This window comes from Trueperella pecoris, from assembly GCF_014926385.1.
Taxonomy (GTDB): Bacteria; Actinomycetota; Actinomycetes; order Actinomycetales; family Actinomycetaceae; genus Trueperella; species Trueperella pecoris.
In genome coordinates this window covers 1264024-1321694 of the sequence record NZ_CP053291.1, presented here as the reverse complement: position 1 = coordinate 1321694, position 57671 = coordinate 1264024, and the positions used below count along the sequence as shown (strand labels likewise).

56 protein-coding genes (1 of these 56 running past the window's edge) are annotated in these 57671 nt (G+C 61.0%); 43 read left to right on the top strand and 13 right to left on the bottom strand.

All coding sequences use genetic code 11. The features are described 5' to 3' along the window. The first annotated feature begins 177 nt into the window (after nt 1–177). The 7 genes from rpsB (at nt 178) to HLG82_RS06240 (ending at nt 6811) form a co-directional block, all read left to right on the top strand. Nucleotides 178–1005 (top strand): 30S ribosomal protein S2, encoded by an 828-nt coding sequence (gene rpsB, locus HLG82_RS06270; protein WP_193326026.1) that lies wholly within the window; start codon nt 178–180, stop codon nt 1003–1005. A 17-nt stretch (nt 1006–1022) separates the two neighbouring features. Further along, on the top strand, nt 1023–1865 hold the full coding sequence (gene tsf / locus HLG82_RS06265) for a translation elongation factor Ts (RefSeq protein WP_193326025.1): 843 nt from the start codon (nt 1023–1025) through the stop codon (nt 1863–1865). A 162-nt stretch (nt 1866–2027) separates the two neighbouring features. Beyond that, a complete protein-coding gene (locus HLG82_RS06260; protein WP_193326024.1) occupies nt 2028–2780 on the top strand; it encodes an electron transfer flavoprotein subunit beta/FixA family protein in 753 nt (250 codons plus the stop codon). Next, nucleotides 2781–3632 carry an electron transfer flavoprotein subunit alpha/FixB family protein gene (locus tag HLG82_RS06255; RefSeq protein WP_193326023.1) on the top strand — a complete coding sequence of 284 codons (852 nt, stop codon included), beginning with the start codon at nt 2781–2783 and terminating at the stop codon, nt 3630–3632. 39 nt (nt 3633–3671) lie between these two features. After that, complete coding sequence (locus tag HLG82_RS06250; RefSeq protein ID WP_193326022.1) at nt 3672–4964, top strand: FAD-dependent oxidoreductase; 1293 nt, start codon at nt 3672–3674, stop codon at nt 4962–4964. A gap of 8 nt (nt 4965–4972) precedes the next feature. Then, nucleotides 4973–5263, top strand: coding sequence for a ferredoxin family protein (locus tag HLG82_RS06245; protein WP_193326021.1), 291 nt, complete (start codon nt 4973–4975; stop codon nt 5261–5263). A gap of 537 nt (nt 5264–5800) precedes the next feature. Beyond that, nucleotides 5801–6811 carry an IS30 family transposase gene (locus HLG82_RS06240; RefSeq protein ID WP_193326020.1) on the top strand — a complete coding sequence of 337 codons (1011 nt, stop codon included), beginning with the start codon at nt 5801–5803 and terminating at the stop codon, nt 6809–6811. Between the two features lie 56 nt (nt 6812–6867). On the opposite strand, the gene HLG82_RS06235 is transcribed toward HLG82_RS06240, so the two are convergent. Beyond that, on the bottom strand, nt 6868–8418 hold the full coding sequence (locus HLG82_RS06235; RefSeq protein ID WP_193326019.1) for an MFS transporter: 1551 nt from the start codon (nt 8416–8418) through the stop codon (nt 6868–6870). Nucleotides 8419–8618: 200 nt separating this feature from the next. Here HLG82_RS06235 and HLG82_RS06230 point away from each other — a divergent pair, with 200 nt between their 5' ends. The 11 genes from HLG82_RS06230 (at nt 8619) to HLG82_RS06180 (ending at nt 19690) form a co-directional block, all read left to right on the top strand. Next, the gene (locus HLG82_RS06230; protein ID WP_193326018.1) at nt 8619–8999 is read left to right on the top strand and encodes an RNA-binding S4 domain-containing protein; all 381 of its coding nucleotides are present in this window, start codon (nt 8619–8621) and stop codon (nt 8997–8999) included. Between the two features lie 33 nt (nt 9000–9032). Then, a complete protein-coding gene (gene pyrH / locus HLG82_RS06225; RefSeq protein WP_193326017.1) occupies nt 9033–9758 on the top strand; it encodes a UMP kinase in 726 nt (241 codons plus the stop codon). 7 nt (nt 9759–9765) lie between these two features. Beyond that, a complete protein-coding gene (gene frr / locus HLG82_RS06220) occupies nt 9766–10323 on the top strand; it encodes a ribosome recycling factor (RefSeq protein WP_193326016.1) in 558 nt (185 codons plus the stop codon). A 2-nt stretch (nt 10324–10325) separates the two neighbouring features. After that, complete coding sequence (locus tag HLG82_RS06215; RefSeq protein WP_193326015.1) at nt 10326–11213, top strand: phosphatidate cytidylyltransferase; 888 nt, start codon at nt 10326–10328, stop codon at nt 11211–11213. Nucleotides 11214–11245: 32 nt separating this feature from the next. Next, on the top strand, nt 11246–12508 hold the full coding sequence (gene rlmN / locus HLG82_RS06210; protein WP_193326014.1) for a dual-specificity RNA methyltransferase RlmN: 1263 nt from the start codon (nt 11246–11248) through the stop codon (nt 12506–12508). A gap of 8 nt (nt 12509–12516) precedes the next feature. After that, nucleotides 12517–13062 carry a DivIVA domain-containing protein gene (locus tag HLG82_RS06205; protein WP_193326013.1) on the top strand — a complete coding sequence of 182 codons (546 nt, stop codon included), beginning with the start codon at nt 12517–12519 and terminating at the stop codon, nt 13060–13062. After that, the gene (gene dxr / locus HLG82_RS06200; protein ID WP_193326012.1) at nt 13062–14276 is read left to right on the top strand and encodes a 1-deoxy-D-xylulose-5-phosphate reductoisomerase; all 1215 of its coding nucleotides are present in this window, start codon (nt 13062–13064) and stop codon (nt 14274–14276) included. The genes HLG82_RS06205 and dxr overlap by 1 nt, the downstream gene beginning before the upstream one ends. A gap of 29 nt (nt 14277–14305) precedes the next feature. Continuing rightward, on the top strand, nt 14306–15568 hold the full coding sequence (locus HLG82_RS06195) for a M50 family metallopeptidase (protein ID WP_255313835.1): 1263 nt from the start codon (nt 14306–14308) through the stop codon (nt 15566–15568). A 62-nt stretch (nt 15569–15630) separates the two neighbouring features. Next, a complete protein-coding gene (ispG, locus tag HLG82_RS06190) occupies nt 15631–16791 on the top strand; it encodes a flavodoxin-dependent (E)-4-hydroxy-3-methylbut-2-enyl-diphosphate synthase (protein ID WP_193326010.1) in 1161 nt (386 codons plus the stop codon). Nucleotides 16792–16814: 23 nt separating this feature from the next. Then, on the top strand, nt 16815–17636 hold the full coding sequence (locus tag HLG82_RS06185; protein WP_255313834.1) for a GNAT family N-acetyltransferase: 822 nt from the start codon (nt 16815–16817) through the stop codon (nt 17634–17636). A 269-nt stretch (nt 17637–17905) separates the two neighbouring features. Continuing rightward, nucleotides 17906–19690, top strand: a complete 1785-nt coding sequence (locus HLG82_RS06180; RefSeq protein WP_193327749.1) for a proline--tRNA ligase — start codon at nt 17906–17908, stop codon at nt 19688–19690. 984 nt (nt 19691–20674) lie between these two features. Here the strand turns inward: HLG82_RS06180 and HLG82_RS06175 are convergent. After that, complete coding sequence (locus tag HLG82_RS06175) at nt 20675–21505, bottom strand: hypothetical protein (RefSeq protein ID WP_193326008.1); 831 nt, start codon at nt 21503–21505, stop codon at nt 20675–20677. A gap of 39 nt (nt 21506–21544) precedes the next feature. On the opposite strand from HLG82_RS06175, the gene rimP reads away from it, so the two are divergent. From rimP to HLG82_RS06100, 15 genes are all read left to right on the top strand, one after another. Further along, nucleotides 21545–21994, top strand: coding sequence for a ribosome maturation factor RimP (gene rimP / locus HLG82_RS06170; RefSeq protein ID WP_193326007.1), 450 nt, complete (start codon nt 21545–21547; stop codon nt 21992–21994). 8 nt (nt 21995–22002) lie between these two features. Beyond that, complete coding sequence (gene nusA, locus HLG82_RS06165) at nt 22003–23007, top strand: transcription termination factor NusA (RefSeq protein ID WP_193326006.1); 1005 nt, start codon at nt 22003–22005, stop codon at nt 23005–23007. Between the two features lie 75 nt (nt 23008–23082). Further along, entirely contained in the window at nt 23083–23373 is a 291-nt protein-coding gene (locus HLG82_RS10600; RefSeq protein ID WP_193326005.1) for a YlxR family protein, read from the top strand. 101 nt (nt 23374–23474) lie between these two features. Beyond that, nucleotides 23475–26279, top strand: coding sequence for a translation initiation factor IF-2 (gene infB, locus HLG82_RS06155; RefSeq protein WP_193326004.1), 2805 nt, complete (start codon nt 23475–23477; stop codon nt 26277–26279). A 118-nt stretch (nt 26280–26397) separates the two neighbouring features. After that, entirely contained in the window at nt 26398–26859 is a 462-nt protein-coding gene (gene rbfA, locus HLG82_RS06150; protein ID WP_193326003.1) for a 30S ribosome-binding factor RbfA, read from the top strand. Beyond that, entirely contained in the window at nt 26859–27860 is a 1002-nt protein-coding gene (gene truB / locus HLG82_RS06145) for a tRNA pseudouridine(55) synthase TruB (RefSeq protein ID WP_208585323.1), read from the top strand. Before rbfA ends, truB begins: the two co-directional genes overlap by 1 nt. Continuing rightward, nucleotides 27857–28651, top strand: coding sequence for a sensor histidine kinase (locus tag HLG82_RS06140; protein WP_193326002.1), 795 nt, complete (start codon nt 27857–27859; stop codon nt 28649–28651). Before truB ends, HLG82_RS06140 begins: the two co-directional genes overlap by 4 nt. Then, nucleotides 28648–29340, top strand: a complete 693-nt coding sequence (locus HLG82_RS06135; protein WP_193326001.1) for a response regulator transcription factor — start codon at nt 28648–28650, stop codon at nt 29338–29340. Before HLG82_RS06140 ends, HLG82_RS06135 begins: the two co-directional genes overlap by 4 nt. A gap of 103 nt (nt 29341–29443) precedes the next feature. Then, a complete protein-coding gene (locus tag HLG82_RS06130) occupies nt 29444–30850 on the top strand; it encodes an MFS transporter (protein WP_193326000.1) in 1407 nt (468 codons plus the stop codon). Between the two features lie 50 nt (nt 30851–30900). After that, nucleotides 30901–33297 (top strand): extracellular solute-binding protein, encoded by a 2397-nt coding sequence (locus HLG82_RS06125; protein ID WP_193325999.1) that lies wholly within the window; start codon nt 30901–30903, stop codon nt 33295–33297. Continuing rightward, on the top strand, nt 33294–34352 hold the full coding sequence (locus HLG82_RS06120; protein ID WP_193325998.1) for an ABC transporter ATP-binding protein: 1059 nt from the start codon (nt 33294–33296) through the stop codon (nt 34350–34352). The genes HLG82_RS06125 and HLG82_RS06120 overlap by 4 nt, the downstream gene beginning before the upstream one ends. A 27-nt stretch (nt 34353–34379) precedes the next feature. After that, nucleotides 34380–34940: a LemA family protein gene (locus HLG82_RS06115; protein ID WP_193325997.1), complete on the top strand. Its 561-nt coding sequence runs from the start codon at nt 34380–34382 to the stop codon at nt 34938–34940. Then, the gene (locus HLG82_RS06110; protein WP_193325996.1) at nt 34937–36595 is read left to right on the top strand and encodes a DUF2207 family protein; all 1659 of its coding nucleotides are present in this window, start codon (nt 34937–34939) and stop codon (nt 36593–36595) included. Before HLG82_RS06115 ends, HLG82_RS06110 begins: the two co-directional genes overlap by 4 nt. A 10-nt stretch (nt 36596–36605) precedes the next feature. After that, complete coding sequence (locus tag HLG82_RS06105) at nt 36606–36821, top strand: hypothetical protein (RefSeq protein WP_193325995.1); 216 nt, start codon at nt 36606–36608, stop codon at nt 36819–36821. After that, nucleotides 36822–37805: a bifunctional riboflavin kinase/FAD synthetase gene (locus tag HLG82_RS06100; protein ID WP_193325994.1), complete on the top strand. Its 984-nt coding sequence runs from the start codon at nt 36822–36824 to the stop codon at nt 37803–37805. A gap of 26 nt (nt 37806–37831) precedes the next feature. Here the strand turns inward: HLG82_RS06100 and HLG82_RS06095 are convergent, their stop codons facing one another. The 3 genes from HLG82_RS06095 to HLG82_RS06085 form a co-directional block, all read right to left on the bottom strand. Then, nucleotides 37832–38362 (bottom strand): hypothetical protein, encoded by a 531-nt coding sequence (locus HLG82_RS06095; RefSeq protein WP_193325993.1) that lies wholly within the window; start codon nt 38360–38362, stop codon nt 37832–37834. A gap of 79 nt (nt 38363–38441) precedes the next feature. Beyond that, complete coding sequence (locus tag HLG82_RS06090) at nt 38442–39155, bottom strand: ATP-binding cassette domain-containing protein (RefSeq protein ID WP_255313959.1); 714 nt, start codon at nt 39153–39155, stop codon at nt 38442–38444. Between the two features lie 7 nt (nt 39156–39162). Further along, nucleotides 39163–40053: a hypothetical protein gene (locus HLG82_RS06085; RefSeq protein ID WP_193325991.1), complete on the bottom strand. Its 891-nt coding sequence runs from the start codon at nt 40051–40053 to the stop codon at nt 39163–39165. Nucleotides 40054–40224: 171 nt separating this feature from the next. On the opposite strand from HLG82_RS06085, the gene HLG82_RS06080 reads away from it, so the two are divergent. Both HLG82_RS06080 and HLG82_RS06075 read left to right on the top strand, forming a co-directional pair. Further along, nucleotides 40225–41295: an IS110 family RNA-guided transposase gene (locus HLG82_RS06080; protein ID WP_193325990.1), complete on the top strand. Its 1071-nt coding sequence runs from the start codon at nt 40225–40227 to the stop codon at nt 41293–41295. A gap of 57 nt (nt 41296–41352) precedes the next feature. Next, a protein-coding gene (locus tag HLG82_RS06075) for an IS3 family transposase (RefSeq protein ID WP_193325989.1) occupies nt 41353–42586 on the top strand; the annotation gives its coding sequence in 2 pieces (ribosomal slippage) (nt 41353–41642 and nt 41641–42586; 1236 coding nt in all). A 189-nt stretch (nt 42587–42775) separates the two neighbouring features. Here the strand turns inward: HLG82_RS06075 and HLG82_RS10595 are convergent. Next, the gene (locus HLG82_RS10595; protein ID WP_193325983.1) at nt 42776–43039 is read right to left on the bottom strand and encodes a transposase; all 264 of its coding nucleotides are present in this window, start codon (nt 43037–43039) and stop codon (nt 42776–42778) included. Nucleotides 43040–43174: 135 nt separating this feature from the next. On the opposite strand from HLG82_RS10595, the gene HLG82_RS06065 reads away from it, so the two are divergent. Next, nucleotides 43175–43774 carry a hypothetical protein gene (locus HLG82_RS06065; protein ID WP_193325988.1) on the top strand — a complete coding sequence of 200 codons (600 nt, stop codon included), beginning with the start codon at nt 43175–43177 and terminating at the stop codon, nt 43772–43774. 567 nt (nt 43775–44341) lie between these two features. After that, on the top strand, nt 44342–44971 hold the full coding sequence (locus HLG82_RS06060; RefSeq protein WP_193325987.1) for a hypothetical protein: 630 nt from the start codon (nt 44342–44344) through the stop codon (nt 44969–44971). Between the two features lie 103 nt (nt 44972–45074). Here the strand turns inward: HLG82_RS06060 and HLG82_RS06055 are convergent, their stop codons facing one another. The 5 genes from HLG82_RS06055 to HLG82_RS10585 all read right to left on the bottom strand — a co-directional run bounded on the left by HLG82_RS06055 (nt 45075) and on the right by HLG82_RS10585 (nt 47468). Continuing rightward, nucleotides 45075–45596 (bottom strand): integrase core domain-containing protein, encoded by a 522-nt coding sequence (locus HLG82_RS06055; protein WP_193325986.1) that lies wholly within the window; start codon nt 45594–45596, stop codon nt 45075–45077. Further along, the gene (locus tag HLG82_RS10590; RefSeq protein WP_369408121.1) at nt 45493–45771 is read right to left on the bottom strand and encodes an IS3 family transposase; all 279 of its coding nucleotides are present in this window, start codon (nt 45769–45771) and stop codon (nt 45493–45495) included. Before HLG82_RS10590 ends, HLG82_RS06055 begins: the two co-directional genes overlap by 104 nt. 155 nt (nt 45772–45926) lie before the next feature. Next, nucleotides 45927–46211, bottom strand: a complete 285-nt coding sequence (locus HLG82_RS06045) for a transposase (protein ID WP_193325984.1) — start codon at nt 46209–46211, stop codon at nt 45927–45929. A 101-nt stretch (nt 46212–46312) separates the two neighbouring features. Next, complete coding sequence (locus HLG82_RS06040) at nt 46313–47191, bottom strand: IS3 family transposase (RefSeq protein ID WP_255313958.1); 879 nt, start codon at nt 47189–47191, stop codon at nt 46313–46315. A gap of 13 nt (nt 47192–47204) precedes the next feature. Then, the gene (locus HLG82_RS10585; RefSeq protein ID WP_193325983.1) at nt 47205–47468 is read right to left on the bottom strand and encodes a transposase; all 264 of its coding nucleotides are present in this window, start codon (nt 47466–47468) and stop codon (nt 47205–47207) included. A 289-nt stretch (nt 47469–47757) separates the two neighbouring features. Here HLG82_RS10585 and rpsO point away from each other — a divergent pair, with 289 nt between their 5' ends. Together rpsO and HLG82_RS06025 are read left to right on the top strand one after the other, a co-directional pair. Further along, nucleotides 47758–48027, top strand: a complete 270-nt coding sequence (rpsO, locus tag HLG82_RS06030; protein ID WP_193325982.1) for a 30S ribosomal protein S15 — start codon at nt 47758–47760, stop codon at nt 48025–48027. Nucleotides 48028–48206: 179 nt separating this feature from the next. Beyond that, entirely contained in the window at nt 48207–50552 is a 2346-nt protein-coding gene (locus HLG82_RS06025) for a polyribonucleotide nucleotidyltransferase (protein ID WP_193325981.1), read from the top strand. Between the two features lie 61 nt (nt 50553–50613). On the opposite strand, the gene HLG82_RS06020 is transcribed toward HLG82_RS06025, so the two are convergent. After that, nucleotides 50614–51300, bottom strand: a complete 687-nt coding sequence (locus HLG82_RS06020; RefSeq protein ID WP_193325980.1) for a hypothetical protein — start codon at nt 51298–51300, stop codon at nt 50614–50616. Between the two features lie 136 nt (nt 51301–51436). On the opposite strand from HLG82_RS06020, the gene HLG82_RS06015 reads away from it, so the two are divergent. Genes HLG82_RS06015 through HLG82_RS06005 form a run of 3 tightly spaced genes read left to right on the top strand, consistent with a single transcriptional unit; the run spans nt 51437 to nt 56652 of the window. Then, a complete protein-coding gene (locus HLG82_RS06015; RefSeq protein ID WP_246462388.1) occupies nt 51437–52738 on the top strand; it encodes a M16 family metallopeptidase in 1302 nt (433 codons plus the stop codon). A gap of 12 nt (nt 52739–52750) precedes the next feature. After that, complete coding sequence (dapB, locus tag HLG82_RS06010; protein ID WP_193325978.1) at nt 52751–53485, top strand: 4-hydroxy-tetrahydrodipicolinate reductase; 735 nt, start codon at nt 52751–52753, stop codon at nt 53483–53485. Then, nucleotides 53482–56652, top strand: a complete 3171-nt coding sequence (locus HLG82_RS06005) for a DEAD/DEAH box helicase (RefSeq protein ID WP_193325977.1) — start codon at nt 53482–53484, stop codon at nt 56650–56652. The genes dapB and HLG82_RS06005 overlap by 4 nt, the downstream gene beginning before the upstream one ends. Here the strand turns inward: HLG82_RS06005 and HLG82_RS06000 are convergent. Beyond that, nucleotides 56641–57240 (bottom strand): GNAT family N-acetyltransferase, encoded by a 600-nt coding sequence (locus HLG82_RS06000; protein WP_193325976.1) that lies wholly within the window; start codon nt 57238–57240, stop codon nt 56641–56643. The two genes, HLG82_RS06005 and HLG82_RS06000, sit on opposite strands and share 12 nt — an antisense overlap. Nucleotides 57241–57345: 105 nt before the next feature. Here HLG82_RS06000 and HLG82_RS05995 point away from each other — a divergent pair, with 105 nt between their 5' ends. Continuing rightward, on the top strand, nt 57346–57671 hold the 5' portion of the coding sequence (locus tag HLG82_RS05995; protein ID WP_193325975.1) for a hypothetical protein. Its footprint extends 1123 nt past the window's final position; only the first 326 of its 1449 coding nucleotides appear in the window; the start codon lies at nt 57346–57348; its stop codon lies off the right edge, out of view.

Genomic DNA, 57671 nt, shown 5'->3' with positions numbered 1-57671 from the left:
TAAACTGGTCAGGCTGTCAAATTTTGGCAGACTACGCGTGCTCGCTCGCCGCAAGGTCTTCCGCACATCGGTCCTATGGATTGTACGGAATGGGGCACCAGGGCTGATCACAAGGTGTGGTTGGTAAGAAACCGAGAATATAAGCGCAGGATTCCTGCGCTGTGAGAAAGGACGACCATGGCAGTCGTTTCTATGCGCCAGCTGCTTGAAGCCGGCGTCCACTTCGGGCACCAGACCCGTCGTTGGAACCCCAAGATGAAGCGTTTCATCCTCAACGATCGTAACGGCATCTACATCATTGATCTTCGTAAGACGGTTGACGACATCAACCGCACCTATGAGTTCGTCAAGGAGACCGTCGCACATGGCGGCAACATCCTCTTCGTTGGCACCAAGCGTCAGGCCCAGCGCCCGATCCGCGAGCAGGCCGAGCGCGTGGGCATGCCCTACGTGAACGAGCGTTGGCTCGGCGGCATGCTGACCAACTTCTCCACCGTCAACGCACGTATCCAGCGCCTCAAGGAGCTCGAGCTCGTTGACTTCGACGACGTCGCAGGTTCCGGCCGCACCAAGAAGGAACTCCTCATGATGCGCCGCGAGAAGGAGAAGCTTGAGCGCACGCTCGGCGGTATCCGCGATATGGGCAAGGTCCCGTCGGCCATCTGGATTGTTGACACCAACAAGGAGCACCTCGCCGTTGCCGAGGCTCACAAGCTCAACATGGCTGTCTGCGCCGTCCTTGACACCAACTGTGATCCCGACGAGGTCGACTACGGCATCCCCGGTAACGACGACGCGATCCGCTCGATCGAGATCCTGACTCGCGTCATTGCCGACGCCGTCGCCGAGGGCCTCGTTGCCCGTGGTGGTGCTGGCAAGGACGCCGAGGAGCCCATGCCTGAATGGGAGCGCGAGCTTCTTGAAGGTGACGAGGCAGCAACCGAGGCTGACGCTGAGGAAGCTCCGGCTGAGGCTGAGGCCGAGGCCACCGAAGACAACGCCTAAGTCCTGGAGGATTAAGAATGGCTAACTTTACCGTTGCTGATATTAAGGCTCTTCGTGAGAAGACCGGCGCTGGCATGATGGACGTCAAGAAGGCTCTTGCCGAGTCCGACGGTGACACCGCCAAGGCCGAGGAGCTGCTCCGCCTGAAGGGTCTGAAGGTTGCTGCAAAGCGCGAGGGCCGCACCGCTTCGAACGGTCTCGTTCTGTCCCACATCGGGACCAACGACGAGGGCATGTTCGGCCTGATCATCGAGGTCAACGCCGAAACCGACTTCGTTGCCAAGAACGAGAAGTTCATCAACTTCGCTGAGGGCATCCTCGCCGCCGCGGTCAAGGCTGGCGCCAAGACCAACGCTGAGGTTCTCGCTGCTGCGCACGCGGAGGGCACCGTCAAGGACGCCGTCGACAACATGATCGGCATCATCGGCGAGAAGCTCGGCGTGGGTGCTGTTGAGTACCTCGCAGGCGAGCACATCGAGTCCTACATGCACAAGACCGCTGTTGACCTGCCCGCTCAGGTCGCCGTTCTCGTTGCTACGGACGCTGCCGGCAAGGAGATTGCGCACGACGTCGCAGTCCACATCGCCGCGATGTCCCCGGCCTACCTTTCCGAGGCAGACGTCCCGGAGGCCGACATCGAAAACGAGCGTCGCATCGCCACCGAGATGACCATCGCCGAGGGCAAGCCGGAGAAGGCTGTCCCGATGATCGTCGAGGGCCGTCTCAAGGGCTACTTCAAGCAGATCTGCCTGCTTGACCAGGCTTACGCTCGCGATCCGAAGCTTTCGGTTGGCCAGGTTGCCAAGGCAGCCGGCGCCACCATCACGGGCTTCAAGCGCGTCCGCGTTGGCCAGGAGTAAGGGCTAAATCACCGTTGTGGGGTGCGATGTTTCATCGCACCCCACACGTGTCTCACCTGTGCGGCTCATCTCCGCCGAGAGAAGAACCGCCAGGCGAGAGACTCAACGCGTCGCGCTCTCGCGGAATAATATAGCGTCGAAAGAGAAGAAGTGGAGAACAACGTGAGCATTGTTGTGGCATACAAGTATGTGCCCAATCCTCAGGACGCCAAGGTTTTAGCCGACGGCACTATCGATTGGTCGCGTGCGAAGGCTGCCGTGTCGGAGTCGGACCCGGTTGCGATGGAGATGGGAAGCAGGGTGGCCAAGGCCCAGGGGGCACAGCTCGTGGGCATCTCGGTTGGAAACTCCCAGGTTGGCTCCGCGATGGCTCGCAAGAATGCTATGTCGCGTGGATTCGACCGAGGCATCATTGTTTCTGACGATGCCGTCGCCTCCTGGTCTTCCACGCAGGTTGCCTCCGCTTTGGCCCAGCTTGTGACCAAGATTGGCGACGCCACTCTCGTCCTGACCGCTGACTCCTCGGTGGATGAGGCCGCCGGAATGATGCCCGCGTTGATCGCCGGCCACCTGGGCTGGCCCGCAATTCTCGACGTGACGGATGTGGAGCCCACTGAAGGCGGCTACGTCCTCACCCAACAGATCAAGGGCGGCACGCGTACGTTGAACGTGACCGGCTCGGTCGTCGTCGCGACGACGTCTGACGCGACCTCCCCGGCGGTCCCTTCGATGAAGGACATTCTGGCGGCGGGTAAGAAGCCGGTTGAGGTTCTCTCGGCCGCAGAGGTTGAACCCGGCCCGGTGTCGCTTCATGTGGTGGGGCGCGAGCGCCCTGCCAAGCGTGAACGCAAGGGCAAGATGTTTGGGACGGCTGCGGAACTTGTCGCTGCTTTACGTGAGGATGGGGTGCTGTAAATGACAACGTGGATTGTTACGACCGAATCGGAGATTTCCCAGCTCGTGGCGCTGGCCCACGGGCAGACCGTGGCTGTCGTCGTCGGGAATGCAACCGTTGGGGGAGTGGATCGTGTCATCCGCATCGACACGGGCGACAAGCCGGCCGAAGCGATGGCCCCGGCCGTCGTCGCTGCCGTCCAGGCCGAGGGCAACGACGTCGTCCTCGTACTCAACAACCCCGCCGGGCGATCGCTCGCCGGAGCCATCAGCGCCGCCAAGAATGCGCCGGTGCTACGCGGTGTACGCGAGCTCGCGGCTGGTCACGCGACCGTTGGGCGCTTCGGTGGCATCGTGAACGAGTCCGTCGAGTTTGACGGCCCGGCCGTCGTGCTCGTCTCCGAGGGAGAAGAGTTGCACGGCGCGGTCGCCGAGGAAGAATTCGACGGCGACTCCTTCGACGTCACGGTCACGGCGGAAAACGTCCACGAGGGCGCCCCGGTGAACCTGGCCGCGGCAACGCGCATCGTCGGCGTCGGACGCGGATTCGTCAACGAAGAAGACCTAGCCCTTGCGCGCGAGCTTGCCGATGCGATCGGCGCAGAAGTCGGATGTACACGCCCGCTCGTGGAAGGCCACGGCTGGTTTGACCGGGATTCCTACCTCGGCGTCTCCGGGCACACGGTGGCCCCTGAGGTCTACATTCCCGTAGGTGTCTCCGGCCAGATCCACCACACGGCAGGAATCGGGGGAGCGCAGAACATCGTCGTCATCAACAATGACGAAACCGCGGCCATCTTCGACATGGCCGATTACGGCATCGTGGGCAACCTTTACCAGGTTCTGCCGCAGATGGTTGCGGAACTCAAGTAGGCTGAGCGGGTCGGCGCCACCGCCGGGAGAGGGACAGGCATGGAATACGATTTCGACGTCATCGTGGTTGGCGCCGGCGTTGCCGGCACGGTCGCTGCCACGCTGCTTGCTCGGCAGGGGCACGAGGTGCTCCTCGTTGAGCGCGGCACCGAACCCGGGGCAAAGAACCTCTCCGGCGGCATCTTCTACAGTCGCGTCATGGACGAGTTGTTCCCCGATTTTGCCCGCGTCGCGCCCGTCGAGCGCGTCATCACGCGCAACACGCTCAGCTTCCTCAATGCCACGTCGGCGGTCAACATCGACTACTGGGATCAGCGGCTCGCCGAACCCGTCAACGCCGTCTCCGTGTTACGTGCTCACCTCGATCCGTGGCTTGCCCAGCAGGCGGAAGAGGCCGGCGTCGCGCTCATCAGCGGCGTGAAGGTCGATCGGCTCCTGCGCTCAGACACGCACTTCTACGGCATCGAGGCCGGTGGTGAGGAGATGACGGCGAAGATCGTCATCGCCGCCGACGGCGTCAACTCCTTCCTCGCCGAAGGCGCCGGCGTGCGTGCCAAGCAGCCCGCGAAACACCTCGGCCTCGGCGTGAAGTCAGTGATCAGGATCGGCGAGGAGGCCGTGCGGGAGCGCTTCAACCTCACCGACGGCGAGGGCGCTGCCTACGCGCTGGTGGGGGACGCCACGATGGGTGTCCCGGGTGGCGGATTCATGTACACGAACAAGGATTCTGTCTCGATCGGCGTCGTGCTCATGCTGGATAAGCTCACCGAATCCGGGCTGGCCTCTTCCGACATCCACGACCACCTGCTCTCACACCCCTACCTCGCTCCCTTCCTCAAGGATGGTGAGCTCCTCGAATACGGCTGCCACCTCGTGGCCGAGGGCGGGAAAGCGATGCAGGAAGACATCGTCCACGACGGCCTGATCCTCATCGGTGACGCCGCCGGCTTCACTCTCAACACCGGTCTGACTGTGCGCGGGATGGACCTTGCTGCCGGGTCAGCGCAGGCCGCGGCCGCCGCCGTCCACGACGCCCTCGAGAAGGGCGACTATTCGCGCCTCGCCCTGCGCTCCTACACGGAGGAATACGCCAAGACCTTCGTGGGGCAGGACATGCACACGTTCCGCCACGCGCCAGAATTCCTAGAAAACGACCCGATCATGTTCACCAAGGCCGGCCCGCTCCTCGCAGATATCTTCCACGGCGCCTACAACCATGACCTCACCCCGCGCAAGCACCTCGCCAAAGTGGCCATCGGCGCCCTGCGCTCATCGGGTATTAAGGCCACCGACCTGCTCAAGACCGGCTACCGCGCCCTGCGGGCGCTCTAGGAGGATCCATGACATTCGATCCGGGCTCGGTCAACGACCGCCTTTCCCAAAACGTCTTCCACACCGACGCCGTTCCCCACATCGAAATCAACCAGGAGTTGGCCAAGGCGACCGGTACCAGCAAACGCATCGTCGCGGTGTGTCCGGCCCACGTCTACCGGGAAGAGGCCGACGGCACGATTTCGGTGGAGTTCGCCGGTTGCCTCGAGTGTGGCACCTGCCTTGCCGTTGCCGATCCGGGCACGTTGCGATGGGTCTACCCTAGCGGCGGCATGGGGGTTGAATACCGCGAAGGGTGAGAGGCTGGGGCCTGATGTGGCCGGGGCAAGCCCACCCCTTGGCTCCGCGCTGTACTAATGTAGCCGGTACCGCACTGAAATGCGGGGTAGGTTCCAGGGGTCAATGCACTACTTTTTGGAGTGTGTTGAATGGTTGGTAGATCGCCGATTCGGCCTTATTCGCAGTCGTTTCGTGATCATGCGGTGGCCTTGGTTGCTTCTGGACGTTCGTGTGCAAGTGTTGCTCGTGAGTTGAAGGTTAATTGTCACTCGGTTCAGGTCTGGGCTCGTGGGGCGGGTTTAGTGTTGGTCCGTGGGCAGGGTGGGCCGGCGCAGGCTCGTGCGGCTGCTAGGGTACGGGTGTGGCAGTTGACGGCTGAGGGCTTGCCGGTTGCCGAGATCGCGAAACGGGTTGGTCATAGTCCGAACTGGGTTCGTGGGAAACAGGCTATGTTGGGGCCTATGGTTGAAGTTTTGCAACGGGGCCGTGTTGGTGGGGCCACGGTCGTGGCCAGTGTTGACCGGGTTGGTAATGGCAGGGTTGGTCGAGGCCGGCGTATGACGCTTGAAGAGCGCGTGGCGATCGGGTTGGGGTTAGCTGATGGTAAGTCGGCTCGGCAGATCGCTTTAAGTTTGGGGCGTAGTCCGTCATCGGTGACGCGTGAGATTAATCGTGGTGCTTTTCCTGATGGTTCTTATGATGCTCGCTGGGCTCATCAGTGCGCTCATCAGCGTCGTTCTCGTCCTAAGCCGGGCAAGCTTACTACCCATGTGGCGCTGCGTCAGAAGGTGGTTGAGCTGTTAAATAAGCGTTATTCTCCCCAGCAAATCAGTGTTCGTTTGCGTCATGATTATGGAGATGATCGGCAGATGCGTGTGTCTCATGAAACGATTTATCAGGCTTTGTATGTTCACGGGGGTGGGGCATTACGGCAAGAGCTTAAACGGGAGAAAGGACTGCGTTCGGGTCGTCAACGGCGTATTGCTCGTTCTGCTCTTGCTGGCACTCCCGGGCGCGGGCGTAAGACGTGGGTCGAGGGCGCTTCAATCGATTTGCGCCCCCACGAGGTCGATGGGCGCCTGACGCCAGGTCACTGGGAAGGAGATTTAATTATCGGTGGTGGTAAGGGCAAGCACACAGCGCTGATCACCCTAGTCGAGCGCTCTTCACGGTTTTTGCTGATCGCTCGTCTTGGGGTGAGCCATGATTCACCGACCGTGATTGAGAAACTGACCCAGATGGTTCAGACCTTGCCCAGTAAGGCCTTCTCCTCGATCACCTGGGATCAAGGTAGTGAGATGGCGCAGGTAGCCCAGTTCAAGGTCGATACCAATATCAAGGTCTACTTCGCTGACCCGCATAGCCCGTGGCAGCGTCCGTCGAATGAACGCCTGAATCGTGATATTCGTGAATACTTCCCCAAGGGAACTAACTTCGCTGACATCACCGACGAGGAAGTCGCTTTCGTCCAAGACGAACTCAACGACCGAGCCCGAGTTGTCTTGAACGGAATGACCCCACGTGAGACACTGGCCGAGTTGTTAAAAAATGATGCATCGACCCCCTGAATCTCCCCGGACATTCCGGGCGGCAAATCACACCTTAATACAGCGCGGGCGAGGCCCTAAGCCGCCCGGCGGCCCTCACGCCAGAACGCCACGCCAAGAACGAGGGCAATCAGGATGATGAGGGAGATAATCGCGTAGGCCACGTAGACGGCAAAGTACCATCCGCCCGCACCGCCCGCGTAGGAGCGCTGGCTGACGAAGAAGGCGGCGGTGATCATGGCGATGCCGATGGCGGTGGCGATGCGCTGGCCGGTCTGCATCACGCCGCCGGCGGTTCCGCCGTGCTCGGCCGGCACGTCGAGCATGGATTGGGTTTGGTTGGCGGAGCCCATCGCGCCCTGGCCGAATCCAAGAATGGTCACGGGGATCGTGAGCCACCAGTAGGACAGCCCGTGCTCGACGCCCCACACCATCGCCATTGCGCCCAGGACGCCGGCAAACATGAGGGATAGTGCAATGACTTGGACGCCGCGGCCCTGAAGCACGGCCCGCTTGCCGGCCCACATCGCCGCGTAGGCGGACATAAGGGCGTTGGGGAGCGTGAGCAGGCCGACGTCGAGAGCGGTGACCTGAAGGCCACGCTGAAGGAACATCGCGAGAATCACGAAGACGGAGGTCAAGCCGAGGAACTGGAGAGATGCGATCGCCGTCGACCACGAGAAGGTGCGAATGGAGAAGAGGCGGAGGTCAACCATCGGCTCGTGCCCGCGCACCTTGTAGGCCTTTTCCCAAAACACCCAGGCAACGAGCAGTGCGATTCCGGCCGGAAGGAGAGTCCAAGCGTAGGCCCAGCCCGTCGACATGAAGGGAACCATCACGCCCACCACGGACAATGCCAAGAGAAGCATACCTACTGGATCGAGGTCGATCTTCGGGCGCTCGTAGAAGTGGCCCTCCTCGGCCTGCATCTCTATGTACTCCGCGCGAGCCTTATCTCGGTGGGTGCCCACGTGGCGGCGCTCCTTGCCGAACGGCAGCCACAGGAAGGCCAAGATGAGGCCGATCACGCCGATGGGGAAGTTGATCATGAACGACCAACGCCACCCGCGATCTTCCCCGAAAATCGCGACCAAGGCGCCCGACATGAGCGGCCCGGCGGCCACGGACATTGACACGACCAGGCCGAACATGGCGAAGGCCTTCGCGCGCGCCTGGCCCACGAAATAACGCTGAATGAGCCCGGTGGTCTGCGGGGAGAGGATGCCTGCACCGATGCCCTGAAGGACGCGCATCAGATTAAGAAATGTTGCGTCGCTGGCGAGCCCGACCAGGAGCGAGGAGAGCGTGAAGAGCGCGAAACCGGCCACGAATGCTGACGATCGTCCGAAAAGATCTCCGAGTCGACCGGCCGGAACGAGGACGATGCCCACGGCCAACGCGTACCCCGACAGGACCCACTGAAGCTGGGCGTCGGATGCCGAAAGTGCATGTCCCATCGCCGAAAGGACGTTATTCACTGACGAGACCTGGAGCAGTGTCATCATTAACGGCACGAGCAGGACGATGAGGAGCTTGTTGCGGTCGTAGATCCGATCTGATCCCGCTACCCGGATGTGGCGCGGGTTGGCGTCGGGCTGATTCGGCTGCCGTGAGAGTTGAGTAGACATAGGACCTCGCAAACAAAAAGGCGCAAAATGCGCCGTTGTGAAAATAGAGTAGGACTTTTGGACCTGGTTTGCAGTTGTCTAGGTCACCATGTCTCACGACGCCGTACACTCGGCTCGCGCCATCAGCGGCGGTGGCCTTGGAGGGGCGGCGGGAAGTGTGGGCGCCAGGCGGGCGACGGCGTCGTGGATAGACTAGGACTATGGAAAGCGTGCGAATTGACCAATGGCTCTGGGCGGTGCGCCAGACGAAGACGCGTTCGGCGGCGACAGCCGCGTGCAGGGCCGGTCATGTCCGTGTTAACGACGAGCCGGTCAAGGCGGCGGCGAAAGTAAAAGTGGGGGACGTCGTCAGGTATCGTGTCCAAGGCTGGGACAGAATCCTCAAGGTGGAAAAGCTACTGGTCAAACGGGTTGGTGCACCGGTGGCACGCGAGGCGTACGAGGATCTCACCCCTGAACGTCCCAAAATCTTTATTCCCGTCATGCAACGTGAACAGGGCACTGGGCGGCCGACCAAGCGCGAGCGACGCGAACTTGATCGGCTGTTCGGGCGTGATTCGAACTTTGGCCGAATGCGGTAAACTTCGAGGAGCACTCGGTAGAAAGGTGAAACCATGGCTCAGTCCGATAAGACGCGTCGTCGCGTCCTTCTCAAACTTTCCGGAGAAGTCTTTGGAGGTGGAGAGGTCGGGCTCGATACGTCGGTCCTTACCCGTGTCGCAGGCGAGATCGCCGAGGCGGTCAAGGACGGGGTAGAGGTTGGCATCGTCGTCGGCGGTGGTAACTTCTTCCGTGGCGCCGAACTGCAGGAAGCTGGCATGGATCGCGCACGCGCCGATTACATGGGCATGCTCGGAACGGTGATCAACGCCGTCGCCCTCCAGGACTTCCTTGAGACTGCTGGTGTTCCTTCCCGTGTGCAGACGGCCATCACGATGGCCCAGGTCGCTGAGGCATACATCCCGTTGCGTGCTATCCGTCACCTAGAGAAGGGTCGCGTGGTCATCTTTGGTGCGGGTGCGGGAATGCCCTACTTCTCCACGGACACGGTCTCGGCACAGCGCGCGCTCGAGCTCGGCTGTGACGAACTGCTGGTGGGCAAGAACGGCGTGGACGGCGTCTACAGTGCGGACCCGCGCACCAACCCGGACGCGGTCAAGCTCGACTACCTGACCTATGACGAGGCCCTTCGCGAGGGCCTGCGCGTGGTCGATGCCGCCGCCTTCTCACTGTGTCAAGATAATGGAATGACAATGCGCGTCTTTGGCATGGTGGAACCTGGAAACGTCACCCGTGCTTTGCGCGGTGAAAATATCGGAACTCTCGTAACAAAGAACTGAGGAACCCATGATTGAAGAAGCCCTGCTCGAAGGCGAGGAGATGATGGAGAAGGCGCTCGGTGCCCTCCGCAATGAGTTCTCCAAGATCCGCTCTGGCCGTGCTAACCCCGAGCTTTTCAGCTCGCTGATGGTGGATTACTACGGCGCGCCAACCCCGATGCAACAGATCGCGTCCGTGACCGTGCCCGAGGCGCGCACCGTGATCATCACCCCCTACGATCGTTCCGCGATGAAGGACATCGAAAAGGCGATTCGCGACGCCGACCTGGGCGTCAACCCCACCGACGACGGCCAGGTGCTGCGCATCAACCTTCCGGCCCTGACCGAGGAGCGCCGCAAGGAATACGTCAAGCTCGCTCGTTCCAAGGCTGAGGATTCGAAGATTTCGATCCGCTCGGCCCGCCGCAAGGCCAAGGATGCGCTCGAGCGCATCAAGAAGGACGGCGAGGCTGGCGAGGACGACGTCGATCGCGCAGAGAAGGAACTCGAGGCATTGACCAAGAAGTTCACCGAGCAAGCCGATGTCCTCCTCGAGGGCAAAGAGAAAGATCTCATGGAGATCTAGGGATGGTTTCTTCTTCTACGCAAGCCGCGAGCATCGTCTCGCGGCTTGCGCCACGTCCGCCCAAGCCCCCGCAGCAGTCCCACTCTCGGGCCGGCCGTAATCTGAAAGCAGCAATTCCCACGGCGCTGATTCTGCTGGCGCTGTTGGCCCTGTCCTTGTTCATCCGCATCGAGGTCTTCGTGGGGCTCGTCGTGGTGGCGCTTGGGATTGCCCAATGGGAGATGGCCGGGGCGCTTCTGGCGCGTCGGTTCAAGATTCCGCTCCTCGTGCTGCTCACTGGTCAGAGCGCGATGCTGATCTCCACCTGGGTGTGGGGCCTTAACATCGCCCTGCTGATTTACTTTGTCACGTGCGCGGTGGCGATCGTGTGGAACGCCTATTCGCGTGCGAAGGGCATTACCGACGCGCTTGCGGGGTGTTTTTCGCTGGGATGGATCGGCTTGATGGGCAGCTTCGCGGTTGCGATGGCAGCGATGGAGCACGGAGCGCTCGTCATATCTGCCTTCATCCTCCTGCCGGTGGCTAACGATACCGGCGGTTGGCTGGCGGGCATCATGTTTGGAAAGCATCCGATCGCGCCCTCCATCTCTCCGAAGAAGTCATGGGAGGGTTTCGTCGGCTCGGTGATCGCATGCCTGGCCGTGGCCGTCGTCTTCGTCGGCATCGTCGTCGATCTTGGATGGCCGTGGGTGGCGGCCTTCGCGGTGGCGACTGCAGTGATGTCCACCGCGGGCGACTTCGCCGAGTCCTTACTCAAACGAGACCTGACCGTGAAGGATATGGGCTCGCTCTTCCCAGGCCACGGCGGCATGCTGGATCGTATTGATTCGATCCTGTTTTGTGCGCCCGTGTGCTATCTCCTGTTCGCGGCCGGGTTCGGGCTGTTTTAATCGCGGACGTTGGCTGGCAGAATAAAGGACCTATGGAAAAGCAAGTAAAGCCCACAGTAGAGAGCGGCCCTCGGCCGACTCTCACGTTCCAGCAGAAGCGACGCGGTAAGCCACCGCGCCACCTCGCCGATCTCGCGCGCTCCGAACGCCGTGAGGTGGTGAGCGCGTTGGGCTACCCCGCTTTCCGCGCCGATCAGCTCTCGCGCCATTATTTTGAACACCGCACCATTGATCCTGCGGCGATGACGGATCTTCCGCAGGCTCAGCGCGATGCGATCGTGACCGAGCTTCTGCCGCCGCTGATGGAGAAGGTCTCCGAACAGTTTGCCGACGGCGGGCGCACCTTGAAGGTCCTGTGGAAGCTGTTCGACGGGGCGGTGGTGGAGTCCGTCCTGATGGCGTACCCGGATCGCGCCACACTGTGCTTGTCCTCGCAGGCAGGGTGTGGTATGGCCTGCCCGTTCTGTGCCACCGGCCAGGCGGGCTTGACGCGAAACCTCTCCACCGCCGAGATCATCGAGCAGCTCCGGCTGAATATGGTGCTCGCCGAGTCCGGCGCGCTGGGTAAGCCCGTGCGCATCACGAACGTGGTGTTCATGGGCATGGGCGAGCCGATGGCGAACTATCCGGCGGTCCGCGGTGCCCTGCATCGCATGATCGATCCGGCTCCTGAGGGCTTTGGCATGTCTGCTCGCCACATCACCGTCTCGACCGTGGGCCTTGTCCCCGCGATCTTGAAGCTCGCCGAGGAGGGCCTACAGGTCACGCTCGCGGTCTCGCTTCACGCTCCCGATGACGGCCTGCGCGACGATCTCATCCCGATCAATTCGCGTTACAAGACGGCCGAGTTACTCGACGCCGCCCGGCACTATTTCGTCCGAACCGGCCGGCGAGTCTCGATTGAGTACGCCCTGATTAAGGACATGAACGACCACAAGTGGCGAGCCGAGTTGTTGGCCGCCGAGCTGAACTCGCGCGGGCATGGCTGGGCGCACGTCAACCCCATCCCACTCAACCCGACGCCGGGAAGTATTTGGACGGCGTCGACAAACGTGGCGACACGAACGTTCGTCGATACTCTCACGGAGGCGGGCATTTCGACGACGGTCCGTGACACGCGCGGATCCGACATCGACGGAGCATGCGGCCAGCTCGCAGCCGAAGTGGTCGACCGGGACAACGTAGCCCGCCGCGCTAAGAAGGCCCAGGAGGCGGTGGAGGCCCGCCTCGCCGAGCACCGCACAGAACCTGAGAATTTGGCTGATCAACTCGCCGCTATGACGGCAGGATACTAGGGGAGAACATGAGACATACATTCAAACGCGTTGGCTCCTTCTCGAGCGGCTACAACCCGTCGCAGGTTGATGACTTCCTTCAACGGGCCAAGCGCGCCTACGCCGGCGAGGAAGACCTCGGCATCGATGAAAAGAGCGTTCGCACCGTCTCCTTCGACTGGGTGCGGAAGGGATACGACCCGGCGCTCGTGGACGCCGCGCTCGACCGCCTCGAGGCCGCATTCCTCCAGCGCAAGCGCGCACGCGTCATGGATAACGAGGGGGAGGACACCTGGTTGTCCACCACGTACGAGATGGCGCAAGCCCTCTACCCTCGCCTTCTGCGCCCGGCTGGCGAGCGCTTCGCCGACGCCGATGGGGTGGGCTATCGCAAGGAAGACGTGGATGGCCTGCTTGAGCAGCTCGCGGAGTATTTTGACGGCAAGCCCGGCCTGACCTCGCTCCAGATTCGTGAGGCCACCTTCGGCAAGGCACGCGACGGCAAGGCATACCGCGAAACGGTGGTGGACGTCTACCTCGACCACGCCACCACGGTGCTGATGGCGGTCGAGTAATGCGCGACGTCGTTCTACTCGGTTCCACAGGGTCGATTGGCACCCAAGCACTTGACGTGATTGCTGCCCATCCGGGGCAGTTCCGAGTGTGCGGCCTGGGGGCTGGCGGAGGTCAGATCGATCTGCTTGCGGCCCAAGCCGCCACATTCGACGTGCCACGCGTAGCCATCGCTGCCGATAAAGCGGACGAGTTTGCCCACGCCTGGTCTGCGATCGCGGGAACGAAGCCGATGCCGGAGGTTGCCTGCGGCGAAGACGCGATGGCGCAGCTGGCCGGATCGCTGACGGGCACGGCCGAGGAATCCGGCGTCGTTCTCAATGGAATCACCGGCTCCATCGGGTTGCGCCCCACGCTGGCGGCGCTCGAATCTGGCGCGACCTTGGCACTGGCGAACAAGGAGTCGCTCGTCGTGGGAGGCGGCCTGATTGCCGACGCAATGGCCTGGCAGGGGCAGATCGTTCCCGTCGACTCCGAACATTCGGCGCTGGCCCAGGCGCTGGGGTCGGGCCGACACGAGAAGGGCCTGACATCGCGTCTTGTCACCGGCCGATCCGAGGTACGAAGGCTGGTACTGACGGCGTCGGGCGGCCCCTTCCGCGGCAAATCCCGCGCCGATCTTCGGAACGTCACGGCGAGCCAGGCCCTCAATCATCCGACGTGGGCGATGGGCCCGGTGGTGACGATCAATTCCTCGACGCTGATCAACAAGGGCCTGGAGCTGATTGAGGCGGCGCTCCTGTTTGACATCGACCCGCAGGACATCACCGTGGTGGTCCATCCACAGTCGGTGGTCCATTCAATGGTCGAATTCGTCGACGGCTCGACGATTGCGCAGGCCTCGCCACCGGATATGCACCTGCCGATCGCGCTGGGGCTATCCTGGCCCGACCGCCTTGACACGGTGGCGAGGCCATGTGCCTGGGACACGCCCACGGCGTGGACCTTCGAACCGTACGATGCGGAGGTTTTTCCGGCCATCGGCCTGGCCAGGGAGGCCGTCGCGGCGTCGGCGCTTCACCCGGCCGTGCTGAACGCCGCCAACGAGGTGTGCGTCGCGGCGTTCCTCGCGGGCAGGATCGGCTACCTCGATATCGTGGATACTGTCGGGCGCGTCCTCGAATCCTTCGACAGCACGGGGCAGATGAGCCTGGCAGGCGTCCTGGATGCCGATGCGTGGGCACGATCGGCGTCTCACGCAGCCCTGGGGCTGTAATGGGCTCGCTTCCCGGTATCCTTTTCCTGGTGCTTGGCCTGCTAATGTCGGTCGGCATCCACGAATTGGGCCACATGATCCCCGCCAAGGCATTCGGCGTGAAGGTCTCGCAATACTTCATCGGATTCGGCCCCACCTTGTGGTCGGTGAGTCGGGGCGGCACCGAGTACGGCATCAAGGCCATTCCTTTGGGCGGTTTCGTTCGCATCGCGGGCATGTTGGCCCCGGCCAAGCCGGGTACCCCCACGCACAAGGCTGGTCGTCCGACGCTCGCCGAGGAGGCGCGCAAAGAGTCGGCAAGTGAGTTGGCTCCGGGGGAGGAACATCAGGCGTTCTGGCGCCTACCGGCCGCCAAGAAGCTGGTAGTGATGTTCGGGGGCCCGCTGACGAACCTTGTGCTCGCTACCCTTCTCCTGGGTGTGGTCACGGCCGGAATCGGGGTTTCTACCCCTACGACGACGGTCGGCGCGCTCAGCCCCTGCGTGGGGGCGACCTCGGCCGAGGAGTGCGCGGGCAAGGAACCCAGCCCGGCGGCGGCGTCGGAGCTGCGGCCGGGAGATGTCATCCGCGCCTGGGGTCCCACCCAGGTGTCCACGTGGCCCGAGCTTTCTGCGGCCATCGCCGCGGGTGGTACCTCGCCGGTGACCGTAACGATCGAGCGCGACGGGCAGGCCCGCGAGGTGGTCATCACCCCCGTGCCGATCGAGCGCCAGGCGATGGAGGGCGGCAAACCGGTCCTCGGCGAGGACGGCCGCCCCATGATGATGACCGTTCCCTATGCGGGCATCTCTCCGCGCTTCGATCGGCAGAGGCTGCCAGTCATCACGGTCCTCGGCGCGAGCGCCGACATGGCGATTGCCACCGCGAAGATCGTTGCCACCCTCCCCATTCAACTGTGGAACACGGCATCTAGCCTTGTGACGGGCGAGCGTGACGCGACCGGCGTCGTAGGAATCGTGGGCGTGGCGGACATCGCCGGAAATATCACCTCGGCGACAGCTGACAGCTACACCTGGCTTGATCGTCTCGCCGACCTGATCATGCTGGTCGCGGGCCTGAACATGTCCCTCTTCATCTTCAACCTCATCCCGCTGCTGCCGCTCGACGGCGGGCACATTCTCGCCGGTCTCATCGAGGGCGCGCGCAGGCTCTGGGCCAAGGCGCGGGGCAGTGCCGACCCGGGGCCGTTCGACACAGCGCGGCTTTTGCCCCTCAGCCAGGCCGTGTTTGTCGCGCTGATCGCGATGACGCTCCTGCTCGTCGTCGCCGATATCGTCAACCCTGTGATCTAGAGCCCGCAGGCCGAGAGAGAACCTCGCTGTAAAACTTGCCAAGAGGTGACATAATCGTGTGCGTGAATGAACCAGTTGCTCTTGGAATCCCATCCGTTAAGGAAGAGGCCAGCGTGCTTCGTCCTCGTAGGAGGACGCGCCAGATCAAGGTCGGCGACGTCCTGGTGGGCGGTGACGCTCCTGTCTCGGTCCAGTCGATGACCACCACGAAAACACACGACATCGGCGCCACCTTGCAACAGATCGCCGAGCTGACGGCCGCCGGATGCGACATCGTGCGCGTCGCGTGCCCCACCGATAAGGACGCGGACGCCCTGAAGGTCATCGCCCAGCAGTCAAACATCCCCGTCGTGGCCGATATTCACTTCCAGCCCCGCTACGTGTTCGCCGCGATCGAAGCGGGCATGGGCGTGCGCGTGAACCCAGGCAACATCAAGAAGTTCGACGATCGCATTCCGGAGATTGCCGCCGCCGCCAACGCCAACGGCACCGCGATGCGTATTGGCATCAACGCCGGTTCCCTCGATCCGCGTCTGCTCAAGAAGTACGGCAAAGCGACCCCCGAGGCGCTCGTGGAATCGGCCGTCAACGAGGCTCGGCTTTTCGAAGAAGCGGGATTCCACGATTTCGCGATCTCGGTCAAGCATCACGACCCGGTGACGATGGTGCGCGCCTACGAGCTCCTGTCCGAGGCTGGAGACTGGCCACTTCACCTCGGCGTCACAGAGGCCGGCCCCCAGTTCCAGGGCACGATCAAGTCCGCCGTCGCGTTCGGGGCGCTGCTTTCCCAAGGTATCGGCGACACGATCCGGGTATCGCTCTCGGCCCCACCGGTCGAGGAAGTGAAAGTGGGCGAGGAGATTCTGCGCTCGCTGAACCTGCGCCCCCGCAAGCTTGAGATCGTCTCGTGCCCGTCTTGTGGCCGCGCCCAGGTCAATGTCTACGAGCTGGCGAACAACGTGGCCGAGGGCCTGAAGGACATCAGCTTCCCACTACGCGTAGCGGTCATGGGTTGTGTCGTCAACGGTCCCGGCGAAGCCCGCGAGGCCGACCTCGGCGTCGCCTCCGGAAACGGCAAGGGCCAGATCTTCGTCCGCGGCAAGGTGGTCGAGACTGTTCCGGAAGCCGAGATCGTCCCCACGCTCATTGCCCGGGCACGCGTTGTCGCCTCGGAGCTTGGTTTGGCTGAGGATCCCGAATCTTCGGTTGAAGTGATCGTCTAGTGAGGTGGTGGCGTCGGCCTGTTTTGCGGCGACTCACCGGGGCTGACCGCAACGCAGCCCTAGAGGTCCTGTCACGCGACCCCGTCGCCACCGTTCTCGCGAGCGTTCCCATCGTGGAGGAGTGGGCACGCCCCGCCCATGGCCTGGGCCTTTTCGACGACGCCGGAGCGCTCACCGCTGTCTGCTGGAATGGCGGCAACGTGGTTCCCTACGGTTTCGACGACGCCGGGCTGGACCTCCTCGCCGACCACCTGTTCAATACTCGGCGAATGTGCACCTCCCTCGTGGGGCCAACCGATCAAGTCATGCCGTTGTGGGAGCGCCTCGAGGGTGGTTTTGGGCCGCCTCGCGAGGTGCGAGACAGGCAACTATCGATGGTTTACCGCGGCGGGAGCGGTGTGATGGCTGATGCAAGCGTGCGCGCTGCTCGCATCGGCGAGGGCAACATTGTGCTTCCCGCCTCCGTGGCGATGTTCATGGAGGAAGTGGGCTACGATCCCACGATTTACGGCAACGGCTACGCCCAGCGCGTCCACAGCCTCGTGCGTGGCGGACTGACCTTTGTCCGGATGGGTATGGTTGAGGGAAGGCCGCGGGTCGAGTTCAAGGCCGACGTTGGCGCGCTGGCTGGCGGCGTGGCTCAGATCCAAGGCGTGTGGACCGCGCCCGACCTTCGCGGGCAGGGCATCGCGACCGCTGCGATGGTGCAGGTCGCCGAACTGGTACGGGCCACTATCGCGCCAACGGTCTCGCTCTACGTCAACGACTACAATTTGCCCGCCGTGCGCGTCTACGAAAAAGCGGGGTTCGAAACCGTGGGGACGTACTCGACTGTCCTCCTGTAGGTAACCAGTTCTCCTCTGGACCGCGCTCTTCTACGTGTCTCGCTCTCCTCGGGCCAACCGGCCCTTCTCTAGGCGGCCTGATCGTCTCGGGGCAGCCTGCCCTTCTCTGGATAGCTTGCCCTCCTATCGGTGGCCCGCACGTCGGGACGGAGCAACGGGTGGGCGCAAGGCGAGCGAAGGATGTGAGGCGAGGGACGGCGTCGTCAACAACATACGATCGGCCTACTGAAAAGACCCACAAGCGGGCTAGACTTATCCCCGTGCTGAACATGTCTAATCTTTTTGTCAAGACGCTCCGCGAAGATCCCGCGGACGCGGAGGTCGATTCCCACAAGCTGCTGGTGCGCGCTGGCTACATTCGCCGCGTCGCGCCGGGTATCTACACGTGGCTGCCGCTGGGCCTGCGCACGTTGCGCAAGGTCGAGCAGATTATTCGCGAGGAACTGGACGCCGCCGGCGCCCAGGAAATGCTGTTCCCCGCGTTGCTCCCGCGCGAGCCCTACGAGGCCACCAACCGTTGGGAAGAATACGGCGCGAACCTGTTCCGCCTCAAGGATCGCCGCGACAACGATTACCTTCTCGCCCCGACGCACGAAGAAATGTTCACGCTCGCGGTGAAGGACCAGTGCAGCTCGTACAAGGACCTTCCGCTCAACCTTTACCAATTCCAGACCAAGTACCGCGACGAGGCGCGTCCGCGTGCCGGCCTTTTGCGCACCCGCGAGTTCGTCATGAAGGACGCCTATTCCTTCGATATCGACGACGCCGGTCTGGACGCTTCCTACCAGATCATGCGTGACGCCTACGAGAAGACCTTCCAGCGCCTCGGCCTGCCCTACGTCATCTGTGCGGCAACATCGGGTGCCATGGGCGGCTCGCGCTCGGAGGAATTCCTCTCGCCGATCGAGATCGGTGAAGACACCTTCGTCATGTCCGACGGTGGTTACGCGGCCAACACGGAGGCCGTGACAACTCCGCCGCTGCCTGCCATCGATTTTTCCGACGTGCCCGCGCCCGAGGTCGTCGACACCCCGGACTGCAAGACCATCGAGGCGCTTGTCGCGCTCGCTAACGATGTCAAGCCGCGCGAGGGCCAGCCATGGACCGCGGCGGAGACACTGAAGAACGTCGTCGTCGTTGCTACTCAGCCCGACGGTGCTCGCGAACTCATCGTGATCGGCATGCCCGGTGACCGAGAGGCGGACCTCAAGCGCATCGAGGCCAACATGGCGCCCGCCGAAATCGAGATGGCAACTCCCGAGGACCTCGAGGCATACCCGCAGCTCGTCCCCGGTTACATCGGCCCCAACCGCATCGGCCCTAATTCGCCGGACCGCGTGGTGGGTGAGAACGGTGAGCTCGCGGGCTCGGTGCGCTACTTCCTCGATCCGCACGTGGCGCGCGGCTCCGCCTGGATTACGGGCGCTGACGCCGAGCAGAAGCACACATTCAACATGGTGTATGGTCGAGACTTCGAGGCCGACGGCTTCATTGAAGCCGTCGAGGTGCGCGCTGGTGACCTTGCCCCGGACGGCTCCGGACCGCTCCGCATCGAGCGCGGCATGGAGATCGGCCATATCTTCCAGCTCGGGCGGAAGTACGCCAAGGCCCTCGATCTGACGGTGCTTGACCAGAACGGCAAGGCAACCGTGGTCACCATGGGCTCGTATGGCATTGGCGTCTCGCGCGCAGTTGCCGCGCTGGCTGAGCTCAACCATGACGAATTTGGGCTGACGTGGCCTGCACACGTCGCGCCCGCCCAGGTCCATGTGCTCGCCACGGGCAAAGAAGATGAGATCTTCGAGGCCGCCCAGGAGATTGCGTCCGCTGTTGAAGCTGAGGGATACGAGGTTATTTACGATGACCGCCAGAAGGTGTCGGCGGGCGTGAAGTTCAAGGACTTCGAGCTCATTGGCGTTCCCTACGGTGTGGTCGTCGGGCGTGGGCTCAAGGACGGCAAGGTCGAGCTTCGCGATCGCCGCTCTGGCGAAAAGCGCGAGGTCGCGCTCGCCGACGCCGTGGCTGAACTTAAGGAGTTCATGGCCACCCGATAGCCGCTGCGGTTACGCGGGTGCCAGGTTCGGTGCCAGTCCGGTTTTTGTGGCGCTCCGGTGTGGGACGGTTGGTTTGAGGCCGGTCTGGCGTGGTGCGGCCGGGGCCTGTGGAAGGTTTCGCGGGCTGTCCTTCGTGCTGGCTGAGGCATCGGGCTGGTGTCGCCGGCTACTGGTCGCCCGCTGCCGGCGAGGCCGCCATCCTGGTAGCTCGAAAGCACCGCGGTGGCTCGAAAGCACCGCGGTAGCACCAACTGACCTCTCGGGGGAACACCAAAGCGCCGCGGTAGCACGCTCCATTGTCGGCGCTGTAGCAAGCTGACTGCCGCTGTACTAATCTGGCGTAGATTAGTACAGCGGCAGTCAGGTTAATGGTGCGCGGGCGAGCAGGCCGAGCATGCCAGCGGGCGGTAGGCCCGTAAGCCGGGATATTCGGCGGGCGGCAGGCCCGCAAGACGAGTCATCGGGCGTACGGCCCGAAAACCGGGCAGACCGGCGCGCGTGTAGCCCAAAACGGAATACGTCGGCGCCTTAGGATTCGCGATACCGAATCTGGCCCCACCCGTGCGCAAACGAGTCTGATTTGCGCCAATCGGCGGTGTGGGGTCGGCTGTTTGGCCCTCGTGTGGGTCTGGGTGAGGCTTGAATGTCGCTTGGACACTGATCTCGGTAATCTAACCCTGACGTTCGATGTAGAAATATGAACCTATCTTCATATATACGAAGATCGGTCCATATTTCCACATCGTAGGACGCACCCTTGAATGGGGACGTGCTTCCAATTCGCACAAAGCGCTCAAATTGAGGCGAGAGTTCCTCGAAGGTCAGAGCCCGGGGTGTGGGCGTTCCATGTGGTCCTCGTGCTGGAGTGCAGGTTTAATGCAGGCTCGGCTGTCGCTCGGTTCGACCGGCCTAGCACCGTGCCGTCCCGCCCCCTGCCGCGAGGCTAGGGTGCCCACCGCGCCACGTGCCGCGCCGCCCACCGCCTTACTTGTCGGCCGTAATCCCAGGAAGCGCATCGATTGCCGGCGCATCCGCGTATTTGTGGAGGTGACACACGAAGCTGGCGATCGCGCGGCGGCCAGAGGTGTCGGCGCTGGTGGCCGAGAATGCGAGCTGGTTGACGAGGACACGGTAGGCGCTGGCGGTGTGATTGGCGTCGGCCGGTTCGGGCGCGATGGCCGGGCGCGTATCGGGCGCGCCGGCCGAGAGCTGGCCGTCGATGAGGTTAGACAGCTCGTCTACGCGCGTCAATGGCGCTTTGCGATCCGCGGGTGGCAGGCTGGCAGCTTGCCACTCGAGCCATTGCCGGGCGGTCTCGATGTTCGTCACGGCAACACCAGTGTTGAGGGCGCGGGCGACCGTGGCAAGGTCGACCGCGCCGCACTGCTCGTCAGTCTCGGCGCCGAGAGTAAGCGATGAGATGCCCATGGAGGTTGCCACAGGGCCGAGCGAAGAGCCGAGAGCGCGGTCGGCGAGTTGCCGTAGCGTTTCGTGCACTTCACCTGCTGGTACCGATGGAGTGGGCGGATTGGTGTATCCCGCCGGGGCGCCGCTGGGCCACGACACCCACACGCCACCCAAGGCTTGCGACCATGCGGTGCCGAAGGCGGCTAGTTCGGCGTCGTTGGCATGGGAGACGGAATGGGCGAGCGCGGCGATGTCCTGGCGTTCGACCTCGAGGCTCGTGGCCGGGGCAGGGGAGAAATCCCGATCGAGGCGTGTGCCCATCACCACCATGACAAGCGCGAAGATAGCGGCGCCAAGGAGGAGAGCGCCCACGAAAGTAAAGGTGGAGCCGGATCGTCGTTGTGCCATAACTTTATCCTGCCACACGCCGCGGGTAGGATTGGCACCATGTCTAAGGAAACTGAGATCGCCGATCTGATTCGGCCAGCTGTGGAAGAGCAGGGCCTCTTCTTGGAAGACGTCAAGCTCACGCGGGCTGGCAAGTACTCCGCATTGCGGGTCACGATTGATCTGCCCGAGGGCCCAGGCGGGGTGGATTCTGAACAGCTGGCGGCCGCCACGCGTGCGATCTCGGCGATTCTCGATGACGTCGATCCCATCTCGGGTGCGTACAATCTTGAGGTTTCCACACCGGGTGCGGAGAGGAAACTGAAGGAACCCCGCCATTTTTCGCGGGCGCAGGGGCGCTTGATCAAGGTTGTTCTTGATGATGGAGAATCGGTCAACGGCCGAGTTGTTGGCCTTAATGGTGATAACGTAACTCTTGCTCTGGACGGTGCTGAACGGGAGATTCCGCTCGCGGACATCGTCAAGGCCAACGTCCAGATTGAATTTTAGGAGGCACCGTGGATATCTCGATGAACGAGCTCAAGATCGTTGAGTCGGAGCTCGGTATTGATCTTGACATTCTGCTCGGCGCGATCGAGGAGGCTCTCCTTCACGCCTACAACCGTGCGCCGGGTGCAATCCGTGGTGCGCGTATCGAGCTGAACCGCTCCACCGGCGTCGTGACTGTGTGGGCGCCGGAGGAGGACGAGGAAGGAAACATCATCGGCGAGTTTGATGACACGCCGGGTGACTTCGGTCGTATTGCTACGTCCACGGCGCGCTCGATCATTGCGCAACGGCTGCGCGACGCCGAGTCGGCGCGTATCCTTGGCGACTTCCAGGGCAAGCAGGGCAAGATTGTCGCAGGCACGGTAGATTCGACTGCGCATTCATCGAATGAGTCGCGGGACTTTTTCGTGGAGCTCGGCGAGAACCGGGGCCTGTTGCGTGCTGAGGAGCAGGTGGCGACCGAGCATTTTAAGCATGGCGATCTGATTCGTGCTCTTGTCTTGGATATTAATGTAAGCCCGCGTGGAGCGTCGATCCGCTTGTCGCGTTCGCATCCGGACTTTGTGCGCGAGCTGTTTGCCACCGAGGTTCCGGAAATTGAGGCCGGCGTGGTTGAGATTGTTGCGCTTGCTCGTGAGGCTGGGCATAGGTCGAAGGTTGCGGTGTGGTCGAATGATCCGACCGTTGCCGCGAAGGGTTCGTGTATTGGCCCTAACGGCCATCGCGTACGTGCGGTCACTCAGGAGTTGCACGGGGAGAAGATTGACATCGTTGATTACGACGACGACATCGCGCTTTTCATTGCCGCCGCGCTTTCGCCTGCGAAGGTGACACGCGTTGATATTCTCAACCGTGATACTCGCCAGGCACGCGCAATTGTCCCGGACGACCAGACGTCGTTGGCGATTGGCAAGGAGGCACAGAACGTTCGCTTGGCGGCAAAGCTGACTGGATGGTCGATTGACATCCGTAAGGAATCCGAGGACACGCGCGGGGCGCACTTGGAAGGCTGAACGGCTAATACTTGAGGTAACTCACGAACGGCGCCCGTGTTTGCACGGGCGCCGTTCGGCTAGACTAGATCAGGTATGTCTACAACGTCATCTCGCGCACCCAACCGGCAGCGCACATGTATCGGATGTGGCGGTGTAGTGCATGCAGACCAACTTCTGCGTATCGCAGTCAAGGATGGGGTTGCTTTCCCTGATTCTGATTGTGTTGCCGGGGGACGTGGCGCGTGGGTTCATCCCGCCGCCGACTGTGTCAAGCTGGCATTGAGGAAACGTTCGTTCAATCGGGCCTTCCGGGGTGAGGTGAATACTGAGCCTGTGCAAGCTTGGCTGGACACGATAGCAGTGGGCATCCAGCCCGAGAGATGAAAGCGGGTAGAAAGCCGATGGGCACCCGATGAGTACCCAGCGATGAGCTGTCTGCAAGAGGTCTGACGCCGTAGCGCGCGGACCCGAGTTAAAGGAGAAATGTGGCAAAGGTCCGCGTACATGAACTCGCCAAGGAAATCGGCGTGACGTCCAAGAAGCTCTTGGAAGTGCTGAAGGAGAATGGCGAATTCGTTAAATCGGCGTCCTCGAGTGTCGAGGCCCCCGTCGTGCGTAAGGCGCACGAATATTTTGAACAGCATCCCGATGAGGTGGATAAGAAGCCTGCCAAGGAGGAAGCCGCTAAGCCCGAGGCTAAGAAGCCCGCGGCGAAGGCTCCGGCCGCTGCGGCTGATAGCGCAGCTGAGGCATCCGTTGAGGCGCCCAAGCCTGCCGCCAAGCCGGGGATGAAGCCCGGTCCGAAGCCTGCGCCCAAGCCCGAGGCGCCGGCACCGGCCGAAGCCGCACCGGTAGAGGAGGCAGCCCCGCAGGCCAAGGCCACCCCTGCCGTCAGTGCGCCGAAGCCGGGCGCGAAGCCCGCGCCGAAGCCGGGCCGCCCGATGGCTACGCCGGGTGAGGCAGCCAAGTCTGCCCAGGCCGCGCGCGATGCGGCGCCGCCTCGTCCTCAGGGGCGTCGTCGTAACGGGCCCCGCCCGGGTAATTCGCCGTTCGCCTCCAAGCAGGGCATGGGACGCCCGCGTCCGGGCAATTCGCCGTTCGCACCCAAGCAGGGAATGCGCAACGAGGGCAAGCCGGCCGATGGCTCGAAGAAGCCGGGCACACCGCGCCCGCAGAGCGGCGGTCCCCGTCCGTCGCCGAACATGATGCCTGAGCACATCAAGCAGACCGATGCGAATCGCGGCGGTGGCCGTGGTCGCGGTGGACGTCCGGGCGCCGGCGGTAACGCTGGGAACAACGCCGGTGGCGCAGGTCAGCGTGGCGGTAGCTTTGTCCGCTCGGGCGGCAAGGCACGTGGCGGTTCGACCGCCGGCGCATTCGGTAAGCGCGGTGGCGGTGGCCGCCGCAAGTCGAAGCGCATGAAGAGGCAAGAGTGGGAAGAGCAGCTCAACCCGATGGTTGCGGGCATTTCGGTGCCCCGCGGCAACGGTGAGACTGTTCGCGTCCGCGCAGGTTCCTCGCTGGCGGACTTCGCCGAGCGTATCGACGCCGATCCCGCGGCACTCGTGACTGTCCTGTTCCGCATGGGCGAGATGGCGACTGCTAACCAGTCCCTCGATGAGGATACGTTCCAGCTGCTCGGCGCCGAGCTGGGCTATGACATCAAGATCATGAGCCCGGAGGATGAGGATCGCGAGATCCTGGAGTCCTTCGACATTGACCTTGAGGCCGAGCGTGAGGACGAGGATCCGGAGAACCTGGTCAAGCGTCCGCCGGTGGTGACTGTCATGGGGCACGTTGATCACGGTAAGACGAAGCTTCTCGACGCGATTCGTAACGAGGATGTGGCGATGGGCGAGGCCGGCGGCATCACCCAGAACATTGGCGCTTACCAGACGCACGTTGACGTCGAGGGCGAGCGCCGCTCGATCACCTTCATCGACACCCCTGGCCACGAGGCGTTCACGCAGATGCGTGCGCGTGGTGCCGACGTCACCGACGTCGCGATCCTCGTGGTCGCGGCCAACGACGGCGTCATGCCGCAGACCGTTGAAGCGATCAACCACGTCCAAGCGGCTGAAGTGCCGATCGTCGTTGCCGTGAACAAGATTGATGTTGACGGAGCCAACCCGGCCAAGGTTCGTGCCCAGCTGACCGAATATGGGCTGGTGGCAGAGGAGTACGGCGGCGATATTCCGTTCGTCGATATTTCGGCCAAGCAGCGCACCAACATCGGTGAGTTGCTTTCCACGGTCGTGGCGACGTCGGACATCCTTGTTGAGCCGAAGGCTAATCCGGACAAGGCGGCCCGTGGCGTCGCTATCGAAGCCAAGCTCGATCAGGGCCGAGGCTCGGTTATCACCGCCCTCATTCAGGACGGCACACTCCGCATCGGCGATTCGATCGTCGTGGGAACGGCCTATGGCCGCGTCCGCGCCATGATCGACGAGCACGGCAACACGATCACGGAGGCGGGCCCGTCCCGTCCGGTGCAGGTTCTCGGCTTGACCTCGGTTCCAGGCGCTGGCGATCAGCTCATCGTTGCCGACGACGACCGCACGGCACGCCAGATTGCCGAGCGCCGCGAGGCGGCGAAGCGAGCTGCGACCCTAGCCAAGCGCCGCAAGCGCATCTCGCTTGAGGATCTCACGGCCGCGATCGAAGAGGGCAAGGTCGAGACTCTTAACCTCATCATCAAGGGTGATTCCTCCGGTTCTGTCGAGGCCCTCGAGGCCAGCCTCCTCGATATCGAGGTGGGCCAGGGCGAGGTCGAGCTCAACGTCATTCACCGTGGCGTTGGTGCTGTGACGCAGTCCGACGTGGACCTGGCGACCGTGGACAACGCCGTTATCATCGGCTTCAACGTCCGCCCGGCAGAGCGCGTCCAGGATCTCGCGGAGCAGGAGGGTGTGGAGATGAAGTTCTACAACGTCATCTACTCCGCGATCGACGAGGTCGAGGCCGCCCTGAAGGGCAAGCTCAAGCCGATCTACGAAGAGGTCGAGGTCGGTACTGCCGAGATTCGCCAGGTCTTCCGTTCGGGCAAGTTCGGCAACATTGCCGGTTCGATCGTCCGTTCTGGCACGATCAACCGTGGCCACAAGGCCCGCCTCGTGCGCGACGGCGTCGTTGTCGCTCCTGACCTGACGATTGAGTCGCTTCGCCGTGAGAAGGATGACGTGACGGTGGTTCGTGAAGGCTACGAGTGTGGTATCACTCTCGGCTACAACGATATCGCCGAGGGCGACATCATCGAGACATGGGAGATGCGCGAGAAGCCTCGCGATTAAGACACGCTAGCGGGCGCCGCCCTTCTACCGAAGGGCGGCGCCTGTGCTATCAGCGCACTTTTTCGATGCCTTCCTGCTTTCGCGTAGGATGGGCGACAGTTACAAGCAAAGGAGTGTCATGGCCAATACACGTGTTGACCGAGTAGCCGACCAGATCCACCAGATCGTTGCGCGTCTGATCGATTCGAAGTTGAAGGACCCGCGCCTGGGCATGGTCACGGTCACGGATGTGCGCGTGACCGGCGATCTTCAGCATGCCAGCGTTTTTTACACGGTGATGGGTTCGGACGAGGTGCGCCGCCAGTCGGCCCACGCTCTTGAGTCCGCCAAGGGCATGATTCGTTCCTCGGTGGGCAAGCAGCTCGGGCTGCGTTTGACTCCGACGATCGAATTCGTGCTTGATTCGCTGCCGGAGTCTTCGCGAACCATGGAGGATCTGCTGGCTGCTGCGCGCAAGCGTGACGAGGACATCCGTAAGCGCGCCGCGGGCGCTGTTCCGGTGGGTGACGCGAATCCCTACCGTAGCGCCACCGAGGTAGCCGACGCCGAGCAGGCGGGCTCAGCCGCCGAGGTCGAGTAGTGCCGAAGGGGCGCCAGCACAACCGCGATCGTGCCCTTGCCCGCCAGGCGCGTCCGAAGCCGTGGGGCGAACTGCCGCGCGGCTCGCGCCCGTGCGAGGGACTGCTTCTGATCGACAAGGACAAGGGCGTGACCTCCCACGACATCGTGGGGGCGGTTCGCCGCCTCGGGGCAACCCGTCAGGTGGGCCACGGCGGGACGCTCGACCCGATGGCGACGGGCCTGCTGATCGTTGCCACCGGGCGCGTGACGAAGCTGATCCAGTACATCATCGGCGCGGATAAGACCTACGAGGCACGCATATGCCTCGGCATCGGTTCGAGCACCGACGACGCCGAGGGGCAGCTTTTTGCTTCGGATCCTGCAATGGCCTCGGACGCCGAAATCGACGCCGCCTTGGCGGCGCTGACTGGTCAGATCTTGCAGGTGCCCTCCACGGTGTCCGCGATCAAGGTCGACGGCCGGAGGGCGCACGATCTGGTACGCGAGGGTGCGCAGGTGGAACTCGAGGCGCGCCCGATCCACGTGGCTCGTTTTGCGCGCACGTCGCCCGTGACACGGCGCGAGGCCAGGGTCGGGGACAAGCTGGCTGTCGTGGCGGAGTTTGACGCCGTGGTACGCGCTTCGAGTGGCACGTACGTGCGCGCTCTTGCCCGTGACGTGGGCCGTGGCCTTGGCACCGACGCCCACCTGACCGCGCTACGCCGCACACATGTGGGAGACTGGGATGTGGCAGACGCACATTCGGTGTCCCGGCTCAAGGAAATCCTCGAGAGGGATGAGCCCTTGCCGGTTGCGTCCATGGCGCAGGTGTGCAGGGATGTTTTCCCCGTGATCGAGGTCGACGAAAGCGAAGCGAAGGCGCTGCGCCAAGGCCTGTTTATTGCCATGCGTAGGAACATCGATCAATGGCCGGCAGCAACCTTCCTCGGCGACATGCCCGTGGCCCTAGTGTCCCCGCGTGCGGGCAAGCTTAAGCCGGACTTGCAACTGACGCTATGATCGCGGTGATCGTTGGTGCGGTACTGGCCACGGGCGCCATCGGCTATCTTGCGGTGGGCAACCGTCGGCTCGCCGGAGACCTAGCCGCGGCCACCGCGCAGGTCAAACGCTACGAGAGCCAGCCGGCCGTCGTCGCTCATGAGATCCGAACCCCGCTGTCGCTTATCGAGGCCGCCGCCGAGCTCCTCATCGGACGTAGTCCTGGCCCGCTGAATCCGACCCAAGAAGGCTTCGTCAACACCATTTTTGACAACGCCCAGCAGGCGATTGGCATTGCGGAGAACTCTCTTGTTCAGCGTCGCTTCAAGGATGGAAACCTCCGGTTGAGATCGGACTTGGTGGATATCCGTGACGTCGTCGCGCACGCGGCGCAGTCGTTACGGCGAACGACGGACGTGCCAATTCTTGTTGACGTGCGTGGAGGGATACTGCCACTGTATGCCGATGAGCAGCTCATTCGGCAGCTCGTGTGGAATCTGGTCAACAACGCGATCCGCCACGCGGAGGGCGAAGACGGGGTACATGTGCGGGTCACGCAGGCAGAGCACGGAGGAGCGTTGCTCGAGGTGACGGACCACGGCAACGGCATGGACAGCGTGGACCTAGAGAATTTCTTCACCGCCTTCGCCACAGGGTCCAGCAGACGCCCGGGCTCAGGCATCGGGATGCTCGTCTCGCAGGAGATCGTGGATGCGCACGGCGGTAGGATGATGGTCGATTCAAGGCCGGACATCGGGACGACAATCGTTGTCGTGTTGCCACAGGGACATCCAGAAAGGGGAGAGCAATGAAGCCACGCGCCCTCGTCGTGGATGACGAGCCACAAATGCTGGCCATCGTCGCCTTTTCCCTCGAAACGAAAGGCTTTACCTGCGTCAGCGCTGCGAGCGTCGCCGAGGCCTGGCGCCACATGTCCACCTACGAGTTTCACCTCGCTGTCGTGGACATTATGCTGCCCCATGGATCGGGACTTGAACTTACCCGCCGGATCCGTGCTCAGAGTGACCTGCCGATTATCCTGCTGACTGCCCGCTCGGACGTCGAGGACCGCATCGAGGGCCTCGAAGCTGGCGCCGACGATTACCTCACGAAGCCGTTTTCGCCCCAGGAGCTGGCGTTGCGCGCCCAAGCGCTCCTTCGCCGTAGCTTCCCCGCCGAAGATGAACGCGACCGCTTGGGTGGCCTCGCCGTGAATATGGACTTCCTCGAGGCGACCTGGCACGGGCGCAAACTGAATGTTTCAGGCACCGAGGTCCGCCTGCTGGCAGCGCTCATGCGTCACGGTGGCGACGTCGCCACCCATCGCCAGCTCCTCAACGAGGCATGGGGAGTCAGCGAAGCGGCGGGCGGGCGCGAAATGGTCAAGACGGCGATATATCGCGTGCGCAAGACGCTGGAGAAGTCCGGGGTCGGCGTCGTGATTCGGTCCCATCGCGGCGAGGGGTACTCGATAGCGCTCCAGAAGGCAGAAGAAAAGTAACAGCCCGGTCACTGAGTGTGACCAGCGCTGGCCACGGCCGTTACCAGCCATTTTTTACTATCGACACATCAACGCAACGACGCGTTTTTGTGAAAGGGAACAAATGGCACACGCATCTGGCGGAATGGGCGTCCTCTCGGCGCCACCTGCCGCCCCTCGACTTGAAGAAGGTCGTATCCAATCCACCTACAAGCGCCTGCGTTTTCAGGTGTTCATGGGAATCTTCATCGGATACGCGGCCTTCTACCTGATCCGAAACAACGTCTCGCTCGTTTCCGGCCTCCTCAAGGAATACGAGCTCATGAACACCGTGGGCATCGGCATCGTTGCCAACGCGGTGCTCTTTTCTTACGGCCTGTCGAAATTCTTCATGGCCATGCTCTCCGATCGAGCAAACGCCCGCTACTTCATGCCGATCGGCTTGGCTATCTCGGCAATCATTAACATTATTATTTCCTTCGTCCCCTCAATCGTGGGATCCGTAGGAATTTTTGCGACCGTCATGTTCATCAACGGCTGGGCGCAGGGCATGGGCTGGCCCCCGTCGGGCCGCGTGCTCGTGCACTGGTTCTCAACAACCGAGCGTGGCTGGATGACCTCGATTTGGAACACGGCTCATAACGTTGGCGGGGCCGGACTGGGCTTCCTCGCCGTATGGGCACTGGATAATTTCGCCGCCTCGAAGTCCGACTGGACGCCGGCCTTCAGCGTGCCGGGCTACGTCGCCCTCCTGATCGCAGTCATCATCTTCTTCATGATTCGCGATCGGCCCGAGGCCGTGGGCCTGCCGCCGATCGAGGAGTACCGTAACGATCCGGCGAAGGTTGAGAGCGTTGGCTCGGGCATGTCGTGGAAGACGATGCTGTTCAAGCACGTGTTGACCAACCGCGTCATCGTTCTGCTCGCGATTGCCAACGTCTTCGTCTACACCTTGCGCTACGGCGTTTTGAGCTGGATCCCTGTCTACCTGACCGACGTGATCCACGGCGCCAACATCAAGACCGGAATCATCGGTTTTGCGATCTACGAGCTCGCGGGCATCGTGGGAACCCTCCTGTGTGGCTGGCTCTCTGACAAGGTCTTCAAGGGCTGGAGATCGGGCGCGGGCATGCTCTTCCTCGCAGGAGTGGGTATCGCCCTCATCGCCTACTGGCAGCTTCCGGTGACCGCGCCGATCTGGGTCTTCTACGTTCTCATCGCCGTCATTGGTGGTTTGATCTACGGCCCGGTCATGCTCATTGGCCTGCAGGCCATCGACCTGTCCCCGCGTGAGGTGGCGGGCACGGCAGCAGGCTTTACCGGACTGTTCGGCTACCTCCTGGGCGCGTCGCTGGCCTCAACCGGCGTCGGCATCCTCATCCACTCCTTCGGCTGGAACTTCACGTACGCGACGCTCACGGTCGTCGTCGCACTTGCCTTCATCCTCATGATGATTGTGGGACGCGATGAGAAGAAGATGATGGAAGCCCGTGAAGAGTTGCTTCGCATGAATGCGACGAGCGCCGAATAGAAGATGGGCCGGGCATAGCTGTCACTTCGGTGGCAGCTATGCTCTTTCCTATGTTGCGCAATTCCCGCTGGCTCCGCCGCCACCTGCCCGCGCTTGTCGCGATCCCCGTGGTGGTGGCGTTTGCGCTGCTTGCGTTGCTCTCGGCCCGCGCCTCTGCGCCCGATCTGGCCGTATTGTGCTCGAACAAAGCCGAAGCGTGTGAGGCAGTCGCCCGCACTTTTGAAAGCGAACAAGACGTTGACGTTTTGGTCGTGCGCATGCCTACCTCACAGGCACTGGCCCACATTTCCTCCCCGCATTCGCACGGAGAATTCGATCTGTGGATGGGCGGTCCGGCCGAGGCCTACACGGAGGCCGCCGCTCACGGCCTCTTACGTCCGGCAAGCAGTGAACCACCCAATTCCATCCCCAGCGGATGGAAAGACCCGCAATTGCGCTGGTTTGGCGTGTATGGGGGAGTCCTGAGCCTGTGCGTCGCGGACGACGTCGTCGCCCCGGCGTCGTGGGAGGAGCTGGCTGGCTCAAACTTGGCAATCGCGATGCCCAACCCGTCGACGTCGGGCACGGCCGCAACCTTTCTGTGGAGCCAGTACGAGCGCCTCGGTTCGCTTGCCGTGGCCAAGGATTACTATGCGGCGGTGGGGCGCCACGTGGGCACCTACACGCAGTCGGGTACGGTGCCGGCACAACTCGTGGCGGGCGGTCGCCTACCAAGTGCAGTCACTTTCGATTCTTACTGCCTAGCTGAGCAGGCGGCGGGTGCTCCGGTTCATGCTGTGTATTTCGCGGATGGCACGGGCTTCGAGATTGGCTCGGTGGGCCTGCTCGCCGGCACAAAAAGGCCCGACCTTGCTCAGGATTTCCTGAGCCTCGCAGTGTCCGATAGGGGCCAGCGCGTCAGCGCCACGTCCTCGCATCAGTATCCGACGTCGGCGGCGCTGGAGGGGAACCTGCGAACAAAACTCGACAGCTTCGCCACCCCCATCTTTGGCGAGAACATCGCCGAGGCGGGCAGGCACCGCGCCGAGCTGATCCGGATGTGGGAGGAGGAGATCTACTTCGCAGGAGATAGCCCCTTGGGGCCGCTTCTTCGAAGCGGTACCCTTTCTCTCATCGCGGGAGTCCTCGCGGCGGTCGCCGGCTCTGTCATGGCGCTCGCGTTCCGTTTGGGCCGGGGGCGGGGGCTGACCTTCATCTGTGCGGCGTTGCCTTTCCTGTTTCCGCCGGTCACCTGGGCGTTGGCGCTGACGTACGGGCCTTTCAGCATGAATCCCTATGGCCCCGCAATCGTGATAGTGGCCAACGCGGTTGCTCTCGAGCCGGTCGCCTTCGTGATCGTGGTCTTGGCGCTTTCGGCGGTCTCGGACCGGCACATGGTCGAGGCGCGGGCGCTTGGGATGAGGGCTACGACGATAGCCATCCGGCTTCTTGCCCCGAACGTGGTGCGCGGATTTGCGATGGCAAGCGCTGTAGTTGCGTTACTTGCGTTAACGGATCCCTCATTGACGCTAATTTTTGGCGGGCCGCAGAGGTATTTTGCCTCGGACGTGCTCACGGGGATTGCCACGAATAGGCCAGGAGCTGCGGCATCGGCCCTGATCATGTCGATCGGCGTGGCCGCGCTTGTGGCTATTCCGCTGAGCAAGGCGCTGACGGCCCGGTTGCGGAGGGTCGAACCGCGCCATCTCCGCCCGCCCACTACATGGTGGTGGGGCTGGGCTACTGTTGCGTTCGGGATCGGCGTTCTTTCGCTGGTGGGCGTCATCGTCAGCCACTTGGCGAGGCCCCAACCTTCGCTCATGTTCACGACGACGACGGGCGTCTTGCTGCTCGTCGTCACCATTGCCCTGATGTTGGCCGGGCTGATCGTGGTTGCTGCTCCGCTGGGGCGGCGTGGGCTTCGTGCGAGCGTCTACGTGGCGCTCGCGGTGGCGCTCTCGGCGCAGATCTCGGGCGGCGTGTTGGTCTGGGCGCTTCACCGCGACTGGCTCCAGCTCGCAGGAACTCGGATTGTGCCGCCCATCGTAGGTGTGGACTCCATCTATCAGGGCCTCGTCGGCGTGGCACTTGCGTACTTGCTATTGGCTCTGCCGATGGCCGTCCTGATGATCATCATCATTCGGCTACGCGTCGATCCGCTGGTACGCGAGATGCGCGACGCCGGCGCCTACCGCCTGCGTATGGCCGTGGAGCTCATCCCGGTCATCTTCCCCTCCCTAACGGTGGCGCTGGCGCTCTTGACTGGCCTTGTTCTGACCCGCAGTGCTCCGGCCATCTTCATCGACCTGGGAGGCAAGCTATCCATAGCCCCGCTCGCGATTATCGACCATGTTTCAGCGGCGGAGGATGGGCAGGCATTTGCGGTAAGCGTGGTCACGGCCGCCCTCATTATGGCGCTTCTTTCCATGGCAGGTGTGCTGTGGCATCACGTGAGGAGGAAGTTGTGACAACCTCGCAACTTGTCATTGATCATCTCAGCGTCCCGAAGATTTTGGACGACATCTGCCTGAGTGTCGACGAGGGCAAGATTCTTGCCGTCGTTGGCCCATCTGGCTGTGGCAAATCGACACTCATCCATGCAGTGGCGGGCGCGGTAGCCTCCACGGGGCGAATTCTCGTGGGGGATCGCGATATCACCGATCTGCCCATGCATCTTCGCCCAACGGGTACTGTCTTCCAAGAATCGATGCTCTTCCCGGATCATGACGTGTGGTCGAACGTTGCCTTTGGGCTGGATGACGCTCGGATGAAGGACTCCCGCCGCAGTGATCTGGTGGATCTCACGCTCGCTCAACTCAACATTTCCAGCCTTGCCCGCCTTCCTGTCGGACACCTATCGGGCGGGCAGGTTCAGCGGGTCGCACTCGCCCGCACGCTTGTTCGCCGGCCACGGATACTCCTTCTGGACGAACCTCTCGTTCACGTCGACCCACCACTTCGTGGTGCGATACAGACCGACATCGTCGCGCAGGTGAGGCGCAACAAGCTCGCCACGATCTACGTGACTCACGACGTCGACGAGGCTTGCCGCCTCGGGGATCTGATCGCGCTGATGGACGGTGGTCGCATCGTCCAGATCGGCTCTCCGACGGAGGTCTATCGCCGCCCTGCGTCGGCCTTCGTCGCTCGTATCATGGGGATTGCGAACATTTTGGATGGGAAGATCACCCATGTCGGCCCTGACCACGCGAAGGTTGAGTTCGGTCGCACGTGGTTAGCCTTGCCACGTGTTCAGGAGCTTGTGCCGAGCCGCGCGCACGTCGTCGTCCCACCCGAAACGATCGCGATAGGAGAGCCGGATCAGGGCATGCTGGCTGGACGAATCATTCGTTCGATCTTTGCCCGTACACACATGGAATATGAGCTTGAGACGGCTGTGGGCACTCTCGTCGTCACCGAAGCCGACACGACCTCGCCGCGTCCGCTTGGTGCCGAGGTCTCCCTCCTCTTCACCTACTGTTGGTTCATCGGGGACTTCTCCCTCGCACCTACGATCAGGTAGCTCGGCTGAAGGTGGGATAATCGAAGTATGTCTACACCATTCATTGTTCTTGCTGTTGTTGCCGTGTTGATCGTTGTGTTCATGGCGTGGCTCATTCTCACGTATAACCGTTTTGTGACGTTACGCGAGAACGTGCGTAATGCGATGGGGCAGATTGCCACCCAGATCGAATCGCGCTGGGATGCATTGACGTCAGTGATTGCAGCGGCCAAACAATACGCTGAACACGAGGCCGGAACGTTGCTTGCTGTAACCAAGGACCGTTCCCCGCTCCGTCCCTCCTCAACTCCAGCGGACGTTGCCGCCGATGACGTCTCGTTCGGCACTGTGCTCGGTCGTTTCAACGCGCTGGCGGAGGCATACCCGCAGCTGCGCGCATCTGAGACTTACCAGTCGGCCATGAACGAGGTGACGAGGTTCGAGGACAACGTGCGTCACTCGCGCATGTTCTACAACGACGCTGTCACCATGCTCAATCGGTACCGCGGCCAGTTCCCTTCGATGATCGTCGCCGCGCTTTTTGGATTCGCGCCTGAAACATACTTCGAGAACACTGGGTCGAAGAGCGAGATGCCGAGCTGGTCATGAAGCGAATCGTCGCGATAGTCTCGCTCGTCTTTCTCAGCCTTGTTACCACGCAAGTGGCGCATGCTTCGACGATCGCCTCGATCGACATCGTCGCCCGTATTCAGGCAGACGGCAGTGCTCTCATTACTGACACTCGCACCTTCGAGGCCACCGAGGGCACCGAGCATTACATTTCGATCGCCAACCTCGGGCAGTCCGATATCCGCGACTTCTCTGTGATCCTCGACGGTCAGCCGCTGACCGACATCGGCCAGTGGGACGTGGAACGCAGCAGGGAGGAGAAGGCCGGGCAGTCCGGCGTCGTGAAGAAGGACGACGGGTACGAGCTTGCGTTTGGCTTCGGGGAGTACGGCACGCATACGGCCGTCATGACGTACACGGTGACGAACTTTGTCTACACCCTCAGCGACGGCGCGCAAGCGGTGTACTGGCAGTTCATCCCGCGCGGCATGACACCGACCGATGCGGTGCACATCTCCTTGACCAACGACGTCGGTGTGGAATTTTCCGCCGAAAACTCGCGCGTGTGGGGGTTCGGCTACGATGGCACGACGGCGATCGAGCCAGCAGCGCTGAAGGCGACTACGAACACTGAGATCACCAGTGATCGTTACATGGTGATGCTGGCGATCTTTGACTCGGCGCCCTTTACGTCGCAGGCCACGCTCGACGAGACGGCCGCCTCGCTTCAAGAGCGTGCCAAGGAGGGCTCGGACTGGAGCGGCGATGAAGAACTAGGGCTATTCGGCAAGATCTTCTTTGGCTTCCTTGGAGTGATAGGCGTCTTCGGTCTTGGCTTGGCTGCGATCCATGGGGTCGCTCAAAGTCGTGTGGAGAAGCGGATTGCAGCCGAAGAAGGCCTGATTAAACTGACCAAGAAGCCCGGCGCGGGCAAGGGGGAATACTGGCGTGACATACCCTATGACGGTCCGCTCGAGGACGTCGTTGAGCTGGTCAGCGAGCCGATGCCCGGCCTTGCAACCGCCTACATGCTTGAGTGGATTAGGCAGGGTGCACTGCGGCCGGTCCCCGGTGATGACGAAGCCTTCACACTGGTGGGCGTGCCGGCGGGAATGTCGCCACTCCAGCAACGCTATTGGGATTTCCTCGTCGCGGCAGCTAAGGACGGCATCCTCGATGCGGGTGACGTCTCCGATTACATAGCAGAGCTCGATGATGATTCCGGTATCGACCAGTGGGGTGACGACGTCGATGAACATTCTCTCACCTTCCTGCGCCGTAGTGGCTACTGCGTCGAGCGTGAGATGACAGTGCTGGGGACGAGGATATCCGATGACTGGTTAACCGCCAGGGGGCAGGAACTCAGCCGCCGCATCGACGCCCTGCAGAACTACTTGACAGATTTCTCCCTACTCAATGAGCGTGGGGCGATGAACGTGATGCTGTGGGACCAATACATGGTGTGGGCAGGCTTCCTCGGCATTGCCGATGAGGTAGCTCAGCAGTTCGCTCTCGTTGATCCCAGGTGGGCGGCCACCACATCCATCACGCCCACGGCAATGCTTTACGCCCATTCGTTGACCGCAAACGTCGACAGTGCGGTGACCGCGGCCTCGACTGGTGGGGGCGGGAGCGCGTCCTTCGGCGGAGGCGGGGGTTCATTTGGCGGAGGCTTTGGCGGAGGAGTCCGCTAAGATGGATACCATGACTGAACAAACTGGATGCGGATGCGGCGGACACGGCAAGGGCCATGGTCGCTGCGGCGGAGGACACGGTCACGGCGCAAGGCATGCCGGCCACGGCGGTTGCGGCTGTGGTGGGAAGGGTAAGCACCACGGTGTTCGCACGGATAAGACCCCTCAGGGGGCGCCGGACGACATTTCTGGCGGGCGCCGCCAGCTGGGCTTGCGCGGAAAATAGATGAAGATCTTTTCATCGGCCGAGGAATACGACCTCGGCCCTTCCGTTGTGACAATCGGCATCTTCGACGGCGTGCACAAGGGCCACCATGCAATCCTGCGCGAAACGGTGGCCCAGGCTGAAGAACGCGGCGCGCAGTCGGTGGTTCTAACCTTCGATCCGCATCCCAGCCACGTGCACCGACCCAACGTGGACCTTCCACTCATCTCGACACTCGAAGATCGCCTCGACCTGCTCGAGGCGGCCGGCATCGACGTCGTCGTCGTGCAGAAGTACGATGTGGGCTACGCCGAGACAAGCCCGGAGGACTTCATCGATGTCGAACTGGTAGGAAAGCTGAAGGCCGTGGCCGTCGTCGTGGGCGAGGATGTCCGCTTCGGTAAGGGTAACGCTGGAGACGGCACCCTGCTCGCCTCGCACCTCGCCGGACGGGTTGACGTGACGCTCATCAACGACCTCGGGGGCGATTCTGGGCGCCGATATTCTTCGACCTGGATTCGCGAATTGCTCGACGCCGGTAACGTGCGCAAGGCAGCCAAGATTCTCGGGCGTCCACACCGGTTGCGTGGCGTCGTGGAGCATGGTTTTAAACGTGGGCGTGAACTCGGCTTTCCCACCGCTAACCTGCCAGGATCCGGCGTTGGGGAAGTGCCGCGTGACGGCGTTTACGCAGGCTGGGTTGTCCAAAAGGTTCCCGACTCCACGGCAACGATTCACCTTCCGGCGGCGATCTCGATTGGGACGAACCCGCAGTTTGACGGTGACGAACGTACCGTTGAAGCACACGTCCTCGGCCGTAGCGACCTCAACCTGTACGGGGAGGAGATCGCTATTGATTTCGTCGATTACGTGCGTCCCATGATGAAAATGGCATCGGTCGAGCAGCTACAGGATCAAATGGACAAAGACTTGCGGCGTACAGCTGAGATTCTCGGCGTGCCCGTGTCTTACCGCGTGAACCCGAAGGATGTGACCGCCCGATAGCGCACAATCGACGATGTGGCGAAGAGTTAGTACCTATGTCTCAGCGCTAGGAACGCCAGCACTGCGCTCAAACCCGCGATGAGCGCGATAGGTGCGGATATGTGGAAGAAAATATTCCAGGCATAAGGGGTAATGAAAGTCTGGAATCCAAACCCTACGAGTACGAGGAAAAGGGCCGCTGTGGGGATTACCTGCCATGATCCCGTTAGATAGCATGCAGAAATGATTCCCACGGCCGTAAAAATGACCGTGCTTGTCAGCATCGGCGCAATGACCCCAAGGACCTCTTGGTCTGGATAAACAAGAGAGAACAGCCAGCCAGTGAGAGCGATGGTGACCAAGGCAAGAAAAAGCAACAGGAAGGGCAGCGCGCTGCGCAAGTTCCGGGCGCGGCATCCGCGCAGAAGTTCTTGATCGGATCCGATAGGATTAACGCTCGAAGCGCACAAGATCCCGACAACGGCTGGCAACACCCTGAAAACAGGAGTTTCTCTCACGTTATTCAGAGGAGGAATCCCGTAGGACACCGGGATCAGCGCGAAAAAGAGGACACTCACGCCGATAACCAAGACTGTTAGAAGCTGAGCGCGCCGGATCTGCAAGAACAGTACGTGGGGAGAGCGCGATGCCGTTCTGTTATCCCAAGAGCGCTGCATAGTGTGCTTCCAGGTCTTCGACCGACGCCGATTCGGGGAACTGCGTAGGGCCACAATAGGTGACGATACCGTCGTTTAAGACGAGGAGGGTGTCAGCGAGAACGTGCACATCTTCGATCAAATGCGTGCTGAGTATGCACAGGGAATCGGTCAACGATCTTAAAACCTGACGGAACTGGGCCCGTTGTTGGGGATCGAGCCCAGAGGTTGGTTCATCGAGAACGATGATTGCAGGCTCGCCAGCAATCGCTGCCGCAATCCCAGCACGTTGGTACATTCCGCCGGAGAACTTCGAAAGCTTGGTGTGTGCGTCTTGAATGAGCCCGACCTTATCTAATGCGGTGCTTGCGGCAGAAGCGATAAGAGCATTATCGTATTCGCGCATCCAGAGGGCATATGAGACGAATTCGTGGGCTGTAAAAGACCTGTCTGCTTGATGATTCTGTGGCAAGTATCCAAGCTGTTGGCGTAGCGCGCGTACGGCCTTCTTGTCGTGAACGTCTGTGCCTCGTACATGCAGATTTCCTGAGCGCGGTGGGTATTGGGTAATTAGTGTTTTGATCAGGGTAGATTTTCCTGCGCCATTTGGGCCGAGTAGCCCAACTATTCCGGGGCCCTCGAGAGAAAAAGAAAGGTGATGGAGAACGTCCGCTCGGCCGTACCCTTGGCAGAGATTACTGGCGTTAATTGACATTGGATAGCTAGTCATTGATAGATACCTCGCAGGTTTGAATAAAATGATCAATGATGTGGCCCAACTGCGTGAACTGTTCGTCGGGGGAGAGTTTGGCTAATTTGCTACCAATGGTTTGTGCATCGTGTTGGTTACTCTCGTTTGAGTAGCCGTCATAAGTGAGATCGCCATAAATCCAATTCGTGAGGAGGTCTAAGACGGTAAAGTTGTTCGCGATTCTTTCTTCCTGAGGCACCCGGCTTGCGGACTCATCGCATATGAGAAAATCGTTAAGAACAAATCCGCGAGCCCCCACCCAGTCATGTGGCTCGGCGCCGACCGGATAAATCTGATAGAAACGTTGACTTTCTTGGTAGTTACCGTCGCGATCGACATTTGCCATCACCTGTGGAATATTTGGCTCGGCAAAGAGGGCAGGGTTTGCTTTCGTGCCGAGAGCTCGATCAAGACTGCGGACACGGGCAGCGTACTGAGTGAGCGTGGGCAATTTGTAAGCGTCCTCAGGCCACACGCACACAGTGTCTGGCCCGCTCTCGGCGCAGGAAGGCTGGAGGTCTGCGGTTCGAGGAAGAGTCTGTAGGTTTGCATAACCGCTTAGCCATACATATGCGACGACAGCGAATAGCGATCCCCACGCAAGGGGAGTGGCGATTCGTTGCTCTTGCACCCAGCGGCGCGCGAGGATTCCTCCGGTAGCGAGCGTGATGACAGCAAGTAGTTGGGTGTAGGCGGACCAGTCGAATTGGGTCCAGGCGTTGGACTCAACAGCGCTTTGAATGAGGTAGAAAGAGATGAAAAGGGAGAATAGTCCTGAGAACACGACGCCAACGGCACTATGGGTAAAGAGGTAGGCGTTGATCCATCCGATGAGGATTGCAAGAGTGAGGAATAGCGGCACGAGGAGGAAATACTGCCAAACAAGGTATCCCCTGCCTGCCATGAATGTTGATGCAAGCGTGATGCTGGTTGCGGCGATAAGGAAGGGGGGTCGGGCCCGTGGTTCCTTCCTAGATCGGTATCGGCCTAACGGTCGTTTGTCTTCGCATATAAGGGAAGGTTGATAACCGCTATGTCTATTGTCGCTGATGTTCACCCGTATGTCGTTGGTGTTGATACTCACGCTCGCCATCATGTTTACTCAGTTCTCGCTTCGCTTACCGGAGAGCTTTTGGGTTCGAAGAAGTTTCCCACGACTGCGGCAGGAATGAAACGCGCGATGAGTTGGGTTCTTAAAAACACCCGCTCGCACGAAGAAACTTTGTGGGTGATTGAAGGCACCTCCTCTTACGGCGCTATTTTGACTGGCATGGTGCTGGCTAACAATTTATCGGTTGCTGAAGCACCTCGTGTTGATTACCAACATCGCTACGGTTCAGGGAAAACCGATGAATTGGATTCTTCGCGGATTGCGCGAGCAGCCCTTGGGTTACCTGTCGATAAATTACGTCGGCCTCGTCTGGGAAGTGGGGTTCGTCAAGCAATTCGAATCCTTATTACGTCTCGAGAATTACTGGCAGGCCAGCGCACCCGCAGCGTTAACGCGCTGACTGCTCTTGTGCGTAGTAATCCCTTGGGCGTCGATGCCCGTTGCACGTTATCAAGTACACAGATCAAGCACATTGCCTCGTGGCGAATGCGTGGAGAGGATATCGAGATACAAGTTGCCAGAGCCGAAGCAAAAAGGCTTGCTCGCCAGATTCTTGAACTCGATTGCGAGCTTGAGAACAATGAGCGTGAGCTTGCAGGCCTTGTTCAGATCAGTGAAGCTGCACCATTGCTGCAAGAAAAAGGCATTGGTGTCGTTAGTGCGGCGAAGTGTCTTGTCGCGTGGTCACATTACGGCAGAGTCAAAACGGAGGCAGAATTTGCCTCGCTTGCTGGAGTCAATCCAATCCCAGCATCATCAGGCAACACGGTTCGACACCGTCTCAATCGTGGAGGAGATCGTAAACTCAATAGCGCGCTACACATGGTCGCTATTGTGAAAATGACCCACGACGAAGAAACGAAAAAATACGTCGCAAAAAGACAAAAAGAAGGAAAAACCAACCGTGAAATTCGACGATGTCTCAAACGCTACATCGCTCGGCGAGTATATCGCACACTCAACTCCCAACACACGCTCTTAATACCCGCTTGACAAATATAGAAGAATCCCAGGTTTTGTTCCGTTTGAGTAGATGGGAAAATCTGGATTATGGCGAAGAAATTTGATCAGGAAGCGAAAGATCGTGTTGTGCGGTTGGTGGAGGATCGGATCCTTGCTGAGGGACTCTCGCTGCAACGAGCGTGTCAGGTGGTTGCCCCGAAGCTGGGTGTTTCGTGGCACACTGCCCGTCAATGGACGCAGGCAGCCAGGCGTGAAGGGCGCGTTGTTGAGCGTTTGCCGGAGGATCTCGAAGTCGAGAATGCTCGGCTTAGGCGTGAAGTTCAAGAATTGCGCGACACGAACGAGTTGTTGAAGGCTGCGTCGGCTTTTTCGCGTCGGAACTCGACCCCCAACGTCGGAAATGATCACATTTATTGATGAGTATCGTGATCGTTTTTCGGTTGAGTTCATTTGTACGACGTTGAATACTCACCGTGTTGGCGGTTTCATCACTTCGCGTGGTTATCGCCAATCCAAAGCCCGTGGACTGAGTACGCGCAGTGTTCGTGATGCTGGCCTTGTGGAACACATTCGAGACGTTCACGGCCGCAACTACGGCGTCTACGGTGTGCGGAAAATGTGGCATGCCTTGCGCCGTGGCGGAATTCAGATCGGTCGGGAACAAACCGCGAGGCTCATGCGCCTAGCTGGAGTATCGGGCAAGGGTAAGGGGCGTTCCCCGATCACGACACGCAAAGCCCGGAGGGAAGATACCAGGCCAGATTTAGTCCAGCGTGAATTTCGTGCTCCTTGCCCGAATCGGCTGTGGGTCGCGGATATCACGTATGTCCGCACTCGCGCCGGGTTCGTGTATGCGGCGTTTGTGACGGACGTGTTCTCGCGAAAGATCGTCGGCTGGGCGCTATCAGATTCCATGCGCACCGAAGCGCTACCACTACAGGCGTTGAACCAAGCGATCGTCAGCGCGAAGGAAACTGTCGGGGTGCTTCATCACTCAGACCACGGATCGCAGTACGTCAGTATTGTGTATAACGAGCGCCTGCTCGATGCGGGCATCAGTGCATCGACCGGGACGGTTGGGGATTCCTACGATAACGCGCTTGCTGAGAATGTGAATGGCTCGTATAAGAACGAGCTCATCCATACCCGTACATGGCGTGATGTGCTCGAGGTTGAAATCGCTACCTTCGAGTGGGTGACCTGGTGGAACCAGGCTCGTCTCCACCAAGCCCTCGACTACCGACCCCCGGTCGAGGTTGAGAACGAGTACTGGCACAACGCCAGCACATCAGAGAAAATGAAAATCAGGGCAAACGCCTAGGAACAAAACCCGGGGCACTTCAAGGCGTGCTTGTTGGTGGCAGAAGGCCCGGTTGTGTGACATCGGGCGGTGTAGTACGCCCCGCGGGAAACCCCGACAACGCGGCATGCCAAGCGCACTGAGTACCCCAACGATAGGGCATGGTCAATCGCTTCGTACTTGCGTGCCGGGGTCAGAATTTTCCCTCTGCTAACTCCCTAAGCAGCGACTTTTCGAGTTCAGCCTCCCCAAGCAACCGCTTGAGCTTCTCGTTTTCTTCCTGCAGCTCCTTGAACCGCCGTCTTCACTGCGAGTCATGTCGCCGTACTGTCTCTGCCACCGGTGATACGTTGCCTCACTGATGCCAAGCTCACGGCAAACCTCTGCCACGGTGCTGCCAGATTCCTTCAAGGACCTGGCCTTGTCGAGCTTCACCACGATTTGTTCGGGTGTGTGCTTCGAGAACTTCTTCATGCTCTCCAGTCTTCCTGCCCCAACCGGGGCTGTCACGGAAGACACTCTCAAGCCAGATGGTCTAGTTTTTTCAGCCCGGGCAACTCTTTCGTGACCCGTGCGAGAATGAAAGTGTGGTAGACTCAGATATGTAACATGAATTCTCATTCCGTCGGAGATGATATGTCCCTTATAAAAGCATCCTTTGCGATTTTACTTGCAGCTTCGTTTTCCGTATCTCCGGCTACTATCCCGCCGGATAATACTGAGGACTACCCAGTGATTTCATTAGAAGAAGTCAGGAACTTAGCTTCTTCACAAGTTGCCCAGGAGACACAAACCACCTCAAGTGGAGTAACTCCCCTGTCGAAACAGAGTAGCACTAGGAGCGCTCTTCCTATGGTCAGAATCACCTCCCCCGCTATGTGCACTGGGCAAACAGATTCTCCTCATAAAAGCGGCAATATGGCCTCAGTTCACGGCCGGATTAAATGTGTAAGGCCGGTAACATATCTCAAAACGGTAACGACTCTTTACAAAGAACGCTGGCACGGCATGCAATATTTAGCTTCTGATGCTTCGAGCACGCGAGGCAAGAAAACAAGTGAAGATGCCCATCCCCATCGCCTCTGCGGAGGAAGCGGGACATTTACCTATTGGGGATATTCGGCCCATTTTACTGAAGAAGGTGGAAAAAAGTACTACGCGAAAACGGCGAACGGAGGAGCTAATCGCCTGAGTCGATTCACATGCTGATTCTTTCGCGGAAAGACGTAGTCTACCCGGCTGTATTGGCGTTATTGATTTTTTCTTCATCATGTTCGACGCCCACCGAAGGTCCGTCTTCGATGCCTTCAAGCGCAAATTTAATCCCCCTACAAGAAGGGCCTGAAAGTCCGCCTGAGCTGACAATAAATGGAACTCAGCTAGCCGCAGTTTCCTACAATTGGACAGGGTCAAATGGGGTAGACGTTTTCGAGGATTCTCCTTCTATAGAAGACATAGAAACGGTTTCTCTGGATCCGAGTAGGCCGGTGCTGCTTAATGTTCGTTTGAATACAAGCGTTCCCCCTTACTACTCTCTTATCAGACAATGCAGCAGACTGGACGCGAATGGATACCCCGACCTTTCGAGTTGTAGTTACACTGAGTGCGTTGGTGAAGAACAGTGTTTCCGCAGCGTGGAGTCACAGATAGAATCCGATACGGAACTGCTATCTGAGACCAAGTTCGTGACTATCACGATTCAGTATCCGAATGACAGCGGGTGGGACGCCGAAGCAGTCGAAAATCCAGATAATTATGCAAACTATTCATTCTTTCTTGAGCAGGATTGACCCGCGGCTCGTCGATCGGGTTATCCCTCATCGGGAGGGCTATGTATCGGACCTTCTCTTTGCCGGGTTTGACCGCACCCTTGCGCTTTTGCTTCCTATTCCAACCAGCTCAGGGTGGATCTCATGGTCGGATATTGCCGATCAACGCGAAAAATCTATGACGGCCTCGACGTCGCTTTCTGACCTGTTCTTCCCGGAACCTGTCTCTTCCCTCATATATTTCGCTCACGGGACCATCTATGACCCCGGATATATAGAACGTCTCAGTCGAGTTTTAGCCCTCGGTGATGGACTAGGAGAATGGGCGGCAGCATATTGGGGCGGTTATGCAGACTTCTCCTCGCAGGCCGACATCATCGCGCCAGATGATTCGTTCTTACGCCCCGAACCCTATGCCATAGTCGAACAATCTCTGCCTCAGTGGGTAGAGTACGTAGCGGACCTTGGGCGTTTACCGTCTATCTTGACCTCTCCCAACCTGCATTTCATCGCAACACAACCGATCTACGCTGATCGGATCTATGTTTCTTGCACGAGTCCCCTGGCAGACCACTTAATTGAGTCCTTACCCGACGTCCACCCAGTCTCGCCGGATTCCCCCCTGGCCTGTGCATAGTCATGGCATGATCGAACTTCAGGCAGCACAGGACCACGGACGCACGCAGGGCAACGGTGCACCCCAACGCACTGGAGTGGCCTAAGAATTAGGTCCAGTCGGTTTAAGCGTTGACCGTGTTTTCTTGTCTCCATTGTTCCGCGTATTTCCGTGGGCTGAGGTAGCCCAGTGATGAGTGCGGATGGAAGTTATTGTAACGTGATGACCATTGGGCCACGAGTAGGCGGGCATGCTCGAGATGCTCGATACTGTTGTCCTCGAGGAGTTCGTCTCTCATCCGGTTATGGAACGACTCAACAAACCCGTTATACCATGGTTGACCTGGCGGGATAAACGCTTGAATCGTCTCATCCTCGGCCGCCCAGGCCTCGAGGGCGTGGGCTATGAACTCAGGTCCGTTATCCATCCGGATCACCCTCGGGCGACCGCCGTGCTCCAGACAAGCCACGTCAAGCAGTTCAATCACCGAGCTTGCGTCGACCTTCTTGTCGACTGTGAAGGCAACGTGTTCGCGGGTGTATTCATCGATGGTGTTGCAGATCTTGATTTGTCTTACCGTGCCAGGTCGAGTCGAACTGGAAGTCCAGTGCCCACACGTCGTTCGGGTATTGGCCTGCAGGAACATTACGATGAGTGCCGGCAGCTAGACGCTTGCGTTTCTTCCTAGGTAGGACGCGTAGGCCTTCTTCACGCCAGATCCTTCGGAAGGTCTCGCGGCATACCCCATAGCCCTCGGCGAGGGCGTTTCTCCAGGCGCGCCGGTGTCCCCACCGGCGGTGATCACGCGCGAACTCGTGCATCCACTCGCGCAGATCCGCGTATTTATCCGGCTTGCTTTCACGGGTCCTAGCGCGCCGGTAAGCACTACGAGAGAGCCCGACGATCTGGCAGGAAAGTCTTTGGGAGTAGCCCAGCCAGGCGAGATGCCAGACGGCATCGTGGCGGCGAGCTGGGCTTAAAAGTTTCCCTCCGACAATTCTTTCCACGCAGCCTTTTCCAGCTCTGCCTGCCCAAGGAGACGTTTGAGGCGCGTGTTCTCATCGCGCAGTCGCTGGAGTTCTTTGGCTTCGCTCTTGGTCATCGCCCCATAGGTTGCCTGCCACCTATTCAACGTGGCTTCGCTAATCCCCAGCGTGGTGAGGATCTGAGCCGTCGTCGAGCCTGATTCCTTCATCTCCCGCGCCTTATCGAGCTTACGAACAATCTGCTCGGGAGTGTGTTTACTGAATTTCTTCACCATTCATCCATTCTCCCCACCTGCAGGCAGGGCATCAATGGACAACACTCAAGTCACCTGGACCTAAAAACTTAAGGCACTCCACCGATGGAGCGGGCTGAAATCTAGGACCGGGCGGCTTGAGGGCCTCCCTGGGTTAGGTGCCATTGTTTGGCGTACTGCGCTGGCGGGACAAAGCCCAAGCTTGAGTGCGGATGACACGTATTGTAGCGCTTCGACCACAACCTGAGGCAGTGGCTGGCGTGGGCCGGGTCGTCGAACATCTCGTCTTCGAGTAGCTCATCGCGGAGGCGGTTGTGAAACGACTCCACGAATCCGTTGTGCCATGGCCTTCCTGGTGGTATGAACGTCTCAACAGTGCCCTCCTTGGCCGCCCACTTGTTCAGCTCGTGGCTGATGAACTCAGGGCCGTTATCCATGCGTAACACTCGCGGACGGCCACCTCTGGAGGCAGCAAGATTGCTCAACAGTTCAATGACTGACACGGCGGTAATAGACCGCCCGACCTCGAATCCCACGTGCTCACGTGTGAAGTCATCTATGACGTTGCAGATCTTAAACGTCTTACCGTGGTAGTCAGTGTCGAACTGGAAGTCCAATGCCCACACATCACCGGGACACGCAGCTGGCTCAACCCCAGGGGTGGATAGGGGCAGACACCGCCGCTTGGGAGCCTTGCGTGGAAACACCCGCAGACCCTCCTGGCGCCATATGCGGCGCACGACATCGCGGCCGCAGTCAAACCCGGCCTCACGAGCCTTAACCCACGCGCGGCGGTAGCCCCAGCGACGATGGGATGCAGCGAAGGTCACCAACCAGCTTTGCAACGAGGCGTGCTTGTTGGTGGCAGAAGGCCCGGTTGTGTGGCGTCGGGCGTTGTAGTACGCCCCGCGGGAAACCCCGACAACGCGGCATGCCAAGCGCACTGAGTACCCCAACGATAGGGCATGGTCAATCGCTTCGTACTTGCGTGCCGGGGTCAGAATTTTCCCTCTGCTAACTCCCTAAGCAGCGACTTTTCGAGTTCAGCCTCCCCAAGCAACCGCTTGAGCTTCTCGTTTTCTTCCTGCAGCTCCTTGAACCGCCGTCTTCACTGCGAGTCATGTCGCCGTACTGTCTCTGCCACCGGTGATACGTTGCCTCACTGATGCCAAGCTCACGGCAAACCTCTGCCACGGTGCTGCCAGATTCCTTCAAGGACCTGGCCTTGTCGAGCTTCACCACGATTTGTTCGGGTGTGTGCTTCGAGAACTTCTTCATGCTCTCCAGTCTTCCTGCCCCAACCGGGGCTGTCACGGAAGACACTCTCAAGCCAGATGGTCTAGTTTTTTCAGCCCGGGCCAATTGGTATCTCCTACAGAGTTGAGCGCTCTTGTGGTTGTGTTGGGCATCTTGGGGGTGCGTGACAGAAGAGTTGCATATCACCTTGTAGCCCGCGGAGGGGGTGGACGGCCATGCTAGACTAGCTGAGCCGTTAGATCGGCCGCGGAGTGTCATCGCTTGGGAGAACATGCCCCAGGCTCCGCGCAACGAGTAGAAGGAGAATCGTATGGCTCTGTCCAAGGAGCGTAAGGACGAAATCATGAAGGAATACGCGACTCACGAGGGCGATACCGGCTCTCCCGAGGTGCAGGTCGCACTGCTCTCGGCTCGTATTTCTGAGCTCACGGAGCACTTCCGTAGCCACAAGCACGATCACCACTCGCGCCGTGGCTTGATGCTCCTCATCGGTAAGCGTAAGCGTCTTCTTTCTTACCTTCAGAATGAAGACATCGAGCGTTACCGTTCGTTGATTAAGCGTCTCGGCCTGCGCCGCTAGACGCAGCGATCGGCTCGCTCCCCATGGAGCGGGCCGATTGTTCATACCGCCCGAAGTTGGGTGCGCCCGAAGTTGGGTGACTGACAAAGAAGCTAATCCCGTCGGTCCTCGGTTGTGGTTGCCGCTTGAAAAAGCGTTGATGACAATCGAAGGCCGCGGGCCAGATGAAAAGGAGATCCATGGAGGGTCCAGACGTAAAATTTGCTGAAGCCGTTATCGATAACGGTAAGTTCGGCACCCGTACCATTCGTTTCGAAACCGGACTGCTTGCCCGCCAGGCTGCCGGATCGGCACTTGCTTACCTCGACGGCGAGACGACCATTCTGTCCGCTACCGCCGTCTCTTCCCAGCCCAAGGAGCATTTTGACTTCTTCCCGTTGACGGTTGACGTCGAAGAGCGTCAGTACGCGGCTGGTCGCATCCCGGGCTCGTTCTTCCGCCGTGAAGGCCGCCCGTCCACCGACGCGATCCTCGCGTGCCGACTGATCGACCGCCCGCTGCGTCCGGCGTTCGCCAAGGGTCTGCGCAACGAGGTTCAGATCGTCGCTACGGTCCTGACCATCCACCCGGATGACGCCTACGACGTCGTCGCGATGAACGCGGCTTCGATGTCGACTCAGCTCTCCGGACTGCCGTTCTCCGGACCCGTTGGTGCTGTGCGCCTGGCCCTCATTGACGGCCAGTGGGTTGCCTTCCCGCGTTACTCCGAGCTACCGGACGCCACCTTCATCATGGTGGTCGCCGGCCGTATCGTCGGCGACGATATCGCCGTCATGATGGTCGAGGCCGAGGCTGGCGACGAGGCAATGGATAACGTGGCCAAGGGTGGCACGAAGCCGACCGAATCCACGGTCGCTGAAGGCCTTGAGGCTGCCAAGCCCTTCATCCGCACGCTGTGCGAAGCCCAGCTTGTACTCACTGAACAGGCTGGCAAGGAGCCGGCCGATCTTCCCCGCTTCCTCCCCTACGAGGATGAGGAATTTGAGGCGGTTGGCGCGCAGATCAACGGCCGCTTCGAGGCGTTGTGGGGAATCGTTGACAAGCACGAGCGCGATGATGCTCTGAACGAGCTGACTGCGACCATTGTTGAGGAGCTCTCCGAGAAGTTCGAAGATCGCGAGCAGGCACTGACCCTCGCGCTCAACGCTCACTGGAAGCAGGAGATGCGTTACCGCGTTCTGACCGAGGGCGTGCGTATGGATGGCCGCGCCCCGGCACAGATCCGCACCATCACCGCCGAGACCGAGGTTCTGCCACGAGTTCACGGCTCCGCGCTGTTCCAGCGTGGCGAGACCCAGATCATGGGTGTGACCACTCTGAACATGCTCAAGATGGAGCAGCAGCTTGACAACCTTTCGCCTATCACGGCGAAGCGTTACATGCACCACTACAACTTCCCGCCGTATTCGACCGGCGAGACCGGCCGCGTGGGTTCGCCTAAGCGTCGCGAGATTGGCCACGGTATGCTCGCCGAGCGTGCCCTGGTTCCAGTTCTGCCGTCGCGCGAGGAGTTCCCCTACGCCATCCGTCAGGTTTCCGAGGCTTTCGGATCCAACGGCTCGACGTCGATGGGTTCGGTGTGCGCATCGACCCTGTCGCTCCTCAACGCCGGTGTTCCGCTCAAGGCGCCGGTTGCCGGCATCGCCATGGGCCTCATCTCTGGCGAGGTTGAGGGCGAGCAGCGCTATGTCGCGCTGACCGACATCCTCGGCGCCGAGGACGCGCTGGGCGACATGGACTTCAAGGTCGCCGGTACGCGTGACATGGTGACGGCACTCCAGCTCGACACCAAGCTCGATGGCATCCCGGCCGCGGTCCTCGCTCAGGCTCTGACCCAGGCGCACGAGGCTCGCCTCGCGATCCTCGACCTCATTGAGGAAGCCGCTCCGGCACCGGATGAGATGGCTCCGACGGCTCCGCGTATCATCTCGGTGAAGATCCCGGTTGACAAGATCGGCGAAGTCATTGGCCCGAAGGGCAAGATGATCAACCAGATCCAGGAAGACACCGGCGCTGAGATCTCGATCGAGGACGACGGCACTGTCTTCATCGGTGCTGACAACGGCGCTTCGGCCGAGGCTGCGCGTCAGACGATCAACGCCATCGCCAACCCGCAAATGCCGGAGATCGGTGAGCGTTTCGTAGGCACGGTCGTCAAGACGACGACGTTCGGTGCGTTCATTTCGCTTTCCCCGGGCAAGGACGGCCTCCTGCATATCTCGCAGGTCCGCCGCCTCGTGGGTGGCAAGCGTATCGACGCCGTCGAGGACGTGCTCAACGTCGGCGACAAGGTCGAGGTCGAGCTCGCAGAGATCGATCCGCGTGGTAAGCTCTCGCTCCATGCTGTTCTGACTGAAGAGCAGCTTGCCGCCGAGGCCGAGGCCAAGGATAACAGCAAGGACGAGGAAGATCGTCCGCGCCGCCGCGGCCGTCGTGAGGATGGCGAGAAGCGTGGTGGCGAGCGTCGTCGCCGTCGCACTCGGACTCGCGAAGATGGCGACTCGGAGGAGTCCGCTGACGAGTAATCGGTAAACGTGAGAGGGGCCAGTCCGCGAGGACTGGCCCCTCTCAGCATCGATGCTGCATCTACGAAGTCTGGGAGTGCTCTGACAAGGCAGCAGAGACGAGGCCGAGCCAGGCGGGGGCTGCTGTTCCACCGGGGTGGGTGTAGGCGTTGGTGCCAGGGGCCCAGTAGATCCAGCGGCCATCCTGCACGAGTACAGTGGCGTGGCTGAGTGCGGGATATTCCTCGCTTAGCACGCCGAAGAGTCGATAGATTGGTTCGTATTCGTCATCTCGGGGGACCTCGCGCTCGAGCAGACGATACATCGTTCCGCCGAAGTTGACATGAACCGTGAGGTAGTTGTGTACCTTGACGATGGCCACGTCGCCTTCTGGCAGGTCCACTTTGGGTGCGCGCAATCCTTCCGCCAAGACAGAACAAGCGCGGCGAGTGAAATCGGCCCACGATCCATCAGGTTCGTCGATCCATCGGCCGTCGCGGACTGAGTATTGGCCGAGGAGCTGATCTTCTGCCCAGGGCACATGCAGGGCGGCGACAGATATATCGCCGTCGTCGTTTAAGCAGATATCGGGTTCGAGGCGGCTGCCGTTGACGCCGTCGAGCCGGTCCCAGACTTGGAAATAAAACAGGATATCCGGGTCGAACCACTGGATCGACGTGCTTCCGTCAGTGAGCGTGGTGAGGAGGGCTCCGGCGCGCGGCCGACCCTGCGGGGTCTGGGGGAGCGTGGGCCAGAGAATGAAATGCATTTTTCCAATCGATGTGCTGTCCGTAATAGAAAATCTATCCACGACGCGAACTTTATCAAGGAAATCTCATCTGAGCTTGGGCCTCTCACGAGCGAGGTGGTGCGTTAGAGACGAAAAAAGTAGGATGGACTTTCTTATGGCACTACATCTACCACTAGATCTTCCGGGAACTGTTGAGTTCGACGACGACGGGATCCCCACCACGCGAACCCTCCTGCCGAGCGGAATTCGCGTGCTCACGCAGCACATCCCGGGGCAGAAGTCAGTCTCCCTTGGATTTTGGGTGGGAGCGGGTTCTCGTGACGAGTCGGCCGGCGCGGAAGGCTCGACGCACTTCCTTGAACACCTGCTTTTCAAGGGGACTCACACGCGCACGGCCGCCGAGATCTCCGCGCTAGGTGATGCGCTCGGCGGCACAATGAATGCGGCCACCGCCCGCCTTTATACCTGTTATTACGGGCGGGTCTTTGCCGGTGACGTCCCAGACCTCCTCACGCTTCTTGTGGACATGTTCTGTAACTCGAAGCTTGATCGAGCCGACATGGAGCTCGAACGTGGCGTGATCCTCGAAGAGCTCGCGGCGGCCGACGACGACGTCGCCGACGTCGCCGCAGACGCCATCCTCGAACTGGTCATGGGAAAGCATCCGCTGGCCAGGCCCATTGGCGGCACTTTTGACACGGTCAAGGCGCTTGACCACGACCACCTGCTGGACCACTATCGTTCGAACTATCACGCCGGCGAGCTCGTCGTCACCGCGGCGGGTGACGTTGACCACGACCAGCTTCTCGACCTGCTGCTGACGGAACTGCGTAGTGTCGGGTGGAATCTCGAAGATCGCCGCCCGGTTGCTCGGCGCCGCGAGGCCGACGTCCAGTACGCCGGCGGCGGAGAAGGAGCCGCGATACGGGCGGGCCGCCAGAGCGCCGTCGTCGTTGGCTATCCGGGGCTGCCGCTTTTGGACGAGCGTGAGGAAGTGATCGTCGCTCTCGACACCATTCTTGGTGGGGGACAGTCCTCGCGGCTGTTCCGGGAAGTGCGCGAACGGCGCGGCCTCGCCTACGCCACCTACTCCTGGCAGACCGCCTATCTTGAAGGTGGCGTGGCCGGAATGACGGCCTTATGCGCGCCGCAAAATGCTTCTACTGTAGCCGATATTATGACCGGCGCCTTGCACGACATTGCCGACAATGGCGTGACGGATGTGGAAATCGAAACCGCGTTCCGCCAGCGTAGAGTTAGGCTAGTCTTCTCATCGGAGAGTAACTCGTTCAGGCGATCGCGGCTGGGCAACTCGGAGCTCATCACCGGGCGGTTGCGCTCGCTCGACGAGGTGCTTGAGCAGGCGCGTGCAGTGACGGGCGAACAGGTGCAAAGCCTTGCTCAGGACATCGCCTCCTCGCCGCGCTCTCTGATGATCGTCGGTCCGCAGGTTTAGATCTGGAGGAAAATGATGAAGGTAGCGGTTGTTGGTGCAGCTGGGCGCATGGGTAGCTCAGTATGTGAGGCGGTCCTGGCCGCGGGCATGGATCTTGTGGCCCGTCTGGATGCTGGCGATCCGATCACGGAGCAGTCTCTGGCGGGCGCGGACGTCGTCGTCGAATTTAGCGTGCCTGATGCGACGGACGCGAACGTTCACGCGATCCTCGACGCCGGCTCCCATGCGGTGGTAGGAACCACCGGATGGACGGCGGAACGCCTCGATGCGGTACGCGAACACGCCCAGCGGGTGGGCAAGAATGCGTTGATTGCCCCCAACTTCGCCCTTTCGGCGGTGCTGGCCATGGCGTTCGCGGAGAAGGCGGCGGCGATGTTCGAGTCTGTGGAGGTCATCGAGCTGCATCACCCGGACAAGGTCGACGCGCCGTCTGGGACTGCCACCACGAGCGCACAACGCATCGGCGCAGCGCGCAAGGCGGCCGGCATGGTCAGCCCCGATAACACGCAATCCGATCCGCTTGGAACTCGCGGCGGACAGATCGAGGGCGTCCGCGTCCACGCCGTCAGGCTCAGGGGCCTGTACGCACACGAGGAAATCCTGCTCGGCAATCCGGGTGAACAGCTGACGATCCGCCAAGACTCCTTCGGGCGTGAATCCTTCATGCCCGGCATCTTGCTGGCGGTTCGCGAAGTAGCCAACCGTCCCGGCCTGACGTATGGCCTCGAGCCGCTGCTCAACCTATGAACTTTCACGGGCTCAACCATTTCGTCGATTCAGGTTCCTTGGCACGCGGGCTGGTCTACGCCACCCAGGGAAAGTCGCTCGTGCACTCGGTCACGGAAGATACTATCGAGGCCGAGTCGGAGGGGTCGAACGGGGAAATCTACAGCCAGTGGATCGAATACGCTCTGGACACCGACTTCACCTCGTTCTATGGCCAGTGCTCGTGCCCGGTGGGATACAACTGCAAGCACTGTGTGAGCGCTACGCTGATCGCCCTCGATCTGCTTCCTACCCAGGTCAAGCCCGCTTCGAGTATTCCCTCACCGACCATGGCGGACGCGCTCACGGGCTGGCGCCGAGACATGATGATCATGCTTGGTGTGGGCCTTGGTGGAGACGGCAAGCTCGCGCTGGCCTTTGATTACACGGCTCCGCGCCAGCCGATCCCCGGCATCCCAATGTGGAAGCAGCAGAGCGTCGGCAAACTTGAGATTCTTGCCATGCGTGAGGGCAACCGGGACAAGTGGATCAAGTCCGGGGCATCTCTGTCGTATCTGCGCAACGGTGGAGGCGAGCACTTCCAGATCAGCCAGGCTAAGGCGGTACGAGAGTTCGTCAAGGCGTGCGACCTCAACATGAACCATTCGAGTGCGCTCTTCCACGACACGTTGATGATGACGTGGGTGCGTTCGCCGCTGGTTGCCCAGTACCTGAAAAAGTGCATCGACGCCGGCGTTGAGCTCATTGACGCGAAGACCAAAAGGCCTCTCAGTATCGATCCTGAGCCCGCAGTTGCGTCCATCGAACTGACCGATACGGGCAATTACCTTCAGCTGGTCCCGAGGCTGGAGCATCCGCGCTTGGGCACGGACTATCTCCTGGTGGGCAGCCCGCGCCAGCTCGTCATCTGGCACGACGGCGAACTCCACCTCGCGTTTATCGAGCCCACCGCGAGTGAGGAATGGACGTACTTGCGAGATCATGAGGTCGTCGTTCCCGCCACAGAGCGAGAGTATTTCGAGCGCGTCTTCCTGCCGACGTTACGTTCCGTCGGCGACCTTCGTACAAACGGATACGTGCTCCCGGAGCCTCCGCGGGCGTCGTTGCGTTTGACGTTGACGACGACGCCCGGCCCGGTCGTCAATGCGGCCTGGGAGTGGGTCTACAGCGACAACCACGGGAACGTGTTCGGAACGTACAGCTTATGGAGCGCTCCGACCGGGCAACGCAGCCGTGAGGCGGAGGCCGAAATCCGGCGTGAGGTTAGCCCTGTGGTGCAACGGGTGTGTCCGCCGATGATGGGCGAGCGACTGCATGAGGCGTGCAAGCTCCAAGGCGAGCATCTTCTTACGCTGGGCGAATTGACGCGCGAGCTGAGAGACATCGGCGTGGACGTCATCGAGGACATCCCCGCGTTTCGCCGCGCCGAGGACATCCACGTCGATGTGGATGTCCAAGAATCGCGAGACTGGCTCGATCTGAAGATGGCCGTGGTCGTCGACGGCCAGCAGGTCGAGCTCCACGAACTGCTGTATGCGTTTGCGGCGGGGGAGAGGTTTACTTACGTCGGGGACGTATATGTGGACCTCGCTAGTCCCGATTTGGCCAAGTTGCGCCAGCTGATTGATGAGGCGCGGCTACTTGATGACCGGCGAAGGTCGGCTCTTCGTGTGCCCAAGATCCGCCAGTCGTGGTGGCAGGATCTACTTGACCTAGGCGTGATTCGCGCGGCGGAAAATCGGTGGCTCGAGGCAGTACGCCATGCCGAAGAGCCAACTCCCGCCACCGTACCGGATGGCTTGAACGCCAAACTGCGTTCCTACCAGGAGGCGGGATTTAGGTGGCTGTGCGCGTTGCGCGATGCGGGCCTGGGCGGCGTCTTGGCCGACGACATGGGCCTGGGCAAAACCATCCAGGTTCTCGCCATGATCCTTCGCGACCGCGAGCGCAACCCCGGCTCGCCTTGGCTGGTCGTTGCGCCCACGTCCGTCGTGGGCAATTGGGTGGCTGAGGCGGGCAGGTTTGCACCCTCGCTCAAGGTCGTCGGCGTTGAATCGACGAAACGCATTCGCGGCACAAGCCTGGCCGAGGTAGCAGCCGACGCCGACGTCGTCGTCACCTCCTACACCCTGATGCGGCTGGAGGCAGACGAATACCGTGCACTGGGTATCACCGGGCTGGTGCTTGATGAGGCGCAGAACGTCAAGAATGCGAAGTCGAAGGGCTTTGCGGTGGCCGCCAGCCTAGGCGCGCCGAGCGTCTTCGCGGTGACGGGCACCCCGATCGAGAATAACCTCGGCGAGCTTTGGGCAATGTTCGCCCTCTCCGCCCCGGGCCTGCTGGGGTCTGCGGAAAAGTTTAACGATGCTTTCCGCAAGCCGATCGAAAAGGCTGAGGGCCGCGGCTGCGAGGAGCTGATGGCCACTCTACGACGCCGTATTGGCCCGTTCCTTTTGCGGCGCACGAAGCAATCGGTGAGTTTGGATCTGCCTCCTAAGCAGGAGCAGGTGTTACACGTGGAGCTGAGGGGCGCCCACAAGCGCATGTACGAGGTTCAGCTGGAGAAGGAGCGCCAGCGGGTGCTGGGCCTGGAGGACGAGGACCGGATAGAGATCCTGTCCGCCTTGACGAGGCTACGGCAGCTGGCGATTGATCCACGTTTGGGCGATGAAGAATCGTCGGCGCCGACGTCGAAGATGGACGAGCTGATGCCGCTCCTGGATAGCCTCGTGGCGGAGGGACATTCGGCGCTGGTCTTCTCTCAGTTCACGCGCTTCCTGAAGCTCGTTGCCGCCCGTCTGGACGAAGCTGGAATTCCCTACCTCTACCTCGATGGGGCGACCAAGGGCCGGCCCGCCCTGATCAAGCGGTTCTCGCGCGGGGAGGCCCCGATTTTCCTCATCTCGCTCAAGGCCGGCGGCACGGGGCTGAACCTGACGATGGCGGATTATGCCATCTTGACTGACCCGTGGTGGAATCCTGCCGCCGAGGACCAGGCGGTCGATCGTGCGCACCGCATCGGTCAGACCCGACCGGTTCACGTCTACAGGTTGGTGTCCGCGGGAACGATCGAGGAAAAGGTGGTTGCCTTGCAGGATCAGAAGCGTCGCCTGCTCGGCGTCATCAGCGAAGACGGCGGTGTCAGCGCAAAGCTTTCTGCCGCCGAGCTGAGGGCCTTACTGGACTGAGTCGGGTGTAGCTTCGAGGGTGGTCCACCACAGGTGCTCCCGGATCTCTCCGCCGTCGACCTCGGCATGCCGGCGAAGCGGTCGAGGAGCGAAGCCGGAGGCGTCCAGGAAGTGGGTGAGTTGGTCGTAGCCAGCGATGGCCCAGATGTGGAGCTCGGTGGCGTCTTCGCACAGGTCGGTGATCGCTGCCAGGAGGCGCGCGTCGTGGCCTGCTCGGTTAAAGCGTAGCGGGACATGGAAGTTCGTGATCTCGTAGGCCACACGTGGTTGCCCGGTTTCTGAGTCGAGCCCGGACGCGTCGTCGTCTTTGAGGATGATCGGGTCAGCGGGGGCGACGGCGGCGAAGCCTTCGACGACGCCGTCGGCGAGCGCGACGAGGACGTGGTGACGGTCAGAAGGAAGGCTGGCGATCGTCGTCATCCAGGTGGCCGCGAGGGAGCCCACCTCGAGCTGGGCCCCGACTGCCTCGCTTGCCCGGCGTTCCAACCCGGCGGAAATGCTCTCGAGCATGGCCTCGCGTTGGATCTGTCCGATCGCGAGCGCATCTTCTTGGCGGGCGGGGCGTACTGACTTCTTCACTTCACTCACGTGTTGCATCCTATATGCGCTTGGAGAATTCTTCGACCATGATCTATTATGGATGCACAAAAGCGAAATGTCGGGTGCGCGTTCGAATGGTGAAAGTGTGACGTAATGCTTTGGATTGTCCAATGTTTTATCAGCAAGGGACATGGCTCCTCTGCGAAAGACTGTGCGGAACGCGCTGCGGCGTTTGTCTACGACGACGGATGGCGCAACTTTATCGAGCGCCAGGCGGAGAGGAGTGCGGCTATTCCGCCGGTGTATCCCGTTTTTGCGGGCGTGTCTCTATACATTCTCATCGCTTTTCTGCATGCCATGTTGAACAGCCAAAAGGGCCCGATTGACAACCTCCTGAATGAGATGTTGATCTTTATCATGACGAGTCATATCTCCTTTGGTGATTGGGTCACGCTTTCCCTCGGGATCGTCGCAGTGTT

Bases quoted from the DNA above. Each gene is read 5' to 3' on its own strand.
- rpsB (WP_193326026.1), top strand. From the start codon at position 178: ATGGCAGTCGTTTCTATGCGCCAGCTGCTTGAAGCCGGCGTCCACTTC.
- tsf (WP_193326025.1), top strand. From the start codon at position 1,023: ATGGCTAACTTTACCGTTGCTGATATTAAGGCTCTTCGTGAGAAGACC.
- HLG82_RS06255 (WP_193326023.1), top strand. From the start codon at position 2,781: ATGACAACGTGGATTGTTACGACCGAATCGGAGATTTCCCAGCTCGTG.
- HLG82_RS06250 (WP_193326022.1), top strand. From the start codon at position 3,672: ATGGAATACGATTTCGACGTCATCGTGGTTGGCGCCGGCGTTGCCGGC.
- HLG82_RS06245 (WP_193326021.1), top strand. From the start codon at position 4,973: ATGACATTCGATCCGGGCTCGGTCAACGACCGCCTTTCCCAAAACGTC.
- HLG82_RS06240 (WP_193326020.1), top strand. From the start codon at position 5,801: ATGACGCTTGAAGAGCGCGTGGCGATCGGGTTGGGGTTAGCTGATGGT.
- HLG82_RS06235 (WP_193326019.1), bottom strand. From the start codon at position 8,418: ATGTCTACTCAACTCTCACGGCAGCCGAATCAGCCCGACGCCAACCCG.
- HLG82_RS06230 (WP_193326018.1), top strand. From the start codon at position 8,619: ATGGAAAGCGTGCGAATTGACCAATGGCTCTGGGCGGTGCGCCAGACG.
- pyrH (WP_193326017.1), top strand. From the start codon at position 9,033: ATGGCTCAGTCCGATAAGACGCGTCGTCGCGTCCTTCTCAAACTTTCC.
- frr (WP_193326016.1), top strand. From the start codon at position 9,766: ATGATTGAAGAAGCCCTGCTCGAAGGCGAGGAGATGATGGAGAAGGCG.
- HLG82_RS06215 (WP_193326015.1), top strand. From the start codon at position 10,326: ATGGTTTCTTCTTCTACGCAAGCCGCGAGCATCGTCTCGCGGCTTGCG.
- rlmN (WP_193326014.1), top strand. From the start codon at position 11,246: ATGGAAAAGCAAGTAAAGCCCACAGTAGAGAGCGGCCCTCGGCCGACT.
- HLG82_RS06205 (WP_193326013.1), top strand. From the start codon at position 12,517: ATGAGACATACATTCAAACGCGTTGGCTCCTTCTCGAGCGGCTACAAC.
- dxr (WP_193326012.1), top strand. From the start codon at position 13,062: ATGCGCGACGTCGTTCTACTCGGTTCCACAGGGTCGATTGGCACCCAA.
- HLG82_RS06180 (WP_193327749.1), top strand. From the start codon at position 17,906: ATGTCTAATCTTTTTGTCAAGACGCTCCGCGAAGATCCCGCGGACGCG.
- HLG82_RS06175 (WP_193326008.1), bottom strand. From the start codon at position 21,505: ATGGCACAACGACGATCCGGCTCCACCTTTACTTTCGTGGGCGCTCTC.
- rimP (WP_193326007.1), top strand. From the start codon at position 21,545: ATGTCTAAGGAAACTGAGATCGCCGATCTGATTCGGCCAGCTGTGGAA.
- HLG82_RS10600 (WP_193326005.1), top strand. From the start codon at position 23,083: ATGTCTACAACGTCATCTCGCGCACCCAACCGGCAGCGCACATGTATC.
- rbfA (WP_193326003.1), top strand. From the start codon at position 26,398: ATGGCCAATACACGTGTTGACCGAGTAGCCGACCAGATCCACCAGATC.
- HLG82_RS06140 (WP_193326002.1), top strand. From the start codon at position 27,857: ATGATCGCGGTGATCGTTGGTGCGGTACTGGCCACGGGCGCCATCGGC.
- HLG82_RS06135 (WP_193326001.1), top strand. From the start codon at position 28,648: ATGAAGCCACGCGCCCTCGTCGTGGATGACGAGCCACAAATGCTGGCC.
- HLG82_RS06130 (WP_193326000.1), top strand. From the start codon at position 29,444: ATGGCACACGCATCTGGCGGAATGGGCGTCCTCTCGGCGCCACCTGCC.
- HLG82_RS06125 (WP_193325999.1), top strand. From the start codon at position 30,901: ATGTTGCGCAATTCCCGCTGGCTCCGCCGCCACCTGCCCGCGCTTGTC.
- HLG82_RS06115 (WP_193325997.1), top strand. From the start codon at position 34,380: ATGTCTACACCATTCATTGTTCTTGCTGTTGTTGCCGTGTTGATCGTT.
- HLG82_RS06110 (WP_193325996.1), top strand. From the start codon at position 34,937: ATGAAGCGAATCGTCGCGATAGTCTCGCTCGTCTTTCTCAGCCTTGTT.
- HLG82_RS06105 (WP_193325995.1), top strand. From the start codon at position 36,606: ATGACTGAACAAACTGGATGCGGATGCGGCGGACACGGCAAGGGCCAT.
- HLG82_RS06100 (WP_193325994.1), top strand. From the start codon at position 36,822: ATGAAGATCTTTTCATCGGCCGAGGAATACGACCTCGGCCCTTCCGTT.
- HLG82_RS06090 (WP_255313959.1), bottom strand. From the start codon at position 39,155: ATGTCAATTAACGCCAGTAATCTCTGCCAAGGGTACGGCCGAGCGGAC.
- HLG82_RS06080 (WP_193325990.1), top strand. From the start codon at position 40,225: ATGTCTATTGTCGCTGATGTTCACCCGTATGTCGTTGGTGTTGATACT.
- HLG82_RS10595 (WP_193325983.1), bottom strand. From the start codon at position 43,039: ATGAAGAAGTTCTCGAAGCACACACCCGAACAAATCGTGGTGAAGCTC.
- HLG82_RS06065 (WP_193325988.1), top strand. From the start codon at position 43,175: ATGAATTCTCATTCCGTCGGAGATGATATGTCCCTTATAAAAGCATCC.
- HLG82_RS06055 (WP_193325986.1), bottom strand. From the start codon at position 45,596: ATGTTCCTGCAGGCCAATACCCGAACGACGTGTGGGCACTGGACTTCC.
- HLG82_RS10590 (WP_369408121.1), bottom strand. From the start codon at position 45,771: ATGCACGAGTTCGCGCGTGATCACCGCCGGTGGGGACACCGGCGCGCC.
- HLG82_RS06045 (WP_193325984.1), bottom strand. From the start codon at position 46,211: ATGGTGAAGAAATTCAGTAAACACACTCCCGAGCAGATTGTTCGTAAG.
- HLG82_RS10585 (WP_193325983.1), bottom strand. From the start codon at position 47,468: ATGAAGAAGTTCTCGAAGCACACACCCGAACAAATCGTGGTGAAGCTC.
- rpsO (WP_193325982.1), top strand. From the start codon at position 47,758: ATGGCTCTGTCCAAGGAGCGTAAGGACGAAATCATGAAGGAATACGCG.
- HLG82_RS06025 (WP_193325981.1), top strand. From the start codon at position 48,207: ATGGAGGGTCCAGACGTAAAATTTGCTGAAGCCGTTATCGATAACGGT.
- HLG82_RS06020 (WP_193325980.1), bottom strand. From the start codon at position 51,300: ATGCATTTCATTCTCTGGCCCACGCTCCCCCAGACCCCGCAGGGTCGG.
- HLG82_RS06015 (WP_246462388.1), top strand. From the start codon at position 51,437: ATGGCACTACATCTACCACTAGATCTTCCGGGAACTGTTGAGTTCGAC.
- dapB (WP_193325978.1), top strand. From the start codon at position 52,751: ATGATGAAGGTAGCGGTTGTTGGTGCAGCTGGGCGCATGGGTAGCTCA.
- HLG82_RS06005 (WP_193325977.1), top strand. From the start codon at position 53,482: ATGAACTTTCACGGGCTCAACCATTTCGTCGATTCAGGTTCCTTGGCA.